The following is a 54,797-nucleotide window of genomic DNA, read 5'->3' as shown; positions in this document are numbered from 1 at the left end:
TGCGACAGATGCAAAACGTCGCCCGCGTGGGTCAAACTCCCCGCGTCGGCAACGGCGTGAAATATTCTTAACTTATCCCAATCCATAACAGTGCTTTCTTGCGGCATCAGCCATGCAATCCGTGCAACCCTTATCACAGAAGGTTAGGCGAACAACCCTGCAAAAGGTCAACAAAACCGTTTATCCGGCAGCCTTGTTGACCGAAACTACCCACCCCGCGATCAGCCCGCCGGACAAGGGTCAGGACACGCGCAGAAATCCTCTGATCGCGACTGATTCGCAGCGCCAAAGGTCACTTTGTCTTGAGCGGAACCCCCGGCTTCGACAGCGGATGCGACATTCCACCGCAAGCCCCGGCCCGCGTCCCGTCCACGCGGTTCGGGGCATGACATAAATCATGGCAATCCCGCGCCGCGCGTCCTAAACAAGGCGCGTCGCGAGCAGGAGGCTAGTCATGGCGGTGGGCGTTTTCGATTCGGGCTTGGGCGGGCTGACCGTGCTGGGCGCCGTCGCCGCGCGCATGCCGGACCTGCCGCTGGTCTATCTGGGCGACAACAGACACGCCCCTTACGGCGTGCGCGACGCCGACGACATCTTCAACCTGACCTGCGCCGGCGTCGAGCGGCTGTGGGACGAGGGCTGCGATCTGGTGCTCCTGGCCTGCAACACCGCCTCGGCCGCGGCGCTGAAGCGCATGCAGGAAAAATGGCTGCCGGCGGACAAGCGGGTGCTGGGTGTCTTCGTGCCGATGATCGAGGCGCTGACCGAGCGCCGCTGGGGCGACAATTCGCCGCCGCGCGAGGTCGAGGTCAAGCATGTGGCGCTGTTCGCCACCCCGGCCACCGTCGCCAGCCGGGCCTTCCAGCGCGAACTGGCCTTCCGCGCCATCGGCGTCGATGTCGAGGCCCAGCCCTGCGGCGGCGTCGTGGACGCCATCGAGATGGGCGACGAGATCCTGGCCGAGGCGCTGGTCGCCAGCCATGTCGAGGCGCTGCTGCGCCGGATGCCGCACCCCGAGGCCGCGATCCTGGGCTGCACCCATTATCCGCTGGTGCAGGCGGCGTTCCAGAACGCGTTGGGACCGAATGTCCGGGTCTATTCCCAGCCCGACCTGGTGGCCGAAAGCCTTGAGGACTATCTTGATCGCCACCCCCGGATGCGGGGGCCGGGCACGCAGTCGCGCTTCCTGACCACCGGCGATCCGGTGCGCGTCTCGGGAAAGGCCACGCAGTTCCTTCGCCATGCGATCAGGTTTGAAAGCGCCTGAGAATCGAAAGCCACATCCATGAAATCGCTGAAGAAAAAGCGTAGAATCCAGATCCTTGCCGCCGCGGCCATCGCGCTGATCCTGGCGGTCGGGCTGATCGGTTACGGCTTTCGCGACGGCATCAACCTCTATCGCTCGCCCAGCCAGATGGCCGAGAACCCGCCCGCTGCCGGCGAGGTCTTTCGCCTGGGGGGGCTGGTCGAGGACGGCTCTTTGCTGCGCGGCGCCGGCGAGACCGTCAGCTTCCGCGTCACCGATGGCGGCGCCTCCATCCCCGTGCGCTTCACCGGCGTGCTGCCCGACCTTTTCGCCGAGGGGCAGGGCATGATCGGCACCGGCAGGATGGAGGGCGAGACCTTCGTCGCCAGCGAAATCCTTGCCAAGCACGATGAGAACTACATGCCGCGCGAGGTCATCGACTCGCTCAAGGAGCAGGGCGTCTACGAGGACCCGAACAGCTGACGGCCGCGCCGCCGGCGCAACGCGCGCCCGGTTAACGAAAGGTTAACCGCGAAACCCCAGCCTTGGCCCGCTTCATGTGTGGGGGCTGGAATGAAGACAGTGGAACAGATCGCGGCGGAAATCGTCGCGCGTGAAGGGGGTTACGTCAACGACCCCGACGACCCGGGCGGGGCGACCAATTACGGCGTCACGCTGGCCACGCTGCAACGGCTGGGGATCGACAAGACCGGCGACGGCAGGGTGGACGTGGCCGACGTCAAGGCGCTGACTCGGGCGGATGCGTCGCGCATCTATGTCGAGCATTACTTCCGCCGGCCGCGGCTGGCGGAACTGCCGGGCTCGGTGCAGGCCTCGGTCTTCGACATGTATGTCAATGCCGGCACCAATGCGGTCAAGATCCTGCAGCGGCTGGTGACTCGGATGGGCTTTCCGGCGACGGACGACGGGCTGGTCGGGCCGGGGACGATCCGCGCCGCGGCCCAGGCCGACATGGCGGCGCCGGGCTATTTCGCCGACGCCTATGGCATCGCGCGGCGCAACTACTATTACGCGTTGGGCGACGCCCGCCCGGCCAGCCGCAAATACGCCCGCACCAAGGCGGGCGGCAAGGGCGGCTGGATCACCCGGGCCGAGGAATTCATCTCGGCCAAGTATCACCTGACGGCGGCGGAACATCGGGCGCGGGTGGCGAAATGGGGGTGATGGACCGTTTCTTGGGCGCCGGCACCGCCGTCACCACGGTCGCGAATGCCGCGACCGGCATGGCCGAGGTTTTCCGCGAGAACGCGACCCGCCGCATGGAGCTGGACGAGGAAGCCTATGCCCGCGCCATCACCCAGCTTTCGGGCGAGTTCGCGGCCCAGCCGCGCGGCTGGTTCGACGGGCTGATGAACGGGCTGAACCGCCTGCCGCGCCCGATGCTGACCATGGGCACGGTGGGCCTGTTCGTCTATGCCATGGCCGAGCCGGTGGGTTTCGGGCTGCGGATGCAGAACCTGAATCTGGTGCCGGAACCGCTGTGGTGGCTTCTGGGCGCGATCATCAGCTTCTATTTCGGCGCGCGCGAGGCGCATTACTTCCGCACCCGGCCGGTGATCCGGGCCAATGCGGCGGCGGCGACGCTGGCCGCGCTGGAGGGCGACGGCTTCGAGGACAACGCCGCCCTGCGCGACTGGGCCAGCGCCCAGGCCGAGCATTAGCGCTTCTGTGACAATCTGACAGGCGCGGGGGGCTGGCTTGCCGCCCGCGCCGCGGCTATTCTGCGGTCAGCCACCCGGAGGAAGCCCATGATCGCCGAAATCGGCCATTTCGCCCTGATCCTTGCCTTCGCCGTGGCGATCTTCCAGATGATCGTGCCGCAGATCGGCGCCGCCAAGGGCTGGAGCGGCTGGATCGACAGCGCGCGGCCCGCCGCCCTGGCGCAATTCGGGCTGATCGGCATCGCCTTCGCGGCGCTGACGGTGGCCTTCGTGACCTCGGATTTCTCGGTCCTGCTGGTCTATGAAAATTCCCATACCGCCAAGCCCATGCTCTACAAGATCAGCGGCGTCTGGGGCAATCACGAGGGCTCGATGCTGCTGTGGGTGCTGATCCTGTCGCTGTTCGGCGCGGCTGCGGCCAGCTTCGACGCCAACCTGCCGCCGCGGCTGCGGGCCCGGGTGCTGTCGGTGCAGGCCGCGATCGGCGCGGCCTTCCTGGGCTTCATCCTGTTCACCTCGAACCCGTTCACGCGCCTGGCGAGCCCGCCTTTCGACGGCCGCGACCTGAACCCGCTGCTGCAGGATCCCGGCCTGGCCTTCCATCCGCCGTTCCTCTACCTGGGCTATGTCGGGCTTTCGATGGCCTTCAGCTTTGCCGTCGCCGCCCTGATCGAGGGAAGGGTCGATGCCGCCTGGGCGCGCTGGGTGCGGCCCTGGACGCTGGCCGCCTGGGTGTTCCTGACCATCGGCATCGCGCTGGGGTCCTGGTGGGCCTATTACGAGCTCGGCTGGGGCGGCTTCTGGTTCTGGGACCCGGTCGAGAACGCCAGCTTCATGCCCTGGCTGATCGCGGCCGCGCTGCTGCATTCCGCCATCGTCGTCGAAAAGCGCGAAGTGCTGAAAAGCTGGACCATCCTGCTGGCGATCCTGGCCTTCGGCTTTTCGCTGATCGGCACCTTCATCGTGCGCTCGGGCGTGATCACATCCGTCCACAGCTTTGCCAGCGACCCCGAGCGCGGGGTGTTCATCCTGGCGATCCTGGCTGTCTTTGTCGGCGGCGCGCTGACGCTCTATGCCTTCCGGGCCCCGTCGATGCAGGCCAAGGGCGTATTCGCCCCGGTGTCGCGCGAAGGCGCGCTGGTGCTCAACAACATCCTGCTGGCGGTCTCGGCCTTCGTGGTCTTCATCGGCACGGTCTGGCCCTTGGTCGCCGAGATGGCCTGGGACAAGAAGCTGTCGGTCGGCGCGCCCTTCTTTGAAAAGGCCTTCACTCCGTTCATGGTGGTGCTGGCCATCGTCCTGCCCCTGGGCGCGATCCTGCCCTGGAAACGCGGCAAGCTGAAGCGGGCACTGATGCCCCTGCGCGGCGCGCTGGCCTTCGCGGCGGCGGTTGCGGCGCTGGTCTATGCCGTCTCGACCGGCCATTCGGCGCTGGCAGTGATCGGCGCCGGCCTGGGCGCCTGGCTGCTTGGCGGTGCGGCGGTCGATCTGTGGCTGCGCACCGGCAATTCTGGGCTGTCGCGACTGGCGCGGCTGCCGCGCGCGGATTGGGGCAAGGCGCTGGCCCATGGCGGCCTGGGCGTCACCTTCATCGGCATCAGCCTGCTGATGGCCTGGCAGGTCGAGGACATCCGCGTCGCCCGGATCGGCCAATCCTTCACCGTCGCCGGCTACGAGATCACCTTGGAAAAGGTCGAGCAGCAGCCCGGCCCCAATTACGAGGCCACCGTCGCCACCATGCGCGTCGCGAAAGACGGCCGGCAGGTGGCGCTGCTGCATCCCGAAAAGCGGGTCTATCCGGTGCAGGCGATGCCCACGACCGAGGCGGCGATCCAGAACGGGCTGTTCCGCGACCTCTACCTAGTGATCGGCGATCCGCAGCAGGGCGGCGGCTGGGCGGTGCGCAGCTATGTCAAACCCTTCGCCAACTGGATCTGGCTGGGCTGCGGGCTGATGGCGCTCGGCGGTTTCGTCAGCCTGTCGGACCGGCGCTATCGCGTTGCCGCTGGGGCCCGCCGCGGCATCGTGCCGCAGCCGGCGGAGTAGTCCGATGCGCGCGCTGATCCTGGCCCTGTCGCTGCTGATCGCCCTGCCGGCGCTGGCCGTGCAGCCCGACGAGGTCCTCTCGGACCCCGCTCTGGAGGCCCGCGCCCGCGAGATCTCGAAGGTGCTGCGCTGCCCGGTCTGCCAGGGCGAGACCATCGACGAATCGAATGCGCCGATCAGCCGCGACCTGCGGCTTTATCTGCGCGAGCGGCTGGTCGCGGGCGACAGCGACGCCCAGGCCGTGCAGGCGGTGACCGACCGTTTCGGGGAATATGTGCTGTTCCAGCCGCCCGCGCGCGGGGCGAACTGGCTGCTCTACCTGGCCGGGCCGGTGATGGCGCTGCTGGCCTTGGCCCTGGGCTGGCGCTTTGTCCGCTCGCGCCGCCCGGCCGAGGAGCGCGCCGAGACGCTCAGCGAGGCCGAGAAGGCGCGGCTGGACCAGATCATGCGCGACTGACGCGAGGTCCGGGCTTCCCGGTCCCGCCGGCCTCCGGCAGGATGGCCGCAAGCAGGGGGGACCGCATGAGCTTTCAGACCATCGCATGCACGCATGAGGACGGCATCGCCCAGTTGGCGCTGAACCGGCCCGAGGTGATGAACGCGCTGAACCGGACCATGCGGGCCGAGATCATGGCGGCGCTGACCGATCTGCCGGCGGGCACGCGCTGCGTGGTGCTGACCGGGACCGGGCGCGCCTTCTGCTCGGGGCAGGACCTGACCGATGCGGCGGCCGGCCTCGATGTCGAACGCATCCTGCGCGAGGAATACGAGCCCATGCTGGCCGCGATCCGCGAGGCGCCGGTGCCGGTGATCGCGGCGGTCAATGGCACGGCGGCGGGGGCGGGGGCGAATCTGGCATTGGCCGCGGATGTGGTTATCGCGGCTGAAAGCGCCAGCTTCGTGCAGGCCTTCAGCCGCATCGGGCTGATCCCGGATGCCGGCGGCACCTTCATCATCCCTCGCGCGGTGGGCCAGGCCCGCGCCATGGGCATGATGCTGTTCGCCGAAGGGCTTTCGGCCCGCCGCGCCGCCGAATGGGGCCTGATCTGGGAAGCCGTGCCCGATGCCGAATTCGCATCGGCGGTCGCGGCGCGGGCGCGGGCGCTGGCCAAAGGGCCGACCGCCGCCTTCATGGCGATCCGCGCCGCGCTGCGCGCCTCGGACGGCAACGACATGGCGGCGCAATTGCGCGTCGAGGCGCGGCTTCAGGGCGAGATGGCGCGGACCCGGGATTTCGCCGAAGGCGTCACCGCCTTCCTGGAAAAGCGCGCGCCCCGGTTCCAGGGCCGCTGACGGGCAGGTCAGCCGATGCGGATGAAGCGCGGCTGCGGGCCGCGATTGTCGAAGAAGGGCACCGATGCCGGCGGGGTCAGCGGGCCGCTGCCGGCCAGCGCCACCATCTCGGCCAGTTCGGCCAGCACCACCTCGGTGACGAAGGGCAGGTCGAGCGCCTGCGCCTCGGCCAGCGGCACCCAATGTAGGTGCGACAATTCATCGCAGGCATTGCCGAAGTCGTGGCGGTCCCCGTGCAGCCGCTCGGCATCGAGCAGCAGGAAGCGGGCGTCGAATCGGCGCGGCCGGCCGGGCGGGGTGATGGCGCGGAACAGATAGATCAGCGTCGAGGGATCGGGCGCCAGCCCGGCGCCGGCGTAATGATCCCAGCCCGCGGGCGCGGGGCCGGGGCGGCCGGTCAGAAGGCCGGTCTCTTCGGCCAGTTCCCGCAGCGCGGCGGCGGCCAGCGCCAACGGAGAGGCGGGGACGGCGTCGGGGCGCGGCTCGGCCAGAAGCCGGGCGGCGGTGTCGGGCGCCAGATCGGCGGCCAGTCGGGCATCCGCGTCGTCGGCATCGACCGCCCCGCCCGGAAAGACGTATTTCGACGGCATGAACACGGCCGCGGCGCCGCGCTGGCCCATCAGCACCGACGGTCCCGCGGGCGCACGGCGGTCCAGGACGACCACGGTCGCCGCATCGCGGATCGGCACCTCGGCAGGCGCTTCGCGGGCCGGGGCGGGCGCCGCGCTCACGGGATCGAGGCCCCCAGGGCCGGCGTTTCGTGGCCGAAGCCATGCATCCGGCGCGCCCATTGGAAGCCGATGAAGCCGCCCTTGATGCGGGGCAGCAGCAGCAGCGACAGCACCACCGCGCCCAGGCCGAAGCCGATCAGCATCGACATGGCCGAGGGGCGATACATCATGTAGATCGCCAGAAGCAGCGGCGCCCCCAGGTGCGAGACCAGCAGGATGGTCAGATAGGCCGGCCCGTCGTCGGCCCGCTGGTGGTGCAATTCCTCGCCGCAATGGGCGCAGGACGCGTTCACCTTCAGATAGCCCTGGAACAGCCGGCCCTGACCGCAGGCCGGACAGCGTCCAAGGGCGCCGCGGATCATGGATTGCTTGATGGACCGTTCGGAATCTTCGGCACGGACTGGGGACATGGGCGCGTTCCTTTCCTGTTCCCGACATATTTAGGTCATGGCAGGGCCAAAGAAAAGTCGGCCGTGGGTCGCAGGGCGGCGCAGGTCAGGCGGCGATCATCTGCGGGGCGATCACGATGCGGTTGCGGCCTGCGGATTTCGCGGCCAGCAACGCGCGGTCGGCGCTGGCCAGCAGCGCCTCAGGGTCCGGGGCCTGTCCGCCGCCGGCATGGCCGACCGCCACCCCGACCGAGACGGTGATGCCCAGTTCCTCGGCGGCGCCGCCCGGCGGCAGGCGCACCGGCGCGGCCATGACCGCGCGGCGCATGTCCTCGGCCACGCGGCGGGCGGCGCGGGCCGGGCAGTCGGGCAGCACGGCCAGGAACTCCTCGCCACCGATGCGGGCCAGAAGCCCGTCCTCGGGCAGGGCCGAGGCCAGGCGCGAGGCCACCTCGGCCAGCACCGCGTCCCCCGCCGGATGGCCATGGCTGTCGTTCACCTGCTTGAAACGGTCGAGGTCCAGCAGCAGCACCGCAAGGTCGCGATGGCTATCCTGCGCGGCGAAGGCCAGTTCCGACAGCCGCGGCAGGGCGAAGCGGCGGTTGTGCAGCCCGGTCAGCGGATCGGTCATCGCCCAATGCATGTTCCGTCGGGTCTCGTTGCGGCGGCGGTCGGCCTCGTGCTTGCGCGCAAGCTGGGCCTGCAGGCGCAAGCCGGCCTCGGCTGCGAAACCGGCGCCGGCCAGGTCCCAGGGCAACACGTCGCCCGCGCCCAGGTCCAGCGCCACCGGCATCATCTCGGCCCGTTCCGGGCGCAGGGCGACGACGAAACCCGCGTCGCGCGAATGCGGGCGCGAGCGCAGTTCCGAAAGCAGCCGCAGCCCGTCGCCGGGCTGCCGGATGTCGGCGGCGATCAGGTAAAGCTCGGCTACCCGGCCGGCGGCGGCGTCGGCAAGCGTGCGCTCGGGCTCGCTGACGGCGATGGCGAAATCGACCCGGTTCTGCAGGGCGTGGCGCCAGCCGAGCGCGGTCGCGGGCTGGTCGGCGACGAAGACCGCGCGCGGCCGGCAGTCGTGCTGGAAAGCCGCGCCCGGCTCGGCCAGGCCGGGGGCCGAGTCGGGCAGCGCCAGCGCCTCGTGCCGCATCAGGCCGCGGATGCGGGCCAGCAGCGTCAGCTCGTCCCCGTTCGGATCGATCAGCGCCGAGGCGCCGGCGCTGAGCGCGGCCACGCGGTCGTCGCCCCGGGCCAGCACCAGAACCGGCATGTCGCCGCCCTGCGGCAGCGCCCGCAGCGCCGCGCAAAGCGCCGGGCCGCCGATGTCGGGCAGGTTGGCGCCGATCAGCACGATCTGGGGGTGGATCAGCCGCGCCATGCGCAGCGCCTCTTGTCCCGAGGCGGCGGTCGCCACCTCGTAGCAGGCCGAACTGAGCCGCACCTTCATGGTGATGCGGTTGGTCGGCGCGCCGTCGACGACAAGAATTCGCCCTGCCATGCTCCTCGCCTGCTTTACTCTTGCTGCGCTGGCCGGCATCTTGCGCCGAAAATGGTTAACAAATCCTTTCCAGCCGCAGCAAAAACGGTGGAAACCTTCACGAAAGCGGGAAAGCGGGATGACAGCAGGCGAGGCGCGCGACATCGCGGATCGGGGCTTTGCCCATATTGCCGGCGATGCCGAACTGGTGGCGGCGCTGCTGGCGCAGTCGGGCTGCGACCCCGCAGGGCTGCGCGCGATGGCGGCGCGGCCGGAATTCGCCGTGTTCGTGCTGGATTTCCTGCTGGAGCAGGATCAGCGGGTCCTGGATTTCGCCGCCGCCGCCGGGCTGCGTCCCGAGCGGGTGCAGATGGCACGGGCGGTGTTGGGCGGCGGCGATCCCTGGTAGGGCCTTGACAGGCTGCTGAAAAAGTCCTCGCGACGCGGCGCACTGGACAGAAAGCAGGAAATTCGCCCCCAATCGCCCGCAAGTGCGTGTTTTCCAGCCAGATCTCGGTCGGCCGCAGAACGATTTTCCATCCCGACGCCCTCCCGGAACTCTTCTTAGCAGCCTGCTAAAGCGGGTCACCGAACCGCAAGCGGAGGCCCCCCAAGGGGGCTATCCATGGGAAAAGCCCCCCGGACCGCTCCGGGGGTGCTGCCTTCCCGGATCAGGCGACCTCGGCAAAGACCTCGTCGAGCGCCTGTTCCAGCTTCTGGAACATCTCGTCCATCTGCCCATCGGTCAGGATGAAGGGCGGGCACAGCACCACCGACTGCCCCAGCGGCCGGCAGATCAGGCCGAGGTCGGTGCAGGTGTTGGCGATGCGCTCGCTGACCGAAAGAGTGGCCTCGAAGGGCGTCTTGGTCGCCTTGTCGCGCACGGCCTCCAGCGCCCACATGAAGCCCACGCCGCGGTATTCGCCGATGTTCGGCTTCTGCGCCAGCCGGCGCAGGTTCTCTTCCAGGCGCGGCGCCAGGCGGATGACGTTCTCGGCCAGGCCCTCGTTCATCACCACGTCGATGGCCTTCAGCGCGACGGCGCAGCCGACCGGATGGCCCGATGCGGTGAAGCCGTGCGGAAATTCCTCGATCGCCTCGACCGCGGCCTGCACGCGGCCGGCCAGGTCCGGCCCCAGGATCACCGCCCCCATCGGGAAGAAGCCGGCCGTCAGGTTCTTGGACGAAATGATCGCGTCCGGGGTGAAGCCGTAGGTCTGGCAGCCCCAGGTGTTGCCGGTGCGGCCGAAGCCGCAGATCACCTCGTCCGAGACCAGCGGGATGCCGTGCTTTTTCAGGATCGGCTGGATCGCCTGGAAATAGCCCTTGGCCGGCGGGATCACGCCGCCCGCGCCCATCACCGGCTCGGCGAAGAAGCCGGCGATGGTGTCGGCGCCCTCGCGTTGGATCACCTCCTCCAACTCGCGGGCAAGGCGGGCGACGAACTGCTCTTCGCTTTCGCCGACCTCGCCATAGCGCCAGTAATGCGGGCAGGTCAGGTGGATGAAGCCGGGCAGGGGCAGGCCGAACACCTCGTTATAGGGCTTGCCGGTCATGCTGGCCGACACCGCCGTCACCCCGTGATAGGCGTTCCAGCGCGTCAGGATCTTGCGGCGCTGCGGCTTGCCCTCGGCCCGGTGCAGGAACCACAGCATCTTGACCATGGTGTCGTTCGCCTCGGAGCCGGAGTTGGTGTAGAACACCTTGCCGCTGTCGAAGGGCGAAACCTCGACCAGCTTTTCCGACAGCATCACCGTCTGGTCCGACATGCGGCCGAAGAACGCGTGATAGCCGGGGAAACGCTCGTATTGCGCCTTGGCCGCGTCGATCAGCCCGCGATGGTCAAAGCCCGCGACCATGTTCCACAGGCCCGAGTTCGCGTCGAGATAGCGCTTGCCATGCACGTCGACCACATAGGGGCCCTCGCCATGGGTCACGACCACGGTTCCGCGGCGGTGGATCGTGGGCATGTCGGTAAAGCCGTAGAGCGAATATTCCTCGGCCCGTGCTTCCCAGCTTTGCGGTTGGTTCATCGCCGTCTCCATGGTCCCGGTGTCGGGCACAGGCTAGCCGGGCGCTTGCGGGCGTTCAATGGGGCAAGACCTTCCGCCCGGTTGCGGGACCCGCCGGCCGGATGCAGACTGCCCTTGAATGGAAGGGGAGGGGAACCATGCGTTACCTGCTGCCGGCCCTGTGGCTCTCCCTGGCATCGCCCGCCTGGGCCGATGGGCTGGTGATCGCGCCGGTCAAGCTGCTGGATACCTCGCACGAGGCGCGGGACCAGCAGGCCGAGCACCTGCACCGCCAGGACCTGCTGGCCCAGGTGCTGGCCGAAGAAATGCCCGGCACGCTGCTGACCCGCGACGAGGTCGCCGAGGCCTGCCCGCGCGAGACCACGGATTGCCTGGTCACGCTGCTGCGCGACCGGGGCGGAGACCGCGGCCTGTTCATCGTGGTGCAAAAGGCCAGCACGCTGATCCTTCAGGCCTTTGCCAGCGAGGTGGACCTGAAGGGGGGCAAGCTGATCGCCCACAAGGAACTGAACTTTCGCGGCGACAACGACGAATCCTGGCGCCGCGCTGGCGTCTTCCTGGCCCGTCAGCTGCGCGACTGAGGCGCGATCAGCCCGATCTCGCGCAGTGCCGCCTCGATGGGCGTCAGCCCGCCGCCCCGGCATTCGGCGACCAGCGCGTCGAAGCGCCGGCGCAGCGCGGTCTTTTCCTCGCCGCGGCAGTCGTTCCACGGCCGGCCCTGCAGCGACATGTGCAAGACGTAATACCAGATGAAATGCGGCCGCGTGCCGGCGCGCAGCATGGCGGCATAGGCCTCATGCGCGCCCATGGCGCGCAGCGTCTCGGCATCCGCCACGCCGGCCTCGCGCAGCGCCTGCGCCGTGGCCGGGCCGATATTCGGGATGCTGGTCAGGTCCGTCATCTTGCGCCCGCACTTTCCAAGTCGCGCATATTCCTGTATCAGCGCCGCATTCTCAAGGACAGCACGGCATGACGGACCAAGCCAAGACCCCGGCGGCGAAGAAGCTTTTCATCAAGACCTACGGCTGCCAGATGAACGTCTATGACAGCCAGCGCATGGCCGAGGCCATGGGCGCCGAGGGCTATGTCCTGACCGAGCACCAGGCCGAGGCCGACATGGTGCTTCTGAACACCTGCCACATCCGCGAGAAGGCCGCCGAGAAGCTGTATTCCGACCTCGGCCGGCTGAAGCCCTTGAAGGCCGAGCGCCCCGACCTGAAGATCGGCGTCGCCGGCTGCGTGGCCCAGGCCGAGGGCGCCGAGATCCAGCGCCGCATGCCCATCGTCGACCTGGTGGTCGGCCCGCAGGCCTATCACCGGCTGCCGGCCATGGCGCGGGCGGGGGGCGGCGTCGACACCGAATTCCCGGCCGAGGACAAGTTCGAGCACCTGCCGAAGCCCGCCGCAACCCGGCGCGCCCCCGCCGCCTTCCTGACCGTGCAGGAGGGCTGCGACAAGTTCTGCGCCTTCTGCGTGGTGCCCTATACCCGCGGCGCCGAGGTCTCGCGCCCGGTCAGCCGCATCCTGGCCGAGGCCCGCGACCTGGTCGCGCGCGGCGTGCGCGAGATCACGCTGCTGGGCCAGAACGTCAACGGCTGGCACGGTCAGGGGCAAGGCGGCGAATGGGGCTTCGGCCGGCTGATCCGGGCCCTGGCGGAAATCGACGGGCTCGACCGCATCCGCTATACCACCAGTCACCCGAACGACATGGCCGACGACCTGATCGAGGCACATCGCGACGAGCCGAAGCTGATGCCCTATCTGCACCTGCCGGTGCAGTCGGGCAGCGACCGCATCCTGAAGGCGATGAACCGCAAGCATACGGTCACAGAATACCTGCGACTGATCGATCGCATCCGCGAGGCGCGGCCCGACATCATGCTGACCAGCGATTTCATCGTTGGTTTCCCGGGCGAGACCGACCAGGACCACCAGGATACGCTGGACCTGGTGGCGCGGGTGAATTTCGGCACCGCCTTCAGCTTCAAGTATTCGCCACGCCCCGGCACCCCGGCCTATGAACGGCCCGAGGTCGATTCGGACCGGGCCGACGCCCGTTTGCAAGAGTTGCAGGCGCTGCTGACCAGCCAGCAGAAGGCGGCGCAGCTGGGCATGGTCGGGCGCGAACTGGGCGTGCTGTTCGAAAAGCCGGGCCGGAAGCCGGGACAGATGGTCGGCAAGTCGGACTACCTGCACGCGGTCTTCGTCGAGGCGCCCGCTGCGCAGGTGGGCGACCTGCTGCGGGTGCGCATCACCGCCAGCGCGCCGAACTCGCTGGCGGGCGAACTGGTCGCCTGAGCGGGCGGGGCCGCCTATTTGCGGCCCAGGTTCTCCAGCTCGGGGAACTTGTGCCAGGGCACGTCGGCGCGGTTGCAGATCGGATGGTCCAACTCTCCGCCGACGGGTTTGCCGTCGCGCAGCGGGATGCCGATATTGTGCACGCCGGTGTAAAGGCCCTTGACGTTCTTGCTGTCGGCGCGGACGCAGACGCCCTGCAACCCGTCCTTGAAGGTCGCGACGTTCGAGATCTCGGCATAGCGGATCGAGGCCGGATCATAGGCAACCCTGGTCGCGCCCTGGGCCAACAGCGCCCGCAATTCGGGGCTGGGCGGGGTTGAGTCGGCGATGATCTGGCCGTAGCGGTCGCCTTCCGTTCCCGCACAGGCCGCCAGCAACAGCAGGCTGGCCGCAAGGGTGGTGCCGGTTCTCATCATCTGTGCGTCCTCGTTCTCGCTGGTGTCGCTGTCGAGGCTAACGGTCATTTCCGGCGAAGGAAAGCACCCGATGCGGGTTGCTGGGAATTTACAGGAAGTTCCTGTAACGATTTGTGAAATTTGGCGGGCCATGCGAGATACCGATGAGAACTATATCTACTCCATTGCCCTCTATACCCCGCCAAAATAGGAGGTGAGACGGTGGCAGAGCTGATCGAGAGCCGTCAGACGTCTATTTCGCGCCCAACGTCGCCGTCGTCGAGCGGCGCTTTCTAACTGCTGACCTTCGCTTCACATCTGTTGCCCACAGCAGAGCCAACACAGTGTGAACGCGCGATACCCCAGCGGTAGAGGCGCTCTAACGGAGCGAAGATGGGGATTTCAAGCGACCGGGAACCCTGAACACGATGAGATGCCGGGCGAGCGCGCTACCTTCGGGAACATAAGCGCTGTGCCAGAGACACTCCTCTATGCTCGGCACCGGCCCTGGGCGATCGACGAGCTCGAGCGCTCCGAGAAATCCGAGCCGGACGTTGGCCGCTTGGTAGCTGGTTGCCTGCGCCTGGTAGCGCTTGGCAGTCTCGGGTGAAAACGCGCCCTCGTGTTTTTTGAGCTCGATAACGAAAGCGGGGCCACCTAGGCTGACATAGAGATCTGTCCGGCCGGTCGAGACACCACGCACTTCGGATAGCACCTCCGCGCCTACGAGATTGCCTTTGAGGAATTCGCGGAGGTCTGACTGGAGATCGGCCTCGCTTGGATCCGGGGCTCGCAGATACGTACCGCGCGCCCCGAGATCGCGAATCTCCGCATTCTGCCGGTCACTGCAAAACATCAAAATCTGTTGGAGTACGGCGTCGAACTCCTGCTGGACCTCGCCTGTATATTCGCTGCTAGTGGACAGCTTATCACGTAACGACACCAACACACGCTGCAAGACCGGATTGGCAAGCACGCTGCTGTGCGCTACATGACTGGCGAGCCCGGCCTCGATAGATCGCGCCATGTCGGAGGGAATCTGCTCGGTCGAGGTGCCGCAGGGGAGAATGCGCGCGAGCAGCGGATATTGCTCATTCTCCCCAGCTTTTCCCGGCCCGACACCGGCACGGTATGCCTCATCCAATCTTGCACGAAGATCTTGCGCGATCGTTCGCTGTGCATCAGGCCATTGGCCTTCGCTGAGCAAATCGTTGAGATGAGCCGCGAGGCCGCGCTCTCGAAGGAAAGAGGCTTCGACCCGGGGACGTAGCACGGATCGCAGTCCGTCACCATGCGCAATACTGCAACTTGCGTCATAGATGTCAATCGGCATTCAAACGGGCCCCCTGATCGGCGTCCAAAAGTGACCCCTTTGGCGCGCGGGTGAGCAGGCCCGTGGCGGCGTAGCTTTCCAGCTGGCGCAGCCGACGCGGGCCTGCGTTTTGGAGGGTGTTCAGGCTCGGGTTTTGATGCGCCAGCTGTCGTTGCCGGTCTCGACGATGTCGCAGTGGTGGGTGAGCCGGTCGAGCAGCGCGGTGGTCATCTTTGCGTCTCCGAAGACGGTCGGCCACTCCCCGAATGCGAGGTTGGTGGTGACGATGACGGAAGTCTGCTCATAGAGCTTGCTGATCAGATGGAACAGCAGCTGGCCGCCGGACTGCGCGAATGGCAGGTATCCGAGTTCATCGAGGATGACGAAGTCGAGCCGCATCAGATGTTCTGCAAGCCGGCCTGCCCGTCCGGCACGGGCCTCGGCCTCCAGCCTGTTCACCAGATCGACGACATTGAAGAACCTGCCCCGGGCACCATTGCGGATGACCGCGCGCGCTATGGCCACAGAGATATGGGTCTTGCCGGTCCCGGTGCCGCCAACCAGCACGACATTGCGCTGTTGGCTGAGGAACTCCCCGCTGGCCAGATCTCGCACCAGGGTCTCGTTGATTGGGGTGTCATCGAAGGTGAACTCCTCGATCTCCCGGGCATAGGGCAGCTTGGCGGTGGTGATCTGGTATTTGACCGACCGCGCTTTCTTCTCGTTGATCTCGGCGGCCAGAAGATCTCCAACGATCTGGCGGGGTTCGTGCTGGCGGCGCACAGCCACCGCCATGAGTTCGTCATAAGCGGCGCGCATCCCGTAGAGCTTCAACTCGCCCATTGCAGCCATGATGTCAGCACGATCCATCAGCAGGCCCTCCGCAGCAGATCATAACGGGCGCAGTCCGCCACAGGCTCATGGGTCAACTGCAAGGCCGGAGAGGTCAGCAGAAGCGGTGGTGGTTCCGGATCTCGCCTGCGGGATAGAATATTGAGGATTACATCGGCAGAATGGACGCCTTGCGAGAGAGCTTCGGCACATGCCTTTTGAACCACAGGCATCCCTTCCGTCAGCACAGCGCCGAGGACCTTCACCATCTGGCGGTCGCCATCTGAGGAGCCCTGCAGCTTGCGGCGGATCTGTTCAAGAGCTCCGGGAAGAACCCAGTCCTTGAACGGTGCGCCGTTACGCAGCGCCCCGGGTTTGCGAAGCAGAACAGGCACATAATGCCAGGGATTGTAAACCGTTCGGTCCCGGCCGAAGTGACGCGGGTGGTCTCCGACCAGTCGGCCCTCCTGCCGGATCTCGATCCGCTCAGCATAGGCCCTGATCTCGACCTGCCGCCCGACAGCCGTTGCCGCGACGGAGTATTTGTTGTTGTCGAAGCGCACGAGACAGGTCTTTGACACCGCCGCAGGCAGTGAATGGAATCCGTCGAAGCGCCCGGCATAGGGGACAAGGTGCGGGCGCTCTTCCTGGAAGACCTGCCAGACGGTTTTGTCCGTCAGCTCCGGATGCTTGCTGGTTCTGGCCGAGGCGATGCACTTGTCCAGCAGCCAGGCATTCAGTTCCTCGTAGCTCTTGACCCTGACGCGGGGCGCGAAAAACCGCTGACGGACAGTGCCGACCTGGCTCTCCACCTGGCCTTTCTCCCAACCCGCAGCAGGGGTGCAGGCAACGGGTTCGACCAGATAATGGCTGGCCATCTGCAGGAACCGACGATTGTAGAGGCGTTCCTTGCCGGTGAAGATGGTCTCCACCGCCGTCTTCATGTTGTCGTAGATCCCGCGGGTGCAGGTGCCCTTGAAGAAGGCGAAAGCCCTGTCGTGGGCATCGAACACCATCTCCTGCGTCTCGCGCGGATAGGCCCGCACAAAGAACATCCGGCTGTGGCACAGGCGAACATGGGCCACTTTGATGGTGGTGGTCGCCCCATCGATCACCACAACCTCGTGGCTCCAGTCGAACTGATAGGCTTCACCGGGCGCAAAGCTCAGGGGCACGAAGGCGGCAGAAGCGCCTGAACTCTGAGTGCGTGCCCAGTTCGAGGCGTAGCGGCGCACCGCGTCATACCCACCTTCATAACCGAGACCGCTCAGTTCTTCGTAGATCTGTATCAGAGACTGACGTTCCCGGCTGGACCGCGCGGCGTTGACCTCCAGCAGCCGGTTGAGTTCCCCCAGCCAGGCACCCAGCTTCGGGCGCGGCTGCACCGTCCGGGTATAGGTGAACTCGGTAATCCCGGTGCGGATCACCTTCCGCACCACCTTCTTCGACAGCTTCAGGTCACGGCAGATCGTCTTGATCCCCTTGCCCTCGGTGAAATGTAGCCGCCTGATTTTTGCGATTGTCTCCACGATCAGCATCCCGTGCTCGGCCTCCGATAATCATCGAAGGCACAATGGACCCAACCCCCGGTCGGTGGGGTCCATTTTGGACGCCGATCACCCCAGAAGCGGGGTCCTTATTGCAAGCCGTTCAACACCTTGTTCGCGCTGTTCGGCGTCATATCCTCGACCTCAAGGCGCTCCATCCACCAGCTACGGAAATCGAGCATGTCGTCGCCGGTGACATCGGATAACGCCTTGTCACCGACAACGGCGATGAAATTCTTCACGGCTTTCTTTCGTGGATTTTCCCATCGGCGAAGCTGATCCGGCGACTTCCCGAGCGTCTTATCCTTCGCGAGCGTCCAGTATACCTCTAGCGCCTTGCTGACCGTCAGCGGCGGCTCTTTCTCCCCTCCAAGGAGCGCCGCCGCTTCGATCATATCCGGCTGGTCGTCCTTGACTGGGATTTTCGCCATCCGGTCGCGAAGATCTTCAAGAGGCAGCTTCGCGACCTGTTCGGCGCGCATGTAGCGGAACCCGCGCGCTGCTGCTAATTCCTTCGCCGCATTAAATCTCTGTTCCGCGTCGGCGCTGTCGCCAGCTAGTTTCGCTTCCCATGCTTCGACCATCTGTTCCCAGGCTGCGGCTTCCTTCGCCTTCGCGATGGATGGGCTATCCGTGTGGAGGCTGACCCAGACGAACCGGCGCGGCTCTATCGACTCATACCGCTTTGGGACGCGCCGATAGAGATAGAGCGTTCCCTTTGATGACCCTTTCCGGGTGGTGATTGCCATGTGTGCCCCCAAATTCCTTAGGAGCTGGTATCGCATTTTGTATAGCTAGATGTATAGCAATTTCTGCCAAGCAGAATCGACATCTAGATAAGTATTGAGCAAATTCAATTGGTTATCAAAATTCACAGGCTTGTGATTGGCGGAAGCGGTGGGATTCGAACCCACGGTGGAGTCTCCCCCACGCTGGTTTTCAAGACCAGAGCCTTAAACCACTCGGCCACGCTTCCGTCCGTTCCCCTTTCGCAGGCCGGCCGCGGGCAAGTCAAGGCCGCCAAGGGGTTGCGCCGCAATAGGCGGTTGCGGAAACCGGGACAAGAGTCGGGACGGCGCCCAGCGTCCGATGCGGGTCAGCCCGGCGGCGGGATCGCCGGCAGGCGCAGCGTGGCCCGCAGCCCCCCCCCAAGGTCCGAGCGGTCCAGCGCCAGCGCGCCGCCGTGCAGGGCGGCAAGGTCCGCGACTATGGCAAGGCCCAAGCCGGTGCCGGGCGGGCCGTTCTCGTCCAGGCGGCTGCCGCGGGCCAGCGCCTGCGCGTGATCGGCGTCGGACATACCGGGGCCGTCGTCCTCGATCACGATGTCCAGGGTCTGGTCCTGCGCAGAGGCCTGGATATGCAGCCGGGTGTCGGCCCATTTCACCGCATTCTCGACCAGATTGCCGATCATCTCTTCGAGGTCCTGACGCTCGCCGGCGAAGGCGGGGGCGCCGGGGGTCGAAACCTCGACCGACAGGGCCGAATCGCGGATCGGCCGGCCCAGGACCAGCAGGATGTCCTCGATCACCGGCCGGACCGGCGTGCGCTGGCCCAGAAGCCGCGGCGCGGCCGAGGAGCGTGCCCGGCGCAGGTGCCATCCGATCTGCCGGTCCATGCGCGCGACCAGCCCGTGGCCGGGATGATCGGGCGGCAGCGTGTTGTCCAGCGCCGAAAGCGGCGTCTTCAGCGAATGCGCGAGGTTGCCCAGATGCTCGCGCGCGCGGGCCAGAACGCTGCGGTTCTGTTCCAGCAGCGCGTTGATCTCGGCCGCGACGGGGCGCAGTTCGGCCACGGCGGGCAGGGGCAGCGTCTCGGCCCGGCCGGCGCGGATGCCGCGGATGTCGCGGCCCAGCCGGTCGAGGCTGCGCAGCCCCGCCGCCACCTGCAGGAAGCTTGCCAGCGTCAGCGCCAGCCCCAGCACCGACAGCGAGACCGCCAGCGGCCGGCGCAGACGCGACAGGCTGGCGTCGATCTCGGCCCGGGGGGCGGTCACGGTCACCGCCAGCGCCGAATCGCTGTCGGGCAGGGTGAAGCGATGGCGGGTCACGCGTAGCGACTCGCCGTCGGGGCCAAGACCGGGTCCGCCCTGGAAATCGGCTTCGGGCGGGTTCAGCACATTGTCGAAGAGCGAGGGCGACTTGGCCGAAACCCGGCCGTCCTGGGTCAGCTGCCAGAACCAGCCCGACAGCGGGATCTGGAACCGCGGGTCTGCGGGTTCGGGGCCGGCCAGCAGGCGCCCGTCGGCATCGACGGCGGCGCCCGCGATCAGGGCGTCGGCCACCGCCTCGGTCTCGGCATCGAAGCGGCCGGTGATGAAATCTTCGAGAATGGCGGCGATGGCCAGATAGCCCGCCGCCAGCGCCGCCACCGTCAGCGCCGCGCCCAGGCCGATCAGCCGGGCGCGGATCGAATCGCCGGGCAGGATCACGGCGCGCTCCGCAGCACGTAGCCCTCGCCGCGCCGGGTCTCGATCAGCCCGTCGCCGATCTTGCGACGCAGCCGGCCGATGACGACCTCGATCGACTTGAAGTCGCGGTCGGCGGCGGAATCGTAGAGGTGATCCGACAGCTCGCTGCGGCTGACGACGCGGTTCTGGTGATGGATCAGATAGGCCAGGATCCGGGTCTCGAATCCGGTCAGCTTCAGCGCCAGCCCGTTGCGGGTGATGACGCCCAGCTGGCTGTCCAGCCGCAGCGGCCCGGCCGGGATCACCGCCCGGGCGTGGCCGGCGGCGCGGCGCACCAGGGTCTGGGCGCGGATCACCACCTCTTCCAGGCGGAAGGGCTTGACCGCGTAATCGTCGGCCCCGGCGCGGAAGCCCGCGACCTTGTCGGTCCAGTCGCCGCGCGCGGTCAGGATCAGCACCGGCATGGTCACGCCGGCCTCGCGCCAGCGGGTCAGCACCTCGATTCCCGGCAGCCCGGGCAGGCCCAGGTCGAGGATGGCCAGGTCATAGGTCTCGGTCGCGCCCAGGAATTCGCCCCGCGTGCCGTCCGCCGCCAGGTCGCAGGCGAAGCCGCCGTCGCGCATGGCCTGGGCCAACTGGCCCGCAAGGGTGGGGTCGTCCTCGACGATCAGGCATTTCATCGCGCGTTCCCCTTGCGGCGCGCCTCGGTCAGCCCGGCGCCCGCCACCTCCAGAAAGGCGCCGCTGCGCGCGTCCAGCCGGATCGCCAGCACGTCCCGGGCCGGGGTCAGCAGGCGCAGCTGATGCACCAGCACCACGCCGCGCGCGCGCTCCTCGGGCCGGGGCGGGACCAGGCGCGCGGCGATCAGCCGGCCGCGAAAGCGCTCTGCCACGATCTGCGCGGCGCGCTTCAGCGGCAACACGCGATAGTCCTGCTGCCCGAGGTCGTCGAATTCCGAGGCCCAGTCCTCGGCCCGCGGGTCGTGGCCGCGGTGATGGTCCTCGCCCAGGGCGGGCAGGGCCAGCGCGGCAAGAAGCGGCAGGGCGAAAAGGCGGGCGCGGATCATGGTGTCGATGTAATGCGTCAAAACCAAACGAAAGCAAAACGGGCTGTTGGCGTTTCATTGGCGGGGCGGGGGGTATTTCCCGATTCGCATGGGGCCGCCTGGGTCCCGACACGGAAGGAACCACAGATGAGCAGAAGATTATCGACCCCCGTCACGCTGGCCGCGCTGCTGGCGCTGCTCGCCGGCCCGGCGCTGGCGCAGGAGACCGCGCCCGCCCCGCAACCGCCCGCGGCCGAGGCGCAGGCCCCGGTCGCGCTGCCGCAGGCGCTGAAGGACGCCGGGCTGACCGATGTGACCAGCAAGCGCGGCCGCCACGACGGCAGCCGCATCCAGGGCAAGCTGCCCGACGGGACCGAGCTTGACGCCATGCTGGACGCACAGGGCCAGCTGCGCGGGCTGCGCGCGCGGGGCGAGGCGGTGCTGCCGCAGGCGCTGGTGGCGCAGCTTGTCCCGCAGGCGGTGCGCGACAACGCCGTCTTTGCCGAGCTCGGCAGCCTGCAGGCGGTCTTTACCGGCGAGCGGGCCGTCATGCTGGCCGGCCAGGACGCCGAGAAGAACAAGATCCGCGCCGCCTTCGCCGAGGACGGCACGTTGCTTCGCTTCGGCCGCGGCGACAAGGAGAGGCCCGGCTTCCAGGACGGCAAGCACCGCAAGCACGACCGTCACGGCAAGCGCGGCGACGGCTGGCGCGACGGCCATCACGGCAAGGACCGCGACCACGGCAAGCGCGAGGGCCGCGGCCCGGACGCACCGCCGCCCGCGGGCGCCGCACCGGATGCCGCGCCTGCGGGCGAGGCCGCTCCGCAGCGCCAGGGGGCGGTGATCGACCGCGGCGCGTTGCGGCTGGCGCTGACCGGGGCCGGCTACAGCCGCATCGGCGAGATCGTGCAGGACGGCCCGCGCGCGGTCGCGCAGGCGGTCAATCCCGAGGGCGAGGCGGTCTCGGTCGAGATGAACGCCGAGGGCAGGGTGCTGCGCGAGATCAATCGCTGAGCCCGGCAAGGGAACCGGATCGGCCGCGCGGGCATTCGGCCTGCGCGGCCCTTTCTGCGGCGAAAATCCGTCGACTCTCGGCAAGTCGCTGCCATGTGACGTGAAAAGGCTTGCCTGATCGGCGCGGCAATGCGAAATCCGCTCGGAATTTCTGGGTCTTCTTGCCCGAAGAATGAGGATGGTCGATGCGTCGTCGCGATTTTGTCATCTCTGCCGGGGCCATGACGGCGGTCGGCGCGCTGTCGTCCTCGCTGGGCGCGGCGCTGGCGCAGGAAAGCCCCGAGACGCCCGCGCCCGAACCGCAAGCGCAGCCGGTCGAAGCCGCGCTGCCCAAGCCCTTCGATTTCGAGGACGTGGCGGCGATGGCCAAGGAGCTGGCCTCGAAACCTTATGAATATCGCGATGCAGAACTGATCGGCACCTTCGCGAACCTGACCTACGACCAGTATCGCGGCATCCGCTTCCGCCGCGACCGCGACCCCTGGGTCGGAAGCCGCGATTTCGCGCTGGACCTGCTGCCGCCCGGCTCGATCTTCCACGAGCCGGTGGACATCAGCCTGGTGCGCGAAGGCGTGGTGATCCCGGTCAAGTTCGACCCGCATATGTTCGATTTCGACCCCGGGCAATTCCCCGACGGCGTCGATTACGAGACCCTGGGCAACATGGGCTGGTCGGGCTTTCGCATCCGCACGCCGCTGAACCGGCCCGACGTCATGGACGAGGTCGTGGTCTTTCAGGGCGCGAGCTATTTCCGCGCCGTGGCGCGCGGCACGCTTTACGGCCTGTCGGCGCGTGGCCTTGCCATCGGCACCGGCAGCGCCGAGGGCGAGGAATTCCCGCTGTTCCGCGGCTACTGGATCCATGAGCCCGGGGACAAGGACCGCTCGGTGCTGATCCATGCGCTGCTGGACAGCAAGTCGGTCTCGGGCGCCTTCGAATTCCGCATCACCCCGGGCGCCGAGACGGTGTTCGACACCCGGGTGTCGCTGTTCCCCCGCAGCGACATGAAGAACATCGGCATCGCGCCCCTGACCTCGATGTACTGGTTCGGGCCGACCGACCGCTCGCGCGTGGACGACTATCGCCCGGCGGTGCATGACAGCGACGGCTTGCAGATGCTGACCGGCGACGAACAGCGGCTGTGGCGGGTGCTGTCGGGGCACAGCACGCTGCAGATCTCGGCCTTCATGGACAAGGATCCGCTGGGATTCGGCCTGGCGCAGCGGGCGCGGGACTTTGAAAGCTACAAGGACGCCGAGGCGCGCTACGAACGCCGGCCCGCGGCCTGGATCGCACCGCAGGACGACTGGGGCAAGGGCACCGTGACCCTGATCGAGATCCCGGTCGAGAACGAGTTCAACGACAATATCGTCTCCTTCTGGCAGCCCGCCGACACCTTGGCGACGGGCAATCGCTACGACTTCAACTATATTCTAAGCTTTTCGTCGGAAGTTCCTGACAGCGCGCCGATTTCCCGGGTGGTCGAGACCATGTCAGGCAAGGCGATCAACAATCCGAACGGGCGCACCTATATCGTCGATTTCGACCTGGGCCTGTTCGGGGCGGATGATCCGGTGCCGACGGTGCGCGCCTCGGCCGGGCGGATCGGCCACAGCTACCTGCTGCGGCTGCCGGAACAGCGCCGGATGCGGCTGGCGTTCGAATACCTGCCCGAAGGCGCCAAGCTGGCCGATCTTTCGGCGGTGCTGAACGGTCCCGAAGGTCCGCTGAGCGAGACCTGGATCGCCCGCTGGACGCGTGAGTGAGCGACGTGAGCGAGACCCTCAGCCAGCCGGCGGCAGCGCCGGCCAGCCGCACCGAGACCCTGCCGCTGGCGGCGGAGGAAAGCTGGGAGGCGCTGGACCTGCCGCAGCGCGCGGATCTGGCGGCGCCGCCCGAGGCGCCCATGGAGATGCCCGAGCAGGATTTCCGCGGCCGCCCGCCGCTGGGACCGGACGCCCGCTGGCCGGGGCTGGGCACCATCGCCGCCCGGCTGACCGCTTTCGGCGGCGCGGCGGCAATCGGCTGGTACGGCTGGCAGCAGATGGTGCTGGCCTTCGGCACCAGCATGACCTTCCTGCAATCGGTGCTGCTGGTGCTGTTCGGGGTGACCTTCACCTGGGTCGGGTTTTCCTTCGCCTCGATGGTCGCGGGCATCTTTGCCCGGCGGCTGCGCACGCCCGAGGGGCCGAACGACGCCCGCATCGCCGTGGTCATGCCGGTCTATCACGAGGACGCCGCCGCCACCGCCGGGCTGCTGGCGGCACTGGCGCGCGACCTCTACCGCGTGGGCCTGGGCGAGCGGGCCGAGATCTTCGTCATCTCGGACAGCCGCGAGCCGGATGCGGTGCTGGCGGAAATGGCCGCGGTCAGCCGGCTGCGCGACATTTCCCCGGTTCCGGTCTGGTACCGGCGCCGGCGCGACAACAAGGGCCGCAAGGCCGGCAATGTCGGCGATTTCGTGCGCCGCTGGGGCGGACGCTACGACCAGATGGTGGTGCTGGACGCCGACAGCGTCGTCGGCGCGGCCACGATCAAGGCACTGTCGGCGCGGATGAACGCCGACCCGGCGGTCGGGCTGATCCAGACCATGCCGATGCTGGTCGGCGGCCAGACCATCTTTGCCCGGCTGACCCAGTTCGCCGGCCGCATCTATGGGCCCGCCATCGCGCGCGGCGTTTCGGCTTGGTCGGGCGACAGCGGCAATTTCTGGGGCCACAACGCCATCATCCGCATGACCGCCTTTGCGCAATGCTGCGGATTGCCGGAGCTGCCGGGCCGGCCGCCCTTCGGCGGCCATATCCTGTCGCACGATTTCGTCGAGGCGGCGCTGATGCGCCGCGCCGGCTGGAAGGTGCGGCTGGACCACGACCTGCGCCAGAGCTTCGAGGGCAGCCCGCCCACGCTTCTGGACATGGCCGTGCGCGAGCGTCGCTGGGCGCAGGGCAACCTGCAGCATGCGCGGATCATCTTCTCGCGCGGGTTCGCCTGGATCAGCCGGGCGCATTTCACCATCGGCATCCTGGGCTTCCTGATGTCGCCGATCTGGCTGGCGATGATCCTGGTCGGGCTGGCGCTGTCGGCCAATGTGCTGCTGTCGCGGCCGGATTATTTCCCGCAGACCTATCAGCTGTTCCCGGACTGGCCGACCTTCGATCCGGTGCGGATGCTGTGGCTGTTCGTCGCCGCCATGTCCTTTCTGCTGGTGCCGAAATTCATCGCCATCTTCCGCGCCTGGCTGCGGCCGCTGGCGCGCAACTCGGGCGGCAGCGCCCGGCTGCTGGGCTCGGCGCTGTTCGAGATCGTGCTGTCGGCGCTGATCGCGCCGGTGCAGATGCTGATCCAGACCCGGCAGATCTTCGAGATCCTGCGCGGTCGCGATTCCGGCTGGGAGGCCCAGGTCCGCGCCGGCCAGATGCCGCCCTGGCACGTTGTGCTGCGTCGCCACGCGCTGCATGTGGTGCTGGGGATTGCGACCCTGGTGGTGCTGGCGATCCTGTCGCCCTGGCAGCTGGTCTGGCTGTCGCCGATCCTGGCGGGGCTGATCCTGTCGCCGATGACCTCGCGCTGGTCGGCCAGCCCGGTCTTCGGCCGCTGGGCCCGCCGCCAGGGCCTGCTGGTCACCCCCGAGGAGCGCGACCTGCCCGAACTGCTGACCGCGGCCAATGCGCTGGATTTCCGCATCGCCGCGCGCCTGCCCGAGCAGGGCATCGCCGCCCTTGGCCATGACCCGGCGCTGCGGGCGCGGATGCTGGCGCTGCTGCCCGAGGGGGCGGACGGCCCGGCCGCCCAGCGGCTGGACGCGATCTCGGCCGAGGCCAAGATCGGCCATGCCGCGTCCCAGGCCCAGGCGCTGAGCTTTCTCAGCCCGGCCGAGACCCTGGCGCTGGTCGAGAACCGCGCCCTGATCCAAGCCTTCGCGAATCTGCCGCAATGAAGCGCATCGTCGCCTTGGATATGCTGCGCGGCTATGCGCTGGTCTGCATCATGCTGGACCACATGCCCATCGGGCTGTTGCGCAATGTCACGCTGACGAATTTTGCCGTCTTCGACGCGGCCGAGCTGTTCGTGCTGCTGTCGGGTTTCCTGGTCGGCATGGTCTGGGTCAAGGTCGAGGCCCGGCAGGGCCGGCGCGTCGCGCAGCTGCGCTTCCTGCGCCGCGCGGCCCAGGTCTGGCTGGCGCTGATCGCCGGCGCCGTCCTGCTGGCGCTGTTCTCGGCGCTGCTGTTCCAGCTGCACATGAACCACACGGCGGTCTGGTTCCAATACGCGCGCTGGATCTTCGAGCATCCGATCGGCTATGTCGCCACGGTGGCGCTGATGTGGATGCAGCCGAACCTGCTGGACGTGCTGGCGCTTTACGTGCTGCTGATCGCCACCGTGCCGCTGACCGTGCCCTTCATGCTGCGCATGCCCTGGCTGGCGCTGGCGGTCTCGGTCGTCGTGTGGTGGTTCGCCGAGCCGCTGAACGCGATGATCCCGAACCAGAGGCCGGGACCGGGCCTGCTGTTCAACCCCTTCGGCTGGCAGCTCTTGTTCTTTGCCGGGGTGGCGATGGGCGCGTTCCGCGACCGCATCATGCCGGTGCTGCTTCGCCACGGCCGGCTGCTGACCCTGGTCTCGGCGGCGGTGCTGCTGTTCAGCCTGACCATCGTGCTCAGCTGGAAGATCGGCGCGCCGGCCAAGCCGCTCAGCCTGTTCCTGCGCCAGATCACCGGCGGCATCGACAAGTGGTCGCTGGATTTCGTGCGCGTGATCTCGATCCTTGCGGCAAGCTGGATCGTGGCGGTGCCGCTGGCGCGGCCCTTTGCCTGGATGGCCGCGACCGCCCCCGGCGAGGCCCTGGCCGAAATCGGCCGCGGCGGGCTGTTTTCCTTCATCGTCTGCGTGATCCTGTCGATCTGGGGCGATGCGCTGGACATGACCGTGCCCCGCGGCGGCGCGGCCTGGTTCTGGCTGCGGCTGCTGATCGACCTGTGGCTCGTCACCGCCTTCTGGGCCATCGCCGCGCTGTGGATGCGCCGCGAGGGCTGGGTGCCGCAGCTGCGTGCGCGACTTCGGTTGGATTGACGCCCGGCCGTGGCGACGCTCAACTGGTGCGGCAGTCGAGGAGGACACATGAGATCGGACATCGAGATCGCCCGCGAGGCGCAGAAGCTGCCCATCGGCCAGATTGCCGCCCGCCTCGGGCTGGCCGAGACCGACATCCTGCCCTATGGGCATGACAAGGCCAAGATCACCCATGACTGCATCCGGCGCTTGGGCGACCGGCCGCAGGGCAAGCTGGTGCTGGTCACCGCCATCAACCCCACGCCCGCGGGCGAGGGCAAGACCACCACCACCGTCGGGCTGGGCGATGCGCTGAACCGCATCGGCAAGCGCGCCACCATCTGCATCCGCGAGGCCAGCCTGGGTCCGAACTTCGGCACCAAGGGCGGGGCGGCCGGCGGCGGCATGGCCCAGATCGTGCCGATGGAGGACATGAACCTGCATTTCACCGGCGACTTCCACGCCATCACCAGCGCCCACAACCTGCTGGCGGCGATGGTCGACAACCACATCTATTGGGGCAACACGCTGCGCATCGACCCGCGCCGCATCACCTGGCGCCGGGTCATGGACATGAACGACCGCGTGCTGCGGCAGATGGTGGTCGCGCTCGGCGGGCCGCCGAACGGCTATCCGCGCGAGACCGGCTTCGACATCACCGTCGCCTCGGAGGTGATGGCGATCCTGTGCCTGGCCTCGGACCTGGACGACCTGCGAGAGCGCCTGGGCCGTATCGTCATCGGCCACACCATCGAGCGCCAGCCGATCACCGCCCGCGATATCGGCGCCGACGGGGCGATGACGGTGCTGCTGAAGGACGCGATGCAGCCGAACCTGGTCCAGACGATGGAGAACAACCCGGCGCTGGTCCATGGCGGTCCCTTCGGCAACATCGCCCATGGCTGCAATTCGGCCATCGCCACCCGCACGGCACTGTCCTTGTCGGACTATGTCGTGACCGAGGCCGGTTTCGGCGCCGACCTGGGGGCCGAGAAGTTCCTGGACATCAAGTGCCGCCTGGCGGGGCTCAAGCCCGATGCCGTGGTGCTGGTGGCGACGGTGCGGGCGCTGAAGATGAACGGCGGCGTCGCCCGCGCCGACTTGGGCGCCGAGAACGTCGCGGCGCTGCAAGCCGGATGCGCGAACCTGGGCCGGCATATCGAGAACCTGCGCGGCTACGGCCTGCCGGTGGTGGTGGCGATCAACCATTTCACCACCGACACCCAGGCCGAGACCGAGGCCTTGCGCGACTATTGCGCCAGCCACGGCGTGCAGGCGGCGCTGTGCCGGCACTGGTCCGAAGGCGGCGCCGGCGCCGAGGGGCTGGCCCGCGCGGTGGTGGCCCAGGCCGAGGGCGAGTCGGACTTCGCGCCGCTCTATCCCGACGACATGCCGCTGCGGGACAAGATCGAGACCGTCTGCAAGCGCATCTATCGGGCGGCCGAGGTCGAATTCCTGCCCCATGTCGCCGACCGGCTGGCCGAATGGCAGGCGGCCGGCCACGGTTCCATGCCGGTCTGCATGGCCAAGACGCAATATTCCTTCTCGGCCGATCCGGCGGCGCTTGGCGCGCCCACCGGCTTCACCATCCCGGTGCGCGAGGTGCGGCTGGCGGCCGGGGCGGGCTTCGTCGTCGCCATCTGCGGCGACATCATGACCATGCCCGGCCTGCCGCGCGAACCGGCCGCGCTGCGCATCGGGCTGGACGCGGACGGGCTGGTGCAGGGCCTGTTCTGATGCGGGCAGGGCTTCCCTTCGCGCAGCCCGGCACCCGGGTCGGCCTGCTGGGGGGCTCCTTCGACCCGGCGCATCGGGGCCATGTCCATATCACCGAGGCGGCGCTGCGCCGCTTCGGTCTCGACCGGATCTGGTGGCTGGTCAGCCCCGGCAACCCGCTGAAACCGCATGGCCCGGCCCCGCTTCGGCAGCGGATCGAGGCCGCGCGCAGGATCATGCACCACCCGCGCGTCGAGGTGACCGGCATCGAGGCCGCGCTCGGCACCCGCATGACCCGCGACACCATCGCGGCGCTGCAGCGGCTTTACCCCGGCGTGCGCTTCGTCTGGCTGATGGGGGCCGACAACCTGGTGCAGTTCGACCACTGGGACCGCTGGCAGGACATCGCCGCCCGGGTGCCCATCGGCGTCATCGCCCGGCCCGGCTGGCGGATGCCGGCCCGGTTTTCCCGCGCGGCGCGGATGCTGTGGCGCGCCCGCCTGCCCGAGGCCCAGGCCGGCCAGCTGGCCCAGGCGCGGCCCCCGGCCTGGGCGATGATCAACCTGCCGCTGAATAGTCTCAGCTCTTCGGCGATCCGGGCCGACGGGCGAAAGGAGCCGACATGAATCCCATGCCGCGCCGCGCCTTCCTGGCCGGGATGGGCGCCCTGGCCCTGGCCCCGCGGCTGGCCGCGGCCCAGGCCGTGCCCTTCGACCCCGAGGCGCGGATCGCCGCGGCGAAGCTGGGCGGTGCGGTCGCCTTTGCGGTCATCGACCCCGCGACCGGCGCGCTGCTGGCCGAACGCCAGGCCGACCTGCCGATGGCGCCGGCCAGCACGCTGAAATCGGTGACGGCGCTTTACGCGCTGGACCGGCTGGGACCCGCCCACCGCTTCGCGACCCGGGTCATTCGCGCCGGCGACATGCTGGTCCTGGCCGGCGGCGGCGATCCGGTGCTCGACACCGATGCGCTGGACGAACTGGCCGCCGCCGCCGTCGCGGCCGAACGGGCCAGCGGCCGCGCCGCGCCCCTGGGCTTCGCCGTCTGGGGCGGCGCGCTGCCGCGCATCGCCCGGCTGGATCCTGCGCAGGACGAATACCTGCCCTACAATCCGTCGATCTCGGGCATGATCCTGAACTTCAACCGCGTGCACCTGGACTGGCGGCGCGGCGACAAGGACTATCAGCTGTCGCTGCAGGCGCGCGGGCGGCGGCTGTCGCCGCGCGCCTATACCGCCTCGGTCGCGGCGGTGGACCGCAGCCTGCCGCTTTTCACCTACGAGTCCGGCAAGCTGGAAAGCTGGACCATCGCCCGGCGCAGCCTGGGCAAGTCCGGCAGCCGCTGGCTGCCCGTGCGCCGGCCCGAGCTTTACGCCGGCGACGTGTTCCAGACGCTGTGCCGGTCGCGCGGGCTGGTCCTTCCCGCGCCCGAGGTCATCGAGGTGCTGCCCGAGGGCACCGAGATCGCCCGCCACGACAGCATGGCGCTGGACGCCATCATCCGCGACATGATGGAATATTCCACCAACCTGACGGCCGAGGTCATCGGCCTTGCCGCCAGCGGCGCTTCGGGCACCGCCGGCTCGGCCGCTGCCATGGCGGACTGGCTGCGCGGGCAGGGCATCGCCGACGGCTTCGCCTTCCGCGACCACTCGGGCCTTTCGCCGGAAAACCGGGTGACGGCGCGGGCCATGGCGCGGCTGGCCGCCGGCCCCGGCCGGATGCGCGGCCTGCGCGCGATGATGAAGACCATCCCGCTGCGCGACGCCAAGGGCAAGCGCAAGCCGGGCGACATCGCCATCGAGGCCAAGACCGGCACGCTGAACTTCGTCTCGAACCTCGCCGGCTATGCGCAGCGGGCGGGCGGGCGCGAACTGGCCTTCGCGATCCTGACCGCAGACGAACCCCGCCGCGCCGCCACCCAGGGCCAGGAACTGCCCGAAGGCGTCTCGGGCTGGATCAGGCGCTCCAAGGCATTGCAACAGGCACTGATCGAGACCTGGTGCGCCGACGCCTGATCTTCTTCGTTCTTCAAATACTCATGCCGATTGCGCCACCGGCCGGGGCGCGTCACAAAAGACGATGCCGCGCCCGCGCCGCCAGTTCGATGGCGGCGGCATGCAGCCGGTCGATTTCCAGCTGGTCGCGGATCTCGGCCAGCATCTCGGCCTCGATCTCGCCCAGCCGCCCGTCGGACGCCGCCACGTCGCAGGCCAGCACATAGGCGGTGTCGAACATCTTCTGCGGCAGCGCCTCGCGCACCAGGCCGAACAGCGCGTCCAGCCCGTCCTCTTCCTCGAAGAGGCTCAGCACGGTCTGCGACACGGCGCGGATGCGGTCGATGTCGTAATTGGCGAAGACCGGCGTATGGTTCACCGCCCGCTCGATGGCCAGAAGCTCGGCCGTGCGCGGGTTCTGGTCCGAGGCCGAGACCCCCACCATCACCGCGACCAGCGCGTCGCAGGGCGAGAACGAGGGAACATTGTCGGTCATGGCAAATCTCCGTGGCTGCCCGGCGTAATTATTGACCATTCCGGCCCGTTTCAATACGGGGGAAAGCCTAGCCAACGGAGACCGACCATGACCGCCCTGCGTGACGCCGCGATGAAATCCAAGGCCTGGCCCTTCGAGGAGGCCCGCCGCGTGCTGAAGCGCTATGAGAAGAAGGACCCGGAAAAGGGCTTTGTGCTGTTCGAGACCGGCTACGGCCCCTCGGGCCTGCCGCATATCGGCACCTTCGGCGAGGTGGCGCGCACGACGATGATCCGCCGGGCCTTCGAGATGATCTCGGACATTCCGACGCGGCTGTTCTGTTTCTCGGACGACATGGACGGCATGCGCAAGGTGCCCGAGAACGTGCCGCAGCAGGAGATGCTGAAACAGCACCTGCAGGAGCCGCTGACCACCGTGCCGGATCCGTTCGGCGAATACGACAGCTTCGGCGGCCATAACAACGCCATGCTGCGCCGGTTCCTCGACACCTTCGGCTTCGAGTATGAATTCATCAGCGCGACCGAATTCTACAAATCGGGCCAGTTCGATGCGACGCTGCTGAAGGCGGCCGAGAAATACGACGCCATCATGGAGGTCATGCTGGCGTCCTTGCGCGAGGAGCGGCAGCAGACCTATTCCTGCTTCCTGCCGATCAGCCCCAAGACCGGCAAGGTGCTTTACGTGCCGATCAAGCATGTCGATGCCAAGGCCGGCACCATCACCTTCGACGACGAGGATGGGCAGGAGCTGACCCTGCCGGTCACCGGCGGCCATGTGAAGCTACAATGGAAGCCCGATTTCGGCGCCCGCTGGGCGGCGCTGGATGTCGATTTCGAGATGTATGGCAAGGACCATTCCACCAATACCCCGATCTATGACGGCATCTGCAAGATCCTGGGGGGGCGGCCGCCCGAGCATTTCACCTATGAGCTGTTCCTGGACCAGCACGGCCAGAAGATCAGCAAATCCAAGGGCAACGGCCTTTCCATCGACGAATGGCTGACCTATGCGGCGACCGAGAGCCTGAGCTATTTCATGTTCCAGAAGCCCAAGACCGCCAAGCGGATGTATTTCGACGTCATCCCCAAGGCGGTGGACGAATACCACCAGCAGCTGCGCGCCTGGCCCGACCAGACGCCCGAGCAGCAGCTGGCGAACCCGGTCTGGCATATCCATGGCGGCGCTGTGCCGGCCAGCGACATGGTGGTGCCGTTCCAGATGCTCTTGAACCTCGCCTCGGTCGCCGGGGCCAAGGACAAGTCGGGGCTGTGGGGCTTCATCCGCCGCTATGCGCCGGAGGCCAGCGCCGAGACCAATCCGACGCTGGATGCGGCGGCGGAGTTCGCGGTGCGTTACTTCAACGATTTCGTGGCGCCGACGCGGGTGTTCCGCGCGCCCAGCGAGGTCGAGCGCCGGGCGCTGGAGGATCTGGCCGGGCGCCTGGCGGCCTGGGACCAGCCCGCCGATGCCGAGGCGCTGCAGACCATGGTCTTCGCCATCGGTCGCGAGCATGGGTTCGAGCCGATGAAGGATTGGTTCCAGGCGCTCTATCAGGTGCTGCTGGGCGCCGATCAGGGGCCGCGCTTCGGCGGGTTCATCGCGCTTTACGGCATCGAGGAAACCCGCGCCCTGATCGAGCGGGCGCTGGCCGGAGAACTTGCCGCCCCGGCAAACGCCTGATCCGGCATCGAAAATGCCCGTTGCGCGCGGTGGCGTTGCCGCGCGCGGCGGGTTAACGACTGGTTAACGCGGGATTGCCAAATTCTGAACAGACCGCGCGGGCATCTGCCTCGCATGATCTGGATGAGGGAGAATTGGCATGACCATTGCGATTATCGGGAACCAGTCGCTGATGCCGCGCGCCTTTCGGCTGGGACTGAATCAGTGGTCCCAGACCGACGGGCGGGCGGGCTCTCCGACCTGGGCGGGGGCGGCCAATGCCGCGCTGGTCCCGGCGGACGAGGATTTCGGCAGCTGTCTCGAGATCCTGAAGCAGGAGACGGTGACATCGCTGCGCTACATGCAGCGCACGCCGATCAACCCCGGCAGCTATCTGCGCGTCTCGGCGCGGGTCAAGGCCATCGCCGGCAATCTGCCGCAGGTGCGGATCGCGGGCTTTGCCGGCAATGCCGCCGGCACCAATGTCGCCGGCGTGACCCAGACTGGTCCGGCGACGGTGCTGCCGGGCTATGGCCAGGTGGTCGAGGTTTCCGCCATAGTCGGCACCGGGCGCCGCGACGGCGTGGACATGGCCTGGGGGCGCAATGCGGTCTTCGGCCATTTCGGCCTGGACCTGATCGGCGACAACAACGGCTCGATCCGCATCGAGAGCATCGTCATCGAGGACGTGACGGCGGCCTTTGTGCCCGACATGCTGGACTGGGTCGACGTGCGCGATTTCGGCGCCATCGGCAATGGCACGGCGGACGACCGCGCCGCCTTCGTCGCCGCCGACCAGGCCGCGGCCGGGCGCGGCATCCTGGTGCCGGCCGGGATGTTCTACATCGGCTCGGACCTGAGCGTCGCCTCGCCGATCCGCTTCACTGGCACGCTGAAGATGCCGCGTGCCGCCCGATTGGCGCTGACGCGCAGCTTCGACTTCCCCACCTATGCCTCGGCCTTCGGCGACGAGACCGAGGGGCTGAAGCGGGCGGTCCAGGCGCTGCTGGGCTTCACCGATCACGCGGGCCTCGACCTCTGCGGGCGGGTCGTCCACCTGACCGAGCCGCTGGTCATCACCGATGCCGCGCCGGGCATGACCAGCTTTGCCAACCGTCGGGTGATCGCGAACGGCCAGATCGCCATCGTGGCGGGCTCGGCCTGGGACACGCGCACGGTGACCTCGGCCGCGACCTATGCGGTGAACCAGTCGCTGACGCTGTCCAATGTCGCCAATATCGCCAATATCGAGATCGGCTCTCGCGTCATCGGCAACGGGGTCGGGCGCGAGGTCTATGTCCGCGACAAGAACGTGGCGCAGGGCACGCTGACGCTGTCGAGCCCGCTTTACGGCGGCCCGGGCACCCGGTCCTATACCTTCGAGCGCTATCGCTATGCGCTGGACTTCTCGGGCATGGAGCAGCTCAGCCGCTTCAACTTCGACGACATCGAATTCCTGCTGGAGGGCAATGCCAGCGGCATCATGCTGGCCAAGACCGGCACCATGAACTGCATCCGCGACTGCTATTTCACCCGGCCCAAGGATCGCGGCATCACCTCGATCGGCACCGGCTGCCAGGGCATGCTGGTCGACCGCTGCGAGTTCCTGTCGAACGAGATGAGCGACCTGGCGCAGAACCGCAAGACCATCGCCCTCAACGTCAACAACAACGACACCAAGATCCGCCACAGCCGCTTCATCCGCTTCGCGCATTTCGCGGTGATGAACGGCGGCGGCCACATGATCGAGGGCAATCACTGGTTCCAGGGCGACAATGCCCAGAACGGCGTGCGCTTCGGCGGGCTGATCCTGACCCAGACCAACGTGCAGGCGACGATCACCGGCAATTACATCGACAACTGCTCGATCGAATGGACCAACGAGCACGACCCGCTGCCGAATTTCGAGGGCGACGAATACTCCTTCGGCGGGCTGACCGTCACCGGCAACACCTTCCTGGCCTCGAACACGACGCTGGGCTTCAACTGGCTGGTGGTGAAGCCCTATGGCGCCGGGCATTTCATCCACGGGCTGGCGGTGATGGGCAATGTGTTCAAGTCGCTGAACAACAAGATCACCCGCATCGACAAGGTCGACACCACCTTCGCCGACCTGAACTATCAGCGCATGCGCAACATCCAGTTCCAGGGCAACATGTTCAACGGCGTGAACGTCTATGTGGCGAACCCGGTGGACATCAGCCACAGCCAGGCCACGGCCTCGAACCGCTGGCTGATCTCGGTGGACCGGGCGCTGCCCTTCAACGGCTGGGTGCGCAACGTGCAATCCGTGGTCGCGACCAGCGCCATCACCAATTCGTCCAACGCCCGGGTCAGCGAGATGCCCTGGGTGCAGACGCAGCTGGCGGCGAACCAGCGCCAGATCGCGCTGAACTGGAACGCGGCGGTGCGGGGCTCGGTCAGCATCCGGGCGCGGATGGACAACCCGGACTGAACCTGTCCCAAGGTTTCTCCCGAGGCCCCCGGCGGATCACTTCGCCGGGGGTTTCAGCATGTCCGCGGGCTGCAGCCGGAACGCCTGGCCGAAGCCGGCATTCAGCAGGCCCGAGATCGGCTCGATGCGCCAGAAGCGGAAATCGGGCAGGTCCAGATAGACCTTGGCCTTGGGATCGCGCGCGAGCCAACGGGCGCGACGTTCCTCGTGCGGAGCGGCGGGGACGGCGCGGCCGAGGATCGACAGCCGGGCGTGGGTCATGGCATCGCCGCGGGCCGGTTCGGCGGCGATCAGCAGCCCGGCGCGCGGGTCGGCGGCCAGCGCGCGGCTATGCGCCGCCAGCCCCGAGAGCAGGGCGAGCGGTGCGCCATCCGCGTCGGTCTGCAACGCGATGCGGGTGACCAGCGGCACGCCTGTCTGCGGGTCGAGCGTCCCCAGGCTGGCATGGCGCGCCTCGTCCAGCAATTGCCGGGCCAGGGCGCGGGCCTCGTCGGTGGTTTCGCGAATCGGGTCCGGTTTCATGGCGTCATGCTGCGCCGGGGGCGGCGGGGCGGGCAACGGAGAATCGGCCGGATCTGCTGCGCGCGGATGCCGCGGCCACGCGCCGGTTCCCGAGGGAAAGGTCGGGCCGCGTCATTTCCGGATGCGATAGAGGTCCTTCGCATACCAGGCGTTGGGCGCCTTGGCCGTCGGCAGGCCCCGGATGTCGTCGCGGATCAGTTCGGCCCCGGCATAGTGATAGATCGGGATCAGAGGCATGTCCTCGGCCAGGATGCGCTCGGCCGCCGCATAGGGCCGGTTCGGGTCCGGCGCGGTCCTGGACTGTTCCATCAGCCTGTCGAACTCCGGGTTGGCATAGCGGCCGTAGTTCAGCCCCGTCGCGCGGAAATAGTCGAGAAAGCTCGAGGCCTCGTCATAATCCGAGCACCAGCCGTAGCGGGCCAGCTGGAAATCGCCCGCTAGCAGGCGGTCGGCATGGATCTTCCACGCGACCTGGTCCAGAGCCAGTTCGACGCCGAGTTGCGCATAGGCCTGCTGCGCGGCCAGCGCAATCTTCTCGTGGGTCTCGTCGCTGTTGAAGGTCAGGGTCAGCTTCAGCGGCTTGCCGGGACCGTAGCCGGCCTCGGCCAGCAGGGCCCGGGCCTTGTCCAGCCGCTCGGCCGGGGTCCAGCCGGCCTGGTCGGGCTCGGGCGCAAGGAAGCCCTCGATGGTGCCGGGGGTCCAGCCATAGGCAGGCCTCTGGCCGTCCTGCAGGATCTGGCGCACCACCGTCTCGCGCGGCATGGCATAGGACAGCGCCTTGCGCACCCGCAGGTCCTTCAAAGCCTTCGGTCCCTTGTCGCCCAGGTTGAACAGATAGGCATAGGTGCAGGACCGCGGAATCGAGACCGCCTGATCGGGAAACCGCTGCCGGAGGCTGGCGTATTGCCCGGCGGGGATTGGCACCCGGTCGAGCTCGCCCGCCTCGTAGCGGCTGAGCGCCGCATCGGCGTCGGTCACGGTCAGGGCCTTGACATGGGACATGACCACATGCCCGGCGTCCCAGTAGCGCGGGTTCTTCTCCATGCCGATCTGCACGCCCAGCTCGTGGCTTTTCAGCACATAGGCGCCGTTTCCGACCAGCTTCTCGGCCGCGGTCCAGTCGTCGCCCCCGGCCGCAAGGCTGGCGCGGTTGACCGGGAAGGTCGCGCCATGGGTGACCAGCTTGGGGAAATAGGGCGTGGGGACGGTCAGCCTGACCACCAAGGTATGGTCGTCCACGGCCTTCACGCCCAGCTCTTCGGGCTTCTTGCGGCCCTTGACCACGGCGCTGGCGTTCTCGACATGCATCAGCTCGATGAACCAGGCGTATTCCGAACCGGTGGCGGGATCGGCCAGCCGGCGCCAGGCATGGACGAAATCCGCCGCGGTCACCGGATCGCCGTTCGACCAGCGCGCCTCGGGGCGCAGGTGGAAGGTATAGGTCCGCCGGTCCTCGGACAGCTCGAAACCGGTGGCGACGCCCGGAACCGGCGCGCCCGCGGCATCCTGGTTCAGAAGCCCCTCGAACAGCTGGCGGGTGATCTCGGCGCCCTCGGAATCGCCGGTCTTCTGCGGGTCGAGGGTCGTGATCGCATCGGAAAGCCGGAAGGCGTAATCCTGGTTCTGGGCCAGTTTCTCGCCCTCGGCGGGCTGGGCGGCCAGCGCGGGCAGGGCAAGCGCGCAGGACAGCGCGGCGGTCAGGAACAGGCGGGTCATCGGGCACCTTTGCGACGGTTCGGATGCGGCTGCGGCCGCACCCCGCGGAAAACTGACCGGAAAAGCCGCGGGCCGGCAAGGGCCATTTCCGGCTTTCGCAGCGGCCGGGCATGTGAAACAACATCTTTCATGGACAAGGTTTTCCGCATCACCCTGGTCACCGGCGGCGCCCGTTCCGGCAAGTCCGCCCTGGCCGAAGGCCTGGCGGCGCGAGGCGGGCCCGGCGCCCGCATCTATATCGCCACCTCCGAGCCGGGGGACGAGGAAATGGCGCGCCGCATCGCACTGCACCGCGACCGGCGCGGACCCGACTGGCACACGGTCGAGGCGCCGCGCGACCTGGCCGGCGCATTGGCGGCCAGCGACGGGCAGGGGGTGCGGCTGGTCGATTGCCTGACGCTGTGGCTGTCGAACCTGATGGCCGAGGGCGATCCGACGCCGCAGGTCCATCGGCTGTGCGAGGTCCTGGGCGCCCAGCACAGCCCGGTGGTGCTGGTCACCAACGAACTTGGCCTGGGCATCGTGCCCGAAAATGCGCTTGCGCGCCGCTTTCGCGACGAGCATGGCTGGATGAACCAGGCCGTCGCCGCCATCGCGGATGACGTCTGGATGGCCGTCAGCGGGCTGCCGCTGCGCCTGAAACCCACGAGAGGGACGCCTTGAAACAATTCGACGAAACCGCCGCCGCCGCCGCCCGTGACCGCCAGGACCATCTGACCAAGCCGCCCGGCTCTCTGGGCCGGCTCGAGGAACTGGCGGTGTTCATGGCCGGCTGGCAGGGCAATCCGCGCCCGCGGATCGAGCGGGCGCAGGCGCTGGTCTTTGCCGGCAACCACGGCATCTGCGCCCAGGGCGTGAACCCGTTCCCGGTCGAGGTCACCGCCCGCATGGTCGAGAACTTCGGCAACGGCGGCGCGGCGATCAACCAGCTGTGCCGGCTGGCGGGGGCCGATCTGCAGGTGATCGCGATGGACCTGGAGCGCCCCACCGCCGATTTCACCACCGGCATGGCGCTGGAGATCGCGGATCTGGTCGCCTCGATCCAGACCGGCAAGGACGCCGTGGACCCGCAGGCCGACGTCATCCTGCTGGGCGAGATGGGGATCGGCAATTCGACCGTCGCCGCCGCGCTGGCCGCCGCGACCTTCGGCGGCACGGCCGCGGATTGGGTCGGTCCCGGCACCGGCGCGGACGAGGCGATCATGGCCAACAAGCTGCGGGCCGTCGAGGCCGGGCTCAAGCGGCACAAGGGCGCGGCGACCGCGGCCTCGATCCTGGCCAGCTACGGCGGGCGCGAGCAGGCGGCGATCTGCGGCGCGGTGATCCGCGCGCGCGAATTGGGCATTCCGGTGATCCTGGACGGCTTCATCTGCTCGGCCGCCGCCGGCGTGCTGCTGGTCAACGACCGCGAGGCGCTGGCGCATTGCCTGATCGGCCATGAAAGCGCCGAGCCGGGCCATCGCCGGCTGATCGCCGTCATGCGCAAGACCCCCGTGGTCGGGCTGGACATGCGGCTGGGCGAGGGCTCGGGCGCCGCCGTGGCGCTGATGATCCTGCGCGCCGCGCTGGAATGCCACAATGGCATGGCGACCTTCGCCGAGGCCGGGATTGCCTGACCCGGCCGGCGAGGCCGCGACCGCTCTGGTCTGGCTGACCCGGCTGCCGCTGGGCCGCTTCCTGCCGCGACAGGCGCCCGCGCTTGCCCGGGCCGCCTGGGCCTTTCCGCTGGCCGGGCTTGCCGTGGCGCTGCCGGCGGGCGGGCTGATCTGGGTCGCGGCCGCGCTCGGCCTGCCGCCCTTGGCCTGGGCGCTGCTGGCGCTGGCGGCGACGGCCTGGCTGACCGGGGCGCTGCACGAGGACGGGCTGGCCGATTTCGCCGACGGCTGCGGCAGTCCCGACCGCGCCCGCGCGCTGGAGATCATGCGCGATTCCCGGGTCGGCAGCTATGGCGTGATCGCGCTGCTGCTGAGCTTCGGCCTGCGCGCCGCGGCGCTGGCGGCCATGGCGCCTGCCGCGGCTGCGGCCGCGCTGGTGGGTGCGGCGGCGCTGTCCCGCGCCGGCATGGCCGCCGGGCTTGCCTTTCTGCCGCCGGCGCGGCCCGAGGGGCTGGGACGGCTGGCCGGACGCGCCTCGGCGGGGCAGGCGCTGGCTGCGGCGGCGATCGGCGCGGCGGTGCTGGCCTGGCCCGCGGCGCGGGACGGGCAGAGCGCGGGAGCGTGGCTTGCGGCCCTGGCCTGCTGCGCGGCGGCGCAGCTTGTCGTCGCCCGCAGCGCGCGCCGGCGGCTGGGCGGGCAGACCGGCGACGTGCTGGGCGCGATGCAGCAGGCGGGCGAGATCGGGGCGCTGCTGGCGCTGGCCGCGACGTAAGCCGGGGGTCGCTTGACCGGGTTTTTCGATCCGGCATAGAAATCGGGAACTGACCGGGATCGACCGGCGCGCGAGAACAGGGAAGGATTTCACGCATGGGTGCCTTGCTGGGCCTGGCGCGCGGCATCGACCGCGTCAATCTGCTCATCGGCCGCTGGGCGGCCTGGCTGGTGGTGGCGGCGGTCTTGGTCAGCGCCGGCAACGCCACCATCCGCAAGCTGGTCAACGGCTTTCCCGGCACCGCCTTCGGCGATGCCCTGCGCGGGCTGTTCAGCGGCTATAACACCCATGCGAACTCCTGGCTGGAACTGCAATGGTATCTGTTCGGCGCGCTGGTGATGCTGGGCGCGGCGGCGGCGCTGAACCGCAACGAACATGTCCGGGTCGACCTGATCTATGGCGCGGTCTCGGACCGGGCGCGGCTGTGGATCGACCTTTTCGGGCTGATCTTCTTCCTGCTGCCCTTCGCGGCCTATGCCGCCTGGCTGACCTGGCCGGTCTTTCTGCAATCCTGGCAGATCAACGAAGGCTCGTCCAACGCCGGCGGGCTGGTGCGCTGGCCGGCCAAGCTGCTGTTGCCGGCGGGATTCGCGCTGCTGGCGCTGCAGGGCCTGTCCGAGCTGATCAAGCGCATCGCCGCCTTGCGGGGCCTGATCACGCTTTCGACCAAATACAGCAAACCCCTGCAATGACCCGGGCGGAGACCTGACATGCTTGCATATGGCATCCTGCCGCCGGCCATGTTCCTGTGCATGATCGCCTTCATGCTCTACGGCTTTCCGGTGGCCTTCACCCTGGGGGCGGTGGGGCTGCTGTTCGGGGCCGTCGGCATCCTGGGCGAGCATTTCCACCCCTCGTTCCTGTCGGCGCTGCCGCATCGCTTCTTCGGCATCATCTCGAACGACCTGCTGCTGGCGATTCCCTTCTTCACCTTCATGGGCGCGGTGCTGGAACGCTCCGGCCTGGCCGAGGACCTGCTGGAGGGCACCGGCAAGCTGTTCGGCGCCGTCCCCGGCGGGCTGGCCTATGCGGTGATCGTCGTGGGCGCGGTGCTGGGCGCCATCACCGGCACGGTCGCGGCCTCGGTCATCACCATGGGCGTGATCTCGCTGCCCGTCATGCTGCGCTACGGCTACAACCCGCGGCTGGCGACCGGGGTGATCGCGGCCTCGGGGACGATCACGCAGCTGATCCCGCCCTCGCTGGTGCTGGTGGTGCTGGCCGACCAGCTGGGCCGCTCGGTCGGGGACATGTATCTGGGGGCGATGGGGCCGTCGGCGCTGCAAGTGCTGATCTTCCTGGGCTTCATCCTGGTCCTGTCGCTGATCCGGCCGCAGGACATGCCGCCGCTGCCGAAAGAGGTGCGCGGCGACCTGGACCTGCGGCTGGTGCTGAAGGTGCTGATGGGGATCGTGCCCTCGATGGTGCTGATCTTTCTGGTGCTGGGCACGATCTTCGTCGGTTTCGCCACGCCGACCGAGGCCGGCGCCCTGGGCGTGGTGGGCGCCTTCGTGCTGGCGCTGCTGCACGGCCGGCTGAGCCGCCGGATCGTCGTCGAGGCGGTGCATTCCACCGCCGACCTGACGGTGATGGTGGTGTTCATCCTGATCGGCTCGACCGTGTTCAGCCTGGTGTTCCAGGGCCTGGACGGCGGGCTGTGGATCGAGCACATGCTGTCGGGCCTGCCGGGCGGTCCCGTCGGCTTCCTGATTTTCGTCAACATCTTCATCTTCTTCCTGGCCTTCTTCCTCGACTTCTTCGAGATCGCCTTCATCGTCGTGCCGATGCTGGCGCCGGTGGCGCAGTCGCTGGGCATCGACCTGGTGTGGTTCGGGGTGCTTTTGTGCATCAACATGCAGACCAGCTTCATGCACCCGCCCTTCGGCTTTGCGCTGTTCTACCTGCGCTCGATCGCCTCGCGCGAGGTCAAGACGACCGACATCTACATGGGGGCAATTCCGTGGCTGGTGATGCAGCTTCTGCTGGTCGTCATCGTGATCTTCTGGCCGGGGCTGGTGACGGGTCTGCTGGACCACGGCCCGGCGGTCGATCTGGACAGCGTCCGGATCGAGATTCCCTCCGGGGGCCTGGGCGACCTGGGCCAGCCGGGCGGGCTTGGCGCGCCGGGCGGGCTGGGTCAGCCGGCGCCGCTGGGTCAGCCGTTGATCGGCGGGGGTTCGGAGTGAGGGATAGGCGGTTGGATGTCGCAAGGAGCCGTGGCTGTGTCAAAGCATCGCGGATGCGAGGCGCGCGTACCAGCTTTGGCAGAATGCTGGACTAGCTTTGGCAGAGAAAAATTTTTCCGCGGCTGCAGAATGACATGAACTTTTGCACTGTGTGACACGAATATTTGCAGCAGATGCGCTTTGAATCACTTTTTCATTGCGCTCTGAAGTTCCATCGCCATCGGACCCCACGTCATGCAACGGACACCCCTGACCAGCCAACCGGGCCAGCGATGACAGTGGGCACGAAGTCCCGCACGGTGCATCGATCGCCGGCCTTTATGGCGATGCTTTCACCTGGCTGGTCTTCGCGGCCCGTCTGATCACGCATCGCGGGCGGCGCTTGCGGGTGCTGAACGCGGTGGATGAGGTCACGCGGGAATGCTTGGCGGCGATCCCGGACATCGATCTCGGGCTGTTGCGTGGCTCGGGAAACCGTCGGATAGAGCGCGGCAAGCAAGAGCTGAGCCACGCTCTCAGAGAAGCGCCGCTTCCAGGGAACAGGTCGGGAAGGGGGTGACCCCCGGTCATGTTTGGTGGTCAGGAGCAGGCGGAGAGATGGTGAGTCCGCTTTATAGAATGCGCGCCGCGCCGATGCACTCAGGGGACGAGGAGCTTGGCCAGGAATAGGGCTGCTTCCTCGTGTTCGGCGGGCACGGCCAGCGCCTGCGAGACCGTCAAGAAATCATCCTGCATCAGATGAATGTCGGCACGGCCGGCCAAGCTGCTCTGCAATGTGGCTCGGATCCCGGCCGCGAAATCGCAGACGCCTGCCAGCATCGCGTCGCGCGCCGCAGCAGGAGTATCGAAGGAGATGACCTCGGCTTGGGCAAGTTTGCCAAGCAGATGGGTTTCGTATGCGGCGCCGCGGGCGGTGGCGATACGAACACTATGGCGGTCGGCCTCGCGGCAACTCATACCTCTGCGTCCGGCGAGCGTGGCACTGACTTGCGCCACCTCATGGACGTAACGAACCTGGGTGCGCGCAGCGTCCACGGCCAGCACCGCGATGTCCCAAGCCCCCGCCTCGGCGAGAATGGCGCCGCCGGAGGCAAAGGGCAGAATGCGCGCCTCCAGCCTCAACGCCGCGGCAAGCCGTGCTGCAAGATCGGCCACAGGTCCCGTGAATCGGCCGGGTGCGGTTTCGCAGACAATGCTTGCGTTTGCCATGTTGACCGCCAGCCGAACATGGCCGCCAGGAGCGATCTGTCCCAGAACCAGCGGCGGGATCACTTCCGGAAACCCTTCAGCAGCGCCTCGCTTTGCCGGGCGAGAATGCCCGCATCGATGCCGACCGCGGTGAACAGGGTGCCGAGTGCGATGCAGCGGGCGGCGAAAGACGCGTCCGGGGTCAGGATGCCGGCCGGCTTGCCGGCGGCGATGATGCGGGCGATGGCATCCTCGACCTTTGCCACGACCTCGGGGTGCCCGGTTTTCCCGACATGGCCCAGGCTCGCGGCGAGATCTGCGGGTCCGACGAAGATGCCGTCCACGCCTTCCACGGCGGCGATCTCTTCGATCCGGTCCAGGGCCTCGCGGGTCTCGATCTGCACCAGCAGGCAAAGCGCGTCCTCGGCCCGCTCGGCATAACCCGCGACCCGGCCAAAGCGTGTCGCCCGTGTCAGCCCCGAGACGCCGCGCATGCCGCGCGGCGGGTAGCGGGTTGCAGCCACGGCGGCTTGCGCCTCGGTGGCCGAATTCACCATCGGGATCAGCAGCGTCTGCGCGCCGATGTCCAGGAAACGCTTGATCAGCACCGGATCATTGGCCGCCGGCCGCACCACGGCCGAGACCGGATAGGGCGCGACCGCCTGAAGCTGGGCCAGCACGGTCAGCGGATCGCTAGGACTGTGTTCGGTATCGAACAACAGCCAGTCATAGCCCGAACCCGCGACGCATTCCGCCGCATAGCTGCCCGGCAGGCTGCACCACAACCCAATCTGGCTTTGGCCCGCTGCGATCGCCTGCTTGAAACGGTTAACCGGAAGTTCCACAGCGCCCATCCTCAGACAAAGCTGACGCCGATGGCGCCCAGATCGCCGTAATCGGCCTGGATGACATCGCCCTGCTTGATGTCCACCGGCCGGGTGAACGAGCCGCCCAGCACGATGTGTCCCTTCTTCAGCCCGGCCCCCACGGCCGCAAGCTTGTTGACCAGCCAGGCGACTCCGGCCGCGGGATGGCCCATGATCGCGGCGGCAAGACCGGTATCCTCGATGATGCCGTTCCGCGACAGGATGGCCCCGACCCGGCGCAGGTCCACATCCATGGGCCGGACCGGGCGCCCGCCCAGAACGATGGCGCCGAAGGCGGCATTGTCGGCGATGGTGTCGGTGATGGCGCGCGGCACCTCGGTTCGATAATCGATGATTTCCAGCGCAGGAACGACGAATTCCGTCGCCCGCAGCACGTCGTGGACGCGCGTGCCGGTGCCCATCAGATCCTCGCCCATGACAAAGGCCAGTTCGACCTCAAGCCGTGGCTTGATGAAGGTCCCGGCCGGGATTTGCGCGCCGTCGTTGAACAGGGCGTCGTCGAGGATCCGGCCGTAATCCGGCTCGGTCATCTTCGAGGCAAGCTGCATCGCGCGCGAGGTCAGGCCGATCTTATGGCCCACCACCTTGGCGCCGGCGGCGATGCGGGCCTGGGCCCAGTGGTCCTGGATGCGATAGGCATCCTCAAGCTCCATCTCCGGCCATTGCTTCGACGGCTGGATCATTGGCACGCGCGATTTCTCGGCGGCAAGGATGGCATCGGCGGCGGCGCGGCGTTGTTCTTCGGTCAGCATGTGGAGGCCTTACTTGATCGGCGCGCGCGGCAATTTCGCCTCGCCCGGTTCCATGACATAGGTGTAGTCGAGCGAATACCAGGGGGTGCCCAGTTCGGGATAGTCGGGGTTCGGTTCGTCATGCTTGACGAAATCGCCGGTCAGGGCCTGGGTCACGCCGAACTGCACGTCGCTGTCGATCCAAGGGCATGACGGGTCGAACACCTGCGAGATCAAGGTCTTGTAGCCTTCCCGGAAGATCAGCGCATGCAGATGTGCCGGGCGGTAAGGGTGGCGGCCTTGCGCCTTCAGCAGTTGTCCGACCACGCCGTCGACCGGGATCGGATAGCCGACCATCTTGACGGTGGTGAACCAGAACCGCCCGTCCGCATCGGTGGTGAACTTGCCGCGCAGGTTCATCTCGGCCTGATCGGGATCCTGATTTTCGTAAAGCCCGATGGGCGAGGCATGCCAGACATCGACCTCGGCCCCGGCTACCGGCTGGCCGGTCTGATCGACCACGCGGCCATGAACCACCAAGGGCGTGCCGGGCGTATCGGAACGGATGATCGTGCCGCCGTTTTCGACGCGCGGGCTGTTCAGGCGCCAGAACGGCCCCAGCAAGGATTGCGAGGTTTCGGTCTGTCCGCCCTCGCCGTTGTTGAGCAGGCAGACCAGCGTCGAAACGCCAAGCGAACCCGACATCAGCACGAATTCGTTGTGGCTGTCGGAGGCCAGCGCGCCGATTTCGTTCAGGATCGCGGTTGCGGAACGGAATTCGTCCTCGCTTAGTCCGGTCTCTCGGATGAAGCCGTGAAGATGCTTGATCAGGGATACCATGATCTCGCGCAGACGCGGATCGGTGGTCTGCTCCATCACCTCGATGACCGCAGGGGTGACATCCGCTTCGGTTCGAATGGTCATGATTCTCCTCCTTCGAAGCTAACGATGTTCTGATCAATAATCGATGATAAGTCAATAAAGCTGCGGCCATCCGCAATAGGGAAGGGGTGATTCGGGCAAATTTCCTATGAAAAATAGTGATTATTTCCCATTGACCCGTCGATTACAGATCGCGCGTTGACATAGATCATCGTTTATTTGATAAGTTGTCGATGACGACCAGATCGGGTTAGCCATGCCGCAAGAACCTCGCCTGACGATGATCGACCGCCCCGGCGCGCTTCCGGCTTCGGCCGATGACGGCAAGAACACGATATCGAGCCAGATCCTTGCCCGGCTGCGCGAAGCCATTGTCTCGAGCCAGATGCCGGCCGGGTCCAAGATCAACCTGGACCAGGTGAGAACCCAGCTTCAGGTCAGCCTCAGCCCTTTGCGCGAAGCCTTGGCGCGGCTGACGGCGGACGGGCTGGTGCTGTTCGAGGACAATCGCGGCTATCGCGTTTCTCCGGTTTCGCTCACCGATTTTCAGGAAATCGCCCGGCTTCGCGACCAGTTCGAGACCTATGCGCTGCGCGAGGCCATGATCCATGGCGACCTGGCCTGGGAAAGCGACGTGATCCGCGCCCTGCATGTCGTGAACCGCACCGAGCGGGATGCGGCCCGTCCCGAGACATTGGAAGCCTGGGAGGCGGTGCACCGCGAGTTCCATCTGACGCTGATCTCGGGCTGCGGCATGCCGGTGCTGATGCGCTTCTGTTCGATGCTGCTCAATCTGCACGACCGCTACCGGCGGACCTTCCTGCGGCGGACGTCGGGCGACCGGAATGTCATGCTGGAGCACAGCGAGATCGCACAGGCCGCCGTGGCGCGCGACGCAGATTTCGCCTGCGAGAAGCTGCGCGAGCACCTGTCGCGCACGGCTTCCAACCTGCAGCGCTATCTGGCCGAGCACGGGATCGACTAGGTGTCGGTGGGAGGAAACATGAAACCGGAAAAACGCCCCATCGGTCTGGCGCATTTCTCGGCCATCGACCTGCCCCCGGCCGAGCTGGTTTCCGCCGCGGCGGGCGCCGGGTTCGATGCGGTCGGCTTGCGGCTGTTTCCCGCCTTTCTCGGCGCGCCGTGCTACGCCGTGCCGCAGGGCAGCGACGCCGCGCGCGAACTGCGGTTGCGTCTGGACGACACCGGCCTGGAAGTCTTCGACATCGAATTCGTGGTGCTGGATGCCGATTTCCAGCCGCGCTCGGTCTTGCCGGTGCTGGAGGATGCCGCAGCCCTCGGGGCGCAGCGATTGAGTGTCTGCGGGCAGGACAGCGACCGCACGCGCCTGACCGACAATGTCGCCGCGCTCTGTGCCGTGGCTGCAGAGGTCGGGATGTCGGTCGATCTGGAAAACATGGGCTGGCGCCCGGTGCGCAGCGTCGCCGACAGTCTGGATGTGGTTCAGGCCTCTGGCGCGGCGAATGCGGGGGTCTTGATCGACGCGCTGCATCTGTTCCGCAATGGCGGCAGCCTGGAGACGGTTTCCGCTTTGCCGGCCGGGTTCGTGCGGCACGCCCAGCTTTGCGATCTGAGCGGCCCAGACCCCGAAACCGACGAGGACCAGATTCAGGAGGCGCGCGCGGGCCGCTTTGCCCCCGGCGCAGGGGAATTGCCGCTGACCGGACTGGTTGCCGCCTTGCCCGGCGATGCCCGGATCTCGGTCGAGGTGCCGCTTGGGCCGGGACAGGATCCGGCCGCGCATCTTGCCGCGCTAAGGCAGGGCGTCCGGCGGGTCATGGGGGCCTGACGGACAAGGAAAGACAGGCGCGTCCCGAGGAGGGGGCCGCCGCAAAGCCGAAGGCCAAGATAGGCAAAGCCCCGTCGAACGAGGGCCACCGCCGCCATCAAAGCGGACGGCAAAAGGGAGGGAATGATGAACGCGCTAGACTTCAGCGTGATCCTTGAGCGCTGGCCCGAGCTGTTGCGGGGCACGATGGCGACGCTGGGCCTTGCCCTGGCGGGCATGGCGCTGGCCATGATCATCGGCGTGGCCGGGGTCGCGATCCGCCGGTCGGGCAGCCGCATCGGCCGGGCCGTCGTGGTCGGCTTCGTCGAGATCATCCGCAACACCCCGTTTCTGGTGCAGATCTTCTTCATCTTCTTCGCGCTGCCGCTGGCCGGCGTGCGGCTGAACCCGACCACCACCGCCATCATCGCGCTTGGCCTGAACGGCGGCGCCTATGCCATCGAGATCATCCGCGGCGGCGTGGAAAGCATCCCGCGCGGACAGACCGAGGCCGGGCTGGCGCTGGGGCTGCATCAGGGCGAGATCTTTCGCATGATCATCCTGCGGCCGGCGCTGCGCGCGATCTATCCCTCGCTTTGCAGCCAGTTCATCCTGCTGACGCTGACCACGTCGATCTGCACCTCGATCTCGGCCTATGAACTGACGCAGGTCGCGCAACGCATCGACGGCGACACCTTCCGCAGCTTCGAGGTCTATTTCACCGTCACGGCCATCTATCTGGCGGTGTCCTGGATGATCATGGCTCTGCTGGGTTTCATCGGCAGCCGTGCCTTCAGCTATCCCACGCGCTGAAAGGGGGAACCGTCATGCCGCATCTGGGGATCAACGAGATCACGTTTCTGGCGCAGGGGCTGAAATGGACCCTGTTCCTGACCGCCATCGGCTTTGCCGGCGGCATCGTCTTCGGCCTTGTCATCGCCTTGGGACGGGTGGCCGAAAACCGTGCGCTGCGGATGGCCGCCGCAGGCTGGATCGCCGTCTTTCAGGGCACGCCGCTGCTGATGCAGCTGTTCGTGGTGTTCTTCGGCCTGCCGCTGCTTGGGGTGAATGTCAGCGCCTGGCTGGCGGTGGCGATCGCCCTGACCGCCCATGCCAGCGCCTTCCTGGGCGAGATCTGGCGCGGCGCGATCCAGGCGATCCCGAAAGGCCAGTCCGAGGCCTCGCACGCGCTTGGCCTGCACTACCGCTCGCGGATGTTCGACATCATCCTGCCGCAGGCATTGAAGATTTCCTTGCCCGCCACCGTCGGCTTTCTGGTGCAACTGCTCAAGGGCACCTCTCTGGCCGCCATCGTCGGCTTCATCGAACTGACCCGGGCCGGGCAGATCGTGTCGAACCAGACCTACCAGCCGCTGTTCGTCTTCGGCCTGGTTGGCGTGCTGTATTTCCTGATGTGCTGGCCCCTGTCGCATTGGGGCCGGCGGATGGAGGCGCGGCTGGCGCAGGATCCGCGCTAGACCACAAGAAACCCGCCACGGTGCCCCGAGGACGCGCACCTGTGGCGGATAACAAAGACCAACCGAGGAGGAACGCATGTTTAGTCATCTGAAATCCGGAATATCCCGCCGCCTGGGTCTTGCCGCAGGCATCGCCCTTGCGGCGCTGTTCGTGCAGGACGCCCAGGCCCGCTCGGTCGAGGACACCAAGGCCTCGGGCACGATCCGCATCGGCATCCAGGGCGACAACTGTCCCTGGGGCTGCATCAACTCGTCCGGCGCGGCCGATGGCTATGACTCGGACATGGGCAAGGCCTTTGCGGATTATCTGGGGGTCAAGGCCGAGTTCGTGCCGCTGGCGGTGGCGAACCGCATCCCGGCCCTGACCACCGACAAGGTCGACGTGCTGTTTGCCACCATGGGCATGACGGCCGAGCGCGCCAAGTCGATCCAGTATTCGCAGCCCTATGCCGCGAACCAGATGTCGGTGGTCGGCCCGGTCGATATGGACCTGTCCACCCCGGAAGCCTTGGCGGGCCATGTCTTCGGCGTGCCCCGCGCCGCCTCGCAGGATACGGCGCTGACCGCCGTGGCTCCCTCGGGGACCCAGATCCGCCGCTTCGACGACGATGCGGCGACGATCCAGGCCTTGCTTTCGGGCCAGGTCGAAGCTGTCGGCGCGAACCAGTTCTACATCAACCGGCTCGAAGACGCGGCACCGGGTCGCTACAAGGTGCAGCTGCCCCTGGTCGAACATTACAACGGCGTCGGCACCCGTCTGGGCGAGCAGGACTGGAACCAGACGGTCAACAGCTTCCTCGACGCGTTCATGCAATCGCCGGAATACAAGGCCATCTACAACAAGTGGATGAACATGGATCCGCCGCAGTATCCGGCCGAAATGGACGGCATTCCCTACACCATCCAGAACTGAAGCCTGCAGGCGGGACGGTATGGCCGTCCCGCCCGGACAATCCCACGAAAGAAACGCGCGATGACGAAGACCGTCTATATCCTGAACGGCCCCAACCTGAACCTGCTGGGCAAGCGCCAGCCGCATATCTATGGCCATGTCACCCTGGCCGATGTCGAGGCGGATTGCACCGCCCTGGGCGCCGAACTGGGCGTCGCGATCCGGTTCCTGCAATCCAACCATGAAGGCCAGATCATCGACTGGGTGCACGAGGCGCGCGAGAACGGCGCCGGCATCGTCATCAACCCCGCAGCCTTCACGCATACTTCGGTCGCAATCTTGGACGCGCTGAACACATTCGAGGGCCCGGTCATCGAGGTGCATATCTCGAACGTCCATAAGCGCGAGAGTTTCCGGCATCACTCCTATGTCTCGCTGCGCGCCGATGGCGTCATCGCCGGCTGCGGCACCGAAGGCTACGGCCTGGGCCTGCGCCGTGTCGCCAGCCGGCTGAGCGGGGGCGCGAAATGACCCGGCCCGTCCGTCTGGCCGTCATGGGCGCGGGGCTGATCGGCAAGCGCCATGCCATGCATGTCAAGGCGTCTGCGGATGCCGAACTGGCCTGCGTCATCGACCCGACACCGGCGGGCGAGGCCGTCGCGCGGGATTATGGCACGGTCTGGGCGAAAAGCCTGGATGCGGCCATCGGCATGGGTCTCGAGGGGGTCATCGTGGCGACTCCGAACCAGGTGCATATGCGGAACGGGCTGGATTGCATCGCCGCCGGCATCCCGGCGCTGGTCGAAAAGCCGCTGTGCGACAATGTCGCCGATGCCGAAACGCTGGTCGCTGCGGCGGATGCGGCGGGGGTTGCCTTGCTGACCGGGCATCATCGCCGCCACAATCTGCTGATGCAGAAGGCCAAGGAGATCATCGACTCGGGCGCCATCGGCACGCCGGTCGTCGCCAATGCCATGTTCTGGCTGTTCAAGCCAGACGATTACTTCGACATCGGCTGGCGTCGCGAAAAGGGGGCCGGTCCGGTCTTCCTGAACCTGATCCACGACGTGGACAACCTGCGCTATCTTCTGGGTGAGGTCGCGGCAGTCACCGCGCGGGAATCCAACGCCGTCCGCGGCAACGCGGTCGAGGAGACCGCCGTGATCCTGCTGGAATTCGCTTCTGGCGCGCTGGCCACCGCCTCGGTCTGCGACACGACCGTCGCGCCCTGGAGCTGGGAGATGACCACCGGCGAGAACCTGGCCTATCCGCGCGCGGACGAGCATTGCTATCTGGTCGGCGGCACCCATGGCTCGCTTGCCCTGCCGGAACTGGACCTGCGCACGGCGCAGGGGCAGCGCAGTTGGTATGCGCCCTTCGATCTGACGCGTCCCGGCATCCCGAACGAGGACCCGTTGGCCCGTCAGGTCAGCCAGTTCGCCCGGGTGATCCGGGGCAAGGAGGCGCCGCTGGTCTCGGGCCGGGACGGGCTGGAGACCCTGCGCGTGATCGAGGCCGTCAAGCGTTCCGCCGCCGGTGGCGGACGTATCACTCTTTGAGCCGGGGGGAACCCAGATGGACGACATCCTGATCCGCATGGAGAACGTCGAGAAATGGTATGGCGGTTTCCATGCGCTGAAGAACATCAACCTGAAAGTCCGGCGCGGCGAAAAGATCGTGCTTTGCGGACCGTCGGGGTCCGGGAAATCGACGCTGATCCGCTGCATCAACCATCTTGAGACCATCAAGTCGGGGCGGATTACGGTCGACGGCACGGCGCTGACCGACAGCAAGCAGGCGGTCGACATGGTCCGGCGCGAGGTCGGGATGTGCTTTCAACAGTTCAACCTGTTTCCGCACAAGACCGTTCTGGAAAACTGCATGCTGGCGCCGATGCGGGTGCGCAAGCTGTCGCGCGAGGCGGCCGAGGCCACGGCACGCAAGTTCCTGGACCGGGTGCGCATCGGCAACCAGGCGGACAAGTATCCCGCGCAACTGTCCGGCGGCCAGCAGCAGCGGGTCGCCATCGCGCGCGCGCTCTGCATGGAGCCGAAGGCGATGCTGTTCGACGAGCCGACCTCGGCACTGGACCCCGAGATGGTCAAGGAGGTGCTGGATACCATGATCGGGCTGGCCCAGGACGGCATGACCATGATCTGCGTCACGCATGAGATGGGCTTCGCCCGCCAGGTCGCGGACCGGGTGATCTTCATGGCCGAGGGCGAGATCATCGAGGAAGCCGAGCCGAACGCGTTCTTCAGCAACCCGCGGCACGAGCGCACACGCGCCTTCCTGGGCGAGATACTGGCGCATCACTGAAAGGACGATCCATGACCCGTTCGAAACCGCCGCGGCTTGAATACCGCTCTGGTTGGTTACGAGAAAATTGCCGTCGATCCCGTTGCCAGCCGTGGCGCTGACAGGGCTGCGGCCTATGCGGGCGAGAACGGCCCCCGCTGGCACGACAGCTATTCGCATTGCCTTCCCTCCGGGTTGAAGCCGCATCCGCGCAACAAGACGGACGACAGCTTCGCGTCATCGCCGAGCATGACGGTTTCGTCGGCGTGACGATCCTCCCGCCTTCCTGAAGAACGGACCGGCCTCGGATCTGGCGCGAAGATCATCGGTAACGAGATCTGGCTGCGCGGAGAGGCGCATGGCATCCGCCTGCATGGCAAGGCCGACGCGATCCTGGAACTGGCCTTCGGCAGCCTGCTTGTGGTCGATCACAAGAAAAGCGGCACCGCGGGTCGGCGCAGACGGATGGAGGCAGGATGGGATCTTCAGACCGGGCTTTATCGCGACATGATCGCTCGCCCGATCCGTGTCGAGGGCGACGGGATGCCCCCAGCGGATCCTTGCCGTGACCTTAACCGAGGCCGCCGCCAGCGAGTTGCTCGAGCGTATCCGGGCCGGGCTGCTGGCCGAGGGGCAGATCTCCGAGGCCATGGCGGTAGGGCGTGCCTATGTCTCGACTGGGGCTGCGGCTGCTGACCGAACATGCGCTGGCGGCAGGTGCCTCGCCCCAGCCGCGCCATTTGGGCGATGCCGAGCGTGACCTTTTGATCCGGCAGGCACTGGCCCACGCGAAGGCGCTGGACCCGATCAAGGCCGATCCCGAACGGTTCGGCTATGCAGGGTGCGATCCCGGCCTGATCGCACATGCTTTGGCGCGGCTGGGCGGAATCTATGGCAAGCCGCTGCACGATCCCGCCGCCGCCCGCCTTGCGCTGGAAAAGGCAGTGACGGCAATGCTGGCCCGGTTTCCCGAAGGCGGTATGACCACGGTTTCCGCCAAGGGGCCACGCGATGCGCTTGAAAAGAATCTCGCGCCGTTTCGGCGCTTGCAACGCGATCCGGGATTGCTGGGCCGCGACTGGTCGCTCTGGCAATCGCTGCGCAGTTTGACCGCCTCGAACAGCCGCACGAAAACACCTGCCGGTTATGACGAACTGGCCGAAACGATCATGGCGGCTGCCAATGTCCTGCCGCAGCAGCTGCGCCAGAAGCACGGGGTCGTCCACGTTCATGAATCCGGGAAGGGTGAACCGGATGGCTTCGGCTTCGGCCTTCTTCCCGTTCAGGGATTCCGCCAGTTCCGCTTCAAGGGCAGCAATGGGTTGCCCGAGCCGATACCAGCGAGATGCCATCCGGGCCAGCCGGCCTCGGGATTGATCGCGATGAGCTGCGAGGTGCGGCGTGTCGGCCTCGTCGGGGGCCTCGTCGGGCGGGGCCAGAAGGTTCGGGGGGATCCTCTTGCAGCGCAGCTTGCGCAGATGCCGCATCAAGCAGGTTTGGAGTTCAATGCGGCCCTCGGCGGTGTTGAAGAAGCTGACTTCTATGAAGGGGATGGTAGACATGGGATGACTCCGGGCATGAGGGGGCCATCGGCCGAGGGAGACCCGGCCGGGAAAGATGGGTTGGGGGAATGGCGGTCAGGCGCCGGGGAAGATCAGGCCGCGCAGCAGAAACTCGGCCTCACCGCCCTCGACGTTCGGCTCAGCGGGCGTAGGCGTGAATGCGGACAGGGCAGGGCGGTGATTGCGCCAGGGCGTCTTGCACCGGAAATTCGCTCTGCGCGGAGCCGGCTTGGGCAGGACTGGTTTCATGTTGCGACATCGCGTCGGCCTTCGAGACACGGCTCCGCGGTTCGGAAAAGCGGCGCTTTCCGGCGGAAACGTGGTGGTCAGGAAACTCCGGAGATCCGTTGACCCTCGGGCCGTTCCATCGCTCCGGATGGGATGGTGGCAACCATGCCGGGCTGCGGGACGACGGTCAACGGGGCGGTTTGGGACCTCAGCGACGGTTCGTGACCGCAAGCCTCGGCCTGCCGGATTCACATAAATCATTGAAATTTAACAATATAATCTGAAATGACCCCGGCGGTGGCCATTAAATGGTTGTAGAATGGTCAAAAAGGGGCCCGAATGGCCATTATTTCAGTTGTTCGACAACTCCTTCCAACCGAAAATGATAATTTTCGTGATAATAGAGATTATGTAATCAATAAGCAAACCTTGTCAGCCTGATCGACCACGGCCTCTTTTGGACATACTGCCGCTCGGATGCTAAACCTGTCGCGCACCGTCAGGAAGGAGATATCATGGCCGTCCGTCCTCCCGTCTGCGACTTCGGCGCGAAGATGCCGGATTTTACGCTGCCCGATCCTGATGGCAAGCCTGTGCGGCTGGCCGATATCCTCGGGCCGCGCGGCACGCTGGTCATGTTCATCTGCAACCACTGTCCCTATGTCCAGGCCGTGATTGATCGCATCCAGCGCGACGCGGCCGAGCTGCAGTCGCTGGGAATCGGAGTCGTCGCCATTTCGGCCAATGACGTCCAGGACTATCCGCAGGACGCGCCCGAGCAGATGAAGGCCGAGGCACTGCGGCACGGCTTCAGTTTTCCTTATCTCTATGACGAAAGCCAGCAGGTCGCGCGGGCCTATGGCGCGGAATGCACGCCGGATTTCTTCGGCTACAATGCCGACGGAGAACTGCAGTATCGCGGCCGGCTGGATGCCTCGGGCCGCAGCCCGGCCGCCCCGG

At 67.3% G+C, this 54,797-nt stretch carries 56 protein-coding genes, 1 tRNA gene and 2 pseudogenes (2 of these 59 cut by a window edge); 36 read left to right on the top strand and 23 right to left on the bottom strand.

The window, feature by feature from the left end; translation table 11 throughout:
- Positions 1-86, bottom strand: partial view of a LysR family transcriptional regulator gene (locus tag JCM7685_RS08565; protein WP_074968962.1) — the 5' end (the start) only. Its footprint begins 838 nt before the window's first position; only the first 86 of its 924 coding nucleotides appear in the window; it begins with the start codon at positions 84-86; the stop codon falls past the left edge of the window.
- Positions 87-454: 368 nt separating this feature from the next.
- On the opposite strand from JCM7685_RS08565, the gene JCM7685_RS08560 reads away from it, so the two are divergent.
- The 7 genes from JCM7685_RS08560 (at position 455) to JCM7685_RS08530 (ending at position 6,267) form a co-directional block, all read left to right on the top strand.
- Positions 455-1,267, top strand: a complete 813-nt coding sequence (locus JCM7685_RS08560; protein ID WP_074968964.1) for a glutamate racemase — start codon at positions 455-457, stop codon at positions 1,265-1,267.
- 18 nt (positions 1,268-1,285) lie between these two features.
- Positions 1,286-1,729, top strand: coding sequence for a cytochrome c maturation protein CcmE (gene ccmE, locus JCM7685_RS08555; RefSeq protein ID WP_074968966.1), 444 nt, complete (start codon positions 1,286-1,288; stop codon positions 1,727-1,729).
- 90 nt (positions 1,730-1,819) lie between these two features.
- Entirely contained in the window at positions 1,820-2,431 is a 612-nt protein-coding gene (locus JCM7685_RS08550) for a holin-associated N-acetylmuramidase (protein WP_074968968.1), read from the top strand.
- Positions 2,422-2,928, top strand: a complete 507-nt coding sequence (locus JCM7685_RS08545; protein WP_074968970.1) for a holin family protein — start codon at positions 2,422-2,424, stop codon at positions 2,926-2,928. Before JCM7685_RS08550 ends, JCM7685_RS08545 begins: the two co-directional genes overlap by 10 nt.
- Before the next feature lie 87 nt (positions 2,929-3,015).
- Complete coding sequence (locus tag JCM7685_RS08540; protein ID WP_074968972.1) at positions 3,016-4,974, top strand: heme lyase CcmF/NrfE family subunit; 1,959 nt, start codon at positions 3,016-3,018, stop codon at positions 4,972-4,974.
- A 4-nt stretch (positions 4,975-4,978) separates the two neighbouring features.
- A complete protein-coding gene (locus JCM7685_RS08535) occupies positions 4,979-5,431 on the top strand; it encodes a cytochrome c-type biogenesis protein (RefSeq protein ID WP_074968974.1) in 453 nt (150 codons plus the stop codon).
- Between the two features lie 65 nt (positions 5,432-5,496).
- Positions 5,497-6,267: an enoyl-CoA hydratase-related protein gene (locus tag JCM7685_RS08530; protein WP_074968976.1), complete on the top strand. Its 771-nt coding sequence runs from the start codon at positions 5,497-5,499 to the stop codon at positions 6,265-6,267.
- Between the two features lie 8 nt (positions 6,268-6,275).
- Here the strand turns inward: JCM7685_RS08530 and JCM7685_RS08525 are convergent, their stop codons facing one another.
- The 3 genes from JCM7685_RS08525 to JCM7685_RS08515 form a co-directional block, all read right to left on the bottom strand.
- Positions 6,276-6,998: an NUDIX hydrolase gene (locus JCM7685_RS08525; protein ID WP_083412817.1), complete on the bottom strand. Its 723-nt coding sequence runs from the start codon at positions 6,996-6,998 to the stop codon at positions 6,276-6,278.
- Positions 6,995-7,408 carry a DUF983 domain-containing protein gene (locus JCM7685_RS08520; RefSeq protein WP_074968978.1) on the bottom strand — a complete coding sequence of 138 codons (414 nt, stop codon included), beginning with the start codon at positions 7,406-7,408 and terminating at the stop codon, positions 6,995-6,997. The genes JCM7685_RS08525 and JCM7685_RS08520 overlap by 4 nt, the downstream gene beginning before the upstream one ends.
- Positions 7,409-7,493: 85 nt before the next feature.
- A complete protein-coding gene (locus tag JCM7685_RS08515; RefSeq protein ID WP_074968980.1) occupies positions 7,494-8,879 on the bottom strand; it encodes a diguanylate cyclase domain-containing protein in 1,386 nt (461 codons plus the stop codon).
- 118 nt (positions 8,880-8,997) lie between these two features.
- On the opposite strand from JCM7685_RS08515, the gene JCM7685_RS08510 reads away from it, so the two are divergent.
- Positions 8,998-9,267, top strand: a complete 270-nt coding sequence (locus tag JCM7685_RS08510) for a DUF3572 domain-containing protein (protein ID WP_074968982.1) — start codon at positions 8,998-9,000, stop codon at positions 9,265-9,267.
- A gap of 262 nt (positions 9,268-9,529) precedes the next feature.
- On the opposite strand, the gene JCM7685_RS08505 is transcribed toward JCM7685_RS08510, so the two are convergent.
- Positions 9,530-10,891, bottom strand: coding sequence for an aminotransferase (locus JCM7685_RS08505; RefSeq protein ID WP_074968997.1), 1,362 nt, complete (start codon positions 10,889-10,891; stop codon positions 9,530-9,532).
- A gap of 137 nt (positions 10,892-11,028) precedes the next feature.
- On the opposite strand from JCM7685_RS08505, the gene JCM7685_RS08500 reads away from it, so the two are divergent.
- Entirely contained in the window at positions 11,029-11,472 is a 444-nt protein-coding gene (locus JCM7685_RS08500; protein ID WP_170848945.1) for a DUF2380 domain-containing protein, read from the top strand.
- On the opposite strand, the gene JCM7685_RS08495 is transcribed toward JCM7685_RS08500, so the two are convergent.
- Entirely contained in the window at positions 11,457-11,792 is a 336-nt protein-coding gene (locus tag JCM7685_RS08495; RefSeq protein WP_074968984.1) for a TfoX/Sxy family protein, read from the bottom strand. The two genes, JCM7685_RS08500 and JCM7685_RS08495, sit on opposite strands and share 16 nt — an antisense overlap.
- Before the next feature lie 68 nt (positions 11,793-11,860).
- On the opposite strand from JCM7685_RS08495, the gene miaB reads away from it, so the two are divergent.
- Positions 11,861-13,189 (top strand): tRNA (N6-isopentenyl adenosine(37)-C2)-methylthiotransferase MiaB, encoded by a 1,329-nt coding sequence (miaB, locus tag JCM7685_RS08490; protein ID WP_074968986.1) that lies wholly within the window; start codon positions 11,861-11,863, stop codon positions 13,187-13,189.
- Positions 13,190-13,203: 14 nt separating this feature from the next.
- Here the strand turns inward: miaB and JCM7685_RS08485 are convergent, their stop codons facing one another.
- The 9 genes from JCM7685_RS08485 to JCM7685_RS08440 form a co-directional block, all read right to left on the bottom strand.
- Positions 13,204-13,605, bottom strand: a complete 402-nt coding sequence (locus JCM7685_RS08485) for a hypothetical protein (protein WP_074969000.1) — start codon at positions 13,603-13,605, stop codon at positions 13,204-13,206.
- 358 nt (positions 13,606-13,963) lie between these two features.
- Positions 13,964-14,917, bottom strand: a complete 954-nt coding sequence (locus tag JCM7685_RS08480) for a hypothetical protein (protein WP_139218103.1) — start codon at positions 14,915-14,917, stop codon at positions 13,964-13,966.
- A gap of 120 nt (positions 14,918-15,037) precedes the next feature.
- Complete coding sequence (gene istB / locus JCM7685_RS08470) at positions 15,038-15,766, bottom strand: IS21-like element helper ATPase IstB (protein WP_028030902.1); 729 nt, start codon at positions 15,764-15,766, stop codon at positions 15,038-15,040.
- A complete protein-coding gene (istA, locus tag JCM7685_RS08465; protein WP_090271472.1) occupies positions 15,766-17,265 on the bottom strand; it encodes an IS21 family transposase in 1,500 nt (499 codons plus the stop codon). Before istA ends, istB begins: the two co-directional genes overlap by 1 nt.
- 98 nt (positions 17,266-17,363) lie before the next feature.
- Positions 17,364-18,023 (bottom strand): DUF6538 domain-containing protein, encoded by a 660-nt coding sequence (locus JCM7685_RS08460; RefSeq protein ID WP_074968795.1) that lies wholly within the window; start codon positions 18,021-18,023, stop codon positions 17,364-17,366.
- 137 nt (positions 18,024-18,160) lie between these two features.
- Positions 18,161-18,250 (bottom strand) — tRNA-Ser (locus JCM7685_RS08455).
- Positions 18,251-18,370: 120 nt separating this feature from the next.
- On the bottom strand, positions 18,371-19,702 hold the full coding sequence (locus tag JCM7685_RS08450; protein ID WP_074968797.1) for a sensor histidine kinase: 1,332 nt from the start codon (positions 19,700-19,702) through the stop codon (positions 18,371-18,373).
- A complete protein-coding gene (locus JCM7685_RS08445; protein ID WP_074968799.1) occupies positions 19,699-20,361 on the bottom strand; it encodes a response regulator transcription factor in 663 nt (220 codons plus the stop codon). The genes JCM7685_RS08450 and JCM7685_RS08445 overlap by 4 nt, the downstream gene beginning before the upstream one ends.
- Complete coding sequence (locus tag JCM7685_RS08440) at positions 20,358-20,747, bottom strand: PepSY domain-containing protein (protein ID WP_074968885.1); 390 nt, start codon at positions 20,745-20,747, stop codon at positions 20,358-20,360. Before JCM7685_RS08440 ends, JCM7685_RS08445 begins: the two co-directional genes overlap by 4 nt.
- Positions 20,748-20,873: 126 nt before the next feature.
- Here JCM7685_RS08440 and JCM7685_RS08435 point away from each other — a divergent pair, with 126 nt between their 5' ends.
- The 7 genes from JCM7685_RS08435 to JCM7685_RS08405 all read left to right on the top strand — a co-directional run bounded on the left by JCM7685_RS08435 (position 20,874) and on the right by JCM7685_RS08405 (position 30,522).
- On the top strand, positions 20,874-21,740 hold the full coding sequence (locus JCM7685_RS08435; RefSeq protein ID WP_074968801.1) for a hypothetical protein: 867 nt from the start codon (positions 20,874-20,876) through the stop codon (positions 21,738-21,740).
- Between the two features lie 185 nt (positions 21,741-21,925).
- Complete coding sequence (locus tag JCM7685_RS08430) at positions 21,926-23,506, top strand: glucan biosynthesis protein (RefSeq protein WP_074968803.1); 1,581 nt, start codon at positions 21,926-21,928, stop codon at positions 23,504-23,506.
- Complete coding sequence (gene mdoH, locus JCM7685_RS08425) at positions 23,503-25,677, top strand: glucans biosynthesis glucosyltransferase MdoH (RefSeq protein WP_083412805.1); 2,175 nt, start codon at positions 23,503-23,505, stop codon at positions 25,675-25,677. The genes JCM7685_RS08430 and mdoH overlap by 4 nt, the downstream gene beginning before the upstream one ends.
- The gene (locus JCM7685_RS08420; protein WP_074968805.1) at positions 25,674-26,810 is read left to right on the top strand and encodes an OpgC domain-containing protein; all 1,137 of its coding nucleotides are present in this window, start codon (positions 25,674-25,676) and stop codon (positions 26,808-26,810) included. The genes mdoH and JCM7685_RS08420 overlap by 4 nt, the downstream gene beginning before the upstream one ends.
- A gap of 48 nt (positions 26,811-26,858) precedes the next feature.
- Positions 26,859-28,526 (top strand): formate--tetrahydrofolate ligase, encoded by a 1,668-nt coding sequence (locus tag JCM7685_RS08415; RefSeq protein WP_074968807.1) that lies wholly within the window; start codon positions 26,859-26,861, stop codon positions 28,524-28,526.
- Positions 28,526-29,131, top strand: a complete 606-nt coding sequence (locus JCM7685_RS08410; RefSeq protein WP_074968809.1) for a nicotinate-nucleotide adenylyltransferase — start codon at positions 28,526-28,528, stop codon at positions 29,129-29,131. The genes JCM7685_RS08415 and JCM7685_RS08410 overlap by 1 nt, the downstream gene beginning before the upstream one ends.
- Positions 29,128-30,522, top strand: a complete 1,395-nt coding sequence (locus tag JCM7685_RS08405) for a D-alanyl-D-alanine carboxypeptidase (RefSeq protein WP_074968812.1) — start codon at positions 29,128-29,130, stop codon at positions 30,520-30,522. Before JCM7685_RS08410 ends, JCM7685_RS08405 begins: the two co-directional genes overlap by 4 nt.
- Before the next feature lie 52 nt (positions 30,523-30,574).
- Here the strand turns inward: JCM7685_RS08405 and JCM7685_RS08400 are convergent, their stop codons facing one another.
- On the bottom strand, positions 30,575-30,997 hold the full coding sequence (locus tag JCM7685_RS08400) for a tellurite resistance TerB family protein (protein WP_062563273.1): 423 nt from the start codon (positions 30,995-30,997) through the stop codon (positions 30,575-30,577).
- Positions 30,998-31,084: 87 nt separating this feature from the next.
- On the opposite strand from JCM7685_RS08400, the gene JCM7685_RS08395 reads away from it, so the two are divergent.
- A complete protein-coding gene (locus JCM7685_RS08395) occupies positions 31,085-32,677 on the top strand; it encodes a lysine--tRNA ligase (RefSeq protein ID WP_074968814.1) in 1,593 nt (530 codons plus the stop codon).
- A 139-nt stretch (positions 32,678-32,816) separates the two neighbouring features.
- Positions 32,817-35,111, top strand: a complete 2,295-nt coding sequence (locus JCM7685_RS08390) for a hypothetical protein (protein ID WP_074968817.1) — start codon at positions 32,817-32,819, stop codon at positions 35,109-35,111.
- Positions 35,112-35,147: 36 nt separating this feature from the next.
- Here the strand turns inward: JCM7685_RS08390 and JCM7685_RS08385 are convergent, their stop codons facing one another.
- Positions 35,148-35,633: a HugZ family pyridoxamine 5'-phosphate oxidase gene (locus tag JCM7685_RS08385; protein WP_074968819.1), complete on the bottom strand. Its 486-nt coding sequence runs from the start codon at positions 35,631-35,633 to the stop codon at positions 35,148-35,150.
- Positions 35,634-35,744: 111 nt separating this feature from the next.
- Positions 35,745-37,349 (bottom strand): peptide ABC transporter substrate-binding protein, encoded by a 1,605-nt coding sequence (locus JCM7685_RS08380; protein WP_074968821.1) that lies wholly within the window; start codon positions 37,347-37,349, stop codon positions 35,745-35,747.
- Positions 37,350-37,478: 129 nt separating this feature from the next.
- Between JCM7685_RS08380 and cobU the strand changes: the two genes are divergently transcribed.
- From cobU to JCM7685_RS08355, 5 genes are all read left to right on the top strand, one after another.
- Positions 37,479-38,012, top strand: a complete 534-nt coding sequence (gene cobU, locus JCM7685_RS08375) for a bifunctional adenosylcobinamide kinase/adenosylcobinamide-phosphate guanylyltransferase (protein ID WP_074968823.1) — start codon at positions 37,479-37,481, stop codon at positions 38,010-38,012.
- On the top strand, positions 38,009-38,965 hold the full coding sequence (gene cobT / locus JCM7685_RS08370; protein ID WP_083412807.1) for a nicotinate-nucleotide--dimethylbenzimidazole phosphoribosyltransferase: 957 nt from the start codon (positions 38,009-38,011) through the stop codon (positions 38,963-38,965). Before cobU ends, cobT begins: the two co-directional genes overlap by 4 nt.
- The gene (gene cobS / locus JCM7685_RS08365; RefSeq protein WP_074968827.1) at positions 38,958-39,716 is read left to right on the top strand and encodes an adenosylcobinamide-GDP ribazoletransferase; all 759 of its coding nucleotides are present in this window, start codon (positions 38,958-38,960) and stop codon (positions 39,714-39,716) included. Before cobT ends, cobS begins: the two co-directional genes overlap by 8 nt.
- 95 nt (positions 39,717-39,811) lie before the next feature.
- Positions 39,812-40,408: a TRAP transporter small permease subunit gene (locus JCM7685_RS08360; RefSeq protein WP_074968829.1), complete on the top strand. Its 597-nt coding sequence runs from the start codon at positions 39,812-39,814 to the stop codon at positions 40,406-40,408.
- Positions 40,409-40,426: 18 nt separating this feature from the next.
- Positions 40,427-41,902 (top strand): TRAP transporter large permease, encoded by a 1,476-nt coding sequence (locus JCM7685_RS08355; protein WP_074968831.1) that lies wholly within the window; start codon positions 40,427-40,429, stop codon positions 41,900-41,902.
- Between the two features lie 639 nt (positions 41,903-42,541).
- On the opposite strand, the gene JCM7685_RS08350 is transcribed toward JCM7685_RS08355, so the two are convergent.
- From JCM7685_RS08350 to JCM7685_RS08335, 4 genes are read right to left on the bottom strand one after another with little or no spacing between them, the layout of a single operon-like run.
- The gene (locus JCM7685_RS08350) at positions 42,542-43,174 is read right to left on the bottom strand and encodes a type 2 periplasmic-binding domain-containing protein (RefSeq protein WP_074968833.1); all 633 of its coding nucleotides are present in this window, start codon (positions 43,172-43,174) and stop codon (positions 42,542-42,544) included.
- Positions 43,171-43,935, bottom strand: coding sequence for a 4-hydroxy-2-oxoheptanedioate aldolase (gene hpaI / locus JCM7685_RS08345; protein WP_074968835.1), 765 nt, complete (start codon positions 43,933-43,935; stop codon positions 43,171-43,173). The genes JCM7685_RS08350 and hpaI overlap by 4 nt, the downstream gene beginning before the upstream one ends.
- Before the next feature lie 11 nt (positions 43,936-43,946).
- Positions 43,947-44,729: a 2-oxo-hept-4-ene-1,7-dioate hydratase gene (gene hpaH / locus JCM7685_RS08340; protein ID WP_074968837.1), complete on the bottom strand. Its 783-nt coding sequence runs from the start codon at positions 44,727-44,729 to the stop codon at positions 43,947-43,949.
- 9 nt (positions 44,730-44,738) lie between these two features.
- Entirely contained in the window at positions 44,739-45,632 is an 894-nt protein-coding gene (locus tag JCM7685_RS08335) for a dioxygenase family protein (RefSeq protein ID WP_074968839.1), read from the bottom strand.
- A gap of 214 nt (positions 45,633-45,846) precedes the next feature.
- Between JCM7685_RS08335 and JCM7685_RS08330 the strand changes: the two genes are divergently transcribed.
- The 11 genes and pseudogenes from JCM7685_RS08330 (at position 45,847) to JCM7685_RS20625 (ending at position 52,807) form a co-directional block, all read left to right on the top strand.
- Positions 45,847-46,575: a GntR family transcriptional regulator gene (locus JCM7685_RS08330; RefSeq protein ID WP_074968841.1), complete on the top strand. Its 729-nt coding sequence runs from the start codon at positions 45,847-45,849 to the stop codon at positions 46,573-46,575.
- An 18-nt stretch (positions 46,576-46,593) separates the two neighbouring features.
- Positions 46,594-47,400 (top strand): sugar phosphate isomerase/epimerase family protein, encoded by an 807-nt coding sequence (locus tag JCM7685_RS08325; RefSeq protein WP_074968843.1) that lies wholly within the window; start codon positions 46,594-46,596, stop codon positions 47,398-47,400.
- A gap of 126 nt (positions 47,401-47,526) precedes the next feature.
- A complete protein-coding gene (locus JCM7685_RS08320) occupies positions 47,527-48,192 on the top strand; it encodes an amino acid ABC transporter permease (RefSeq protein WP_197701044.1) in 666 nt (221 codons plus the stop codon).
- Between the two features lie 14 nt (positions 48,193-48,206).
- Positions 48,207-48,857 carry an amino acid ABC transporter permease gene (locus JCM7685_RS08315; RefSeq protein WP_074968847.1) on the top strand — a complete coding sequence of 217 codons (651 nt, stop codon included), beginning with the start codon at positions 48,207-48,209 and terminating at the stop codon, positions 48,855-48,857.
- Positions 48,858-48,933: 76 nt separating this feature from the next.
- Positions 48,934-49,770 carry a transporter substrate-binding domain-containing protein gene (locus JCM7685_RS08310; RefSeq protein WP_074968849.1) on the top strand — a complete coding sequence of 279 codons (837 nt, stop codon included), beginning with the start codon at positions 48,934-48,936 and terminating at the stop codon, positions 49,768-49,770.
- Between the two features lie 60 nt (positions 49,771-49,830).
- On the top strand, positions 49,831-50,280 hold the full coding sequence (gene aroQ, locus JCM7685_RS08305; protein WP_074968851.1) for a type II 3-dehydroquinate dehydratase: 450 nt from the start codon (positions 49,831-49,833) through the stop codon (positions 50,278-50,280).
- Complete coding sequence (locus JCM7685_RS08300) at positions 50,277-51,308, top strand: Gfo/Idh/MocA family protein (protein WP_074968853.1); 1,032 nt, start codon at positions 50,277-50,279, stop codon at positions 51,306-51,308. Before aroQ ends, JCM7685_RS08300 begins: the two co-directional genes overlap by 4 nt.
- Before the next feature lie 16 nt (positions 51,309-51,324).
- Positions 51,325-52,068, top strand: a complete 744-nt coding sequence (locus tag JCM7685_RS08295; protein WP_100526059.1) for an amino acid ABC transporter ATP-binding protein — start codon at positions 51,325-51,327, stop codon at positions 52,066-52,068.
- 36 nt (positions 52,069-52,104) lie between these two features.
- On the top strand, positions 52,105-52,317 hold the full coding sequence (locus JCM7685_RS20910) for a hypothetical protein (RefSeq protein WP_197701043.1): 213 nt from the start codon (positions 52,105-52,107) through the stop codon (positions 52,315-52,317).
- Positions 52,318-52,368: 51 nt separating this feature from the next.
- Positions 52,369-52,506 (top strand): annotated as a pseudogene (locus tag JCM7685_RS20630) (hypothetical protein); the annotation flags it as partial.
- 67 nt (positions 52,507-52,573) lie between these two features.
- Positions 52,574-52,807 (top strand): UvrD-helicase domain-containing protein, encoded by a 234-nt coding sequence (locus tag JCM7685_RS20625; protein WP_197701042.1) that lies wholly within the window; start codon positions 52,574-52,576, stop codon positions 52,805-52,807.
- Positions 52,808-53,288: 481 nt separating this feature from the next.
- Here the strand turns inward: JCM7685_RS20625 and JCM7685_RS20620 are convergent.
- Positions 53,289-53,399 (bottom strand): annotated as a pseudogene (locus tag JCM7685_RS20620) (DUF6634 family protein); the annotation flags it as partial.
- Between the two features lie 953 nt (positions 53,400-54,352).
- On the opposite strand from JCM7685_RS20620, the gene JCM7685_RS08265 reads away from it, so the two are divergent.
- A protein-coding gene (locus tag JCM7685_RS08265) for a thioredoxin family protein (protein WP_074968856.1) crosses the window boundary here: on the top strand, positions 54,353-54,797 show its 5' portion. The gene runs 107 nt beyond the window's last position; only the first 445 of its 552 coding nucleotides appear in the window; the start codon lies at positions 54,353-54,355; the stop codon falls past the right edge of the window.

It is taken from the genome of Paracoccus aminovorans (assembly GCF_900005615.1).
GTDB lineage: Bacteria > Pseudomonadota > Alphaproteobacteria > Rhodobacterales > Rhodobacteraceae > Paracoccus > Paracoccus aminovorans.
Note: the sequence above shows the minus strand (reverse complement) of the source record. Positions and strands in the feature narration are given on the sequence as shown.

What these genes read in the sequence shown, in the direction of transcription:
- JCM7685_RS08420 (WP_074968805.1), top strand. Translation starts at nt 25,674, where the DNA reads ATGAAGCGCATCGTCGCCTTGGATATGCTGCGCGGCTATGCGCTGGTC.
- JCM7685_RS08400 (WP_062563273.1), bottom strand. Translation starts at nt 30,997, where the DNA reads ATGACCGACAATGTTCCCTCGTTCTCGCCCTGCGACGCGCTGGTCGCG.
- JCM7685_RS08520 (WP_074968978.1), bottom strand. Translation starts at nt 7,408, where the DNA reads ATGTCCCCAGTCCGTGCCGAAGATTCCGAACGGTCCATCAAGCAATCC.
- JCM7685_RS08330 (WP_074968841.1), top strand. Translation starts at nt 45,847, where the DNA reads ATGCCGCAAGAACCTCGCCTGACGATGATCGACCGCCCCGGCGCGCTT.
- JCM7685_RS08560 (WP_074968964.1), top strand. Translation starts at nt 455, where the DNA reads ATGGCGGTGGGCGTTTTCGATTCGGGCTTGGGCGGGCTGACCGTGCTG.
- JCM7685_RS08540 (WP_074968972.1), top strand. Translation starts at nt 3,016, where the DNA reads ATGATCGCCGAAATCGGCCATTTCGCCCTGATCCTTGCCTTCGCCGTG.
- JCM7685_RS08510 (WP_074968982.1), top strand. Translation starts at nt 8,998, where the DNA reads ATGACAGCAGGCGAGGCGCGCGACATCGCGGATCGGGGCTTTGCCCAT.
- ccmE (WP_074968966.1), top strand. Translation starts at nt 1,286, where the DNA reads ATGAAATCGCTGAAGAAAAAGCGTAGAATCCAGATCCTTGCCGCCGCG.
- JCM7685_RS08360 (WP_074968829.1), top strand. Translation starts at nt 39,812, where the DNA reads ATGGGTGCCTTGCTGGGCCTGGCGCGCGGCATCGACCGCGTCAATCTG.
- JCM7685_RS08315 (WP_074968847.1), top strand. Translation starts at nt 48,207, where the DNA reads ATGCCGCATCTGGGGATCAACGAGATCACGTTTCTGGCGCAGGGGCTG.
- JCM7685_RS08295 (WP_100526059.1), top strand. Translation starts at nt 51,325, where the DNA reads ATGGACGACATCCTGATCCGCATGGAGAACGTCGAGAAATGGTATGGC.
- JCM7685_RS08310 (WP_074968849.1), top strand. Translation starts at nt 48,934, where the DNA reads ATGTTTAGTCATCTGAAATCCGGAATATCCCGCCGCCTGGGTCTTGCC.
- JCM7685_RS08505 (WP_074968997.1), bottom strand. Translation starts at nt 10,891, where the DNA reads ATGAACCAACCGCAAAGCTGGGAAGCACGGGCCGAGGAATATTCGCTC.
- JCM7685_RS08530 (WP_074968976.1), top strand. Translation starts at nt 5,497, where the DNA reads ATGAGCTTTCAGACCATCGCATGCACGCATGAGGACGGCATCGCCCAG.
- JCM7685_RS08485 (WP_074969000.1), bottom strand. Translation starts at nt 13,605, where the DNA reads ATGATGAGAACCGGCACCACCCTTGCGGCCAGCCTGCTGTTGCTGGCG.
- JCM7685_RS08390 (WP_074968817.1), top strand. Translation starts at nt 32,817, where the DNA reads ATGACCATTGCGATTATCGGGAACCAGTCGCTGATGCCGCGCGCCTTT.
- JCM7685_RS08440 (WP_074968885.1), bottom strand. Translation starts at nt 20,747, where the DNA reads ATGATCCGCGCCCGCCTTTTCGCCCTGCCGCTTCTTGCCGCGCTGGCC.
- JCM7685_RS08545 (WP_074968970.1), top strand. Translation starts at nt 2,422, where the DNA reads ATGGGGGTGATGGACCGTTTCTTGGGCGCCGGCACCGCCGTCACCACG.
- JCM7685_RS08515 (WP_074968980.1), bottom strand. Translation starts at nt 8,879, where the DNA reads ATGGCAGGGCGAATTCTTGTCGTCGACGGCGCGCCGACCAACCGCATC.
- JCM7685_RS08445 (WP_074968799.1), bottom strand. Translation starts at nt 20,361, where the DNA reads ATGAAATGCCTGATCGTCGAGGACGACCCCACCCTTGCGGGCCAGTTG.
- cobU (WP_074968823.1), top strand. Translation starts at nt 37,479, where the DNA reads ATGGACAAGGTTTTCCGCATCACCCTGGTCACCGGCGGCGCCCGTTCC.
- miaB (WP_074968986.1), top strand. Translation starts at nt 11,861, where the DNA reads ATGACGGACCAAGCCAAGACCCCGGCGGCGAAGAAGCTTTTCATCAAG.
- JCM7685_RS08385 (WP_074968819.1), bottom strand. Translation starts at nt 35,633, where the DNA reads ATGAAACCGGACCCGATTCGCGAAACCACCGACGAGGCCCGCGCCCTG.
- JCM7685_RS08300 (WP_074968853.1), top strand. Translation starts at nt 50,277, where the DNA reads ATGACCCGGCCCGTCCGTCTGGCCGTCATGGGCGCGGGGCTGATCGGC.
- JCM7685_RS08335 (WP_074968839.1), bottom strand. Translation starts at nt 45,632, where the DNA reads ATGACCATTCGAACCGAAGCGGATGTCACCCCTGCGGTCATCGAGGTG.
- JCM7685_RS08480 (WP_139218103.1), bottom strand. Translation starts at nt 14,917, where the DNA reads ATGCCGATTGACATCTATGACGCAAGTTGCAGTATTGCGCATGGTGAC.
- JCM7685_RS08415 (WP_074968807.1), top strand. Translation starts at nt 26,859, where the DNA reads ATGAGATCGGACATCGAGATCGCCCGCGAGGCGCAGAAGCTGCCCATC.
- JCM7685_RS08380 (WP_074968821.1), bottom strand. Translation starts at nt 37,349, where the DNA reads ATGACCCGCCTGTTCCTGACCGCCGCGCTGTCCTGCGCGCTTGCCCTG.
- JCM7685_RS08405 (WP_074968812.1), top strand. Translation starts at nt 29,128, where the DNA reads ATGAATCCCATGCCGCGCCGCGCCTTCCTGGCCGGGATGGGCGCCCTG.
- hpaH (WP_074968837.1), bottom strand. Translation starts at nt 44,729, where the DNA reads ATGCTGACCGAAGAACAACGCCGCGCCGCCGCCGATGCCATCCTTGCC.
- JCM7685_RS08535 (WP_074968974.1), top strand. Translation starts at nt 4,979, where the DNA reads ATGCGCGCGCTGATCCTGGCCCTGTCGCTGCTGATCGCCCTGCCGGCG.
- istB (WP_028030902.1), bottom strand. Translation starts at nt 15,766, where the DNA reads ATGGATCGTGCTGACATCATGGCTGCAATGGGCGAGTTGAAGCTCTAC.
- JCM7685_RS08460 (WP_074968795.1), bottom strand. Translation starts at nt 18,023, where the DNA reads ATGGCAATCACCACCCGGAAAGGGTCATCAAAGGGAACGCTCTATCTC.
- JCM7685_RS08395 (WP_074968814.1), top strand. Translation starts at nt 31,085, where the DNA reads ATGACCGCCCTGCGTGACGCCGCGATGAAATCCAAGGCCTGGCCCTTC.
- JCM7685_RS08495 (WP_074968984.1), bottom strand. Translation starts at nt 11,792, where the DNA reads ATGACGGACCTGACCAGCATCCCGAATATCGGCCCGGCCACGGCGCAG.
- JCM7685_RS08320 (WP_197701044.1), top strand. Translation starts at nt 47,527, where the DNA reads ATGAACGCGCTAGACTTCAGCGTGATCCTTGAGCGCTGGCCCGAGCTG.
- aroQ (WP_074968851.1), top strand. Translation starts at nt 49,831, where the DNA reads ATGACGAAGACCGTCTATATCCTGAACGGCCCCAACCTGAACCTGCTG.
- JCM7685_RS08500 (WP_170848945.1), top strand. Translation starts at nt 11,029, where the DNA reads ATGCGTTACCTGCTGCCGGCCCTGTGGCTCTCCCTGGCATCGCCCGCC.
- JCM7685_RS08435 (WP_074968801.1), top strand. Translation starts at nt 20,874, where the DNA reads ATGAGCAGAAGATTATCGACCCCCGTCACGCTGGCCGCGCTGCTGGCG.
- JCM7685_RS08355 (WP_074968831.1), top strand. Translation starts at nt 40,427, where the DNA reads ATGCTTGCATATGGCATCCTGCCGCCGGCCATGTTCCTGTGCATGATC.
- istA (WP_090271472.1), bottom strand. Translation starts at nt 17,265, where the DNA reads ATGCTGATCGTGGAGACAATCGCAAAAATCAGGCGGCTACATTTCACC.
- JCM7685_RS08325 (WP_074968843.1), top strand. Translation starts at nt 46,594, where the DNA reads ATGAAACCGGAAAAACGCCCCATCGGTCTGGCGCATTTCTCGGCCATC.
- JCM7685_RS08550 (WP_074968968.1), top strand. Translation starts at nt 1,820, where the DNA reads ATGAAGACAGTGGAACAGATCGCGGCGGAAATCGTCGCGCGTGAAGGG.
- JCM7685_RS08410 (WP_074968809.1), top strand. Translation starts at nt 28,526, where the DNA reads ATGCGGGCAGGGCTTCCCTTCGCGCAGCCCGGCACCCGGGTCGGCCTG.
- JCM7685_RS08430 (WP_074968803.1), top strand. Translation starts at nt 21,926, where the DNA reads ATGCGTCGTCGCGATTTTGTCATCTCTGCCGGGGCCATGACGGCGGTC.